General features: G+C 62.0%; 58 protein-coding genes (1 of these 58 cut by a window edge). 30 read left to right on the forward strand and 28 right to left on the reverse strand.

Annotated elements, in window-relative coordinates; genetic code table 11:
* The 5 genes from RIN13_RS11405 to RIN13_RS11425 all read right to left on the reverse strand — a co-directional run.
* A partial coding sequence (locus RIN13_RS11405) for an SDR family oxidoreductase (RefSeq protein WP_309107456.1) occupies positions 1–741 on the reverse strand: 741 nt, incomplete at its 3' end.
* Positions 738–1,226: a MarR family winged helix-turn-helix transcriptional regulator gene (locus RIN13_RS11410; RefSeq protein ID WP_309107457.1), complete on the reverse strand. Its 489-nt coding sequence runs from the start codon at positions 1,224–1,226 to the stop codon at positions 738–740. The genes RIN13_RS11410 and RIN13_RS11405, both read right to left, overlap by 4 nt.
* A gap of 71 nt (positions 1,227–1,297) precedes the next feature.
* Complete coding sequence (locus RIN13_RS11415; RefSeq protein WP_309107458.1) at positions 1,298–2,203, reverse strand: NADP-dependent oxidoreductase; 906 nt, start codon at positions 2,201–2,203, stop codon at positions 1,298–1,300.
* Between the two features lie 154 nt (positions 2,204–2,357).
* On the reverse strand, positions 2,358–2,489 hold the full coding sequence (locus RIN13_RS11420) for a hypothetical protein (RefSeq protein ID WP_309107459.1): 132 nt from the start codon (positions 2,487–2,489) through the stop codon (positions 2,358–2,360).
* Positions 2,490–2,747: 258 nt separating this feature from the next.
* Positions 2,748–3,239, reverse strand: coding sequence for a PaaI family thioesterase (locus tag RIN13_RS11425; RefSeq protein WP_309107460.1), 492 nt, complete (start codon positions 3,237–3,239; stop codon positions 2,748–2,750).
* Between the two features lie 128 nt (positions 3,240–3,367).
* Here RIN13_RS11425 and RIN13_RS11430 point away from each other — a divergent pair, with 128 nt between their 5' ends.
* The 4 genes from RIN13_RS11430 (at position 3,368) to pgm (ending at position 7,793) form a co-directional block, all read left to right on the forward strand.
* Entirely contained in the window at positions 3,368–3,946 is a 579-nt protein-coding gene (locus RIN13_RS11430) for a TetR/AcrR family transcriptional regulator (protein WP_309107461.1), read from the forward strand.
* A 117-nt stretch (positions 3,947–4,063) separates the two neighbouring features.
* The gene (locus tag RIN13_RS11435) at positions 4,064–4,879 is read left to right on the forward strand and encodes an oxidoreductase (RefSeq protein WP_309107462.1); all 816 of its coding nucleotides are present in this window, start codon (positions 4,064–4,066) and stop codon (positions 4,877–4,879) included.
* 822 nt (positions 4,880–5,701) lie between these two features.
* Positions 5,702–6,055 (forward strand): hypothetical protein, encoded by a 354-nt coding sequence (locus RIN13_RS11440; RefSeq protein WP_309107463.1) that lies wholly within the window; start codon positions 5,702–5,704, stop codon positions 6,053–6,055.
* Between the two features lie 85 nt (positions 6,056–6,140).
* Complete coding sequence (gene pgm / locus RIN13_RS11445; RefSeq protein WP_309107464.1) at positions 6,141–7,793, forward strand: phosphoglucomutase (alpha-D-glucose-1,6-bisphosphate-dependent); 1,653 nt, start codon at positions 6,141–6,143, stop codon at positions 7,791–7,793.
* Between the two features lie 27 nt (positions 7,794–7,820).
* Here the strand turns inward: pgm and RIN13_RS11450 are convergent, their stop codons facing one another.
* Positions 7,821–8,828 carry a glycoside hydrolase family 43 protein gene (locus RIN13_RS11450; protein ID WP_309107465.1) on the reverse strand — a complete coding sequence of 336 codons (1,008 nt, stop codon included), beginning with the start codon at positions 8,826–8,828 and terminating at the stop codon, positions 7,821–7,823.
* A 158-nt stretch (positions 8,829–8,986) separates the two neighbouring features.
* On the opposite strand from RIN13_RS11450, the gene RIN13_RS11455 reads away from it, so the two are divergent.
* The 5 genes from RIN13_RS11455 (at position 8,987) to RIN13_RS11475 (ending at position 16,256) form a co-directional block, all read left to right on the forward strand.
* Positions 8,987–9,937 carry a family 43 glycosylhydrolase gene (locus tag RIN13_RS11455; protein WP_309107466.1) on the forward strand — a complete coding sequence of 317 codons (951 nt, stop codon included), beginning with the start codon at positions 8,987–8,989 and terminating at the stop codon, positions 9,935–9,937.
* Between the two features lie 126 nt (positions 9,938–10,063).
* Positions 10,064–11,125, forward strand: coding sequence for a hydroxyacid dehydrogenase (locus RIN13_RS11460; RefSeq protein ID WP_309107467.1), 1,062 nt, complete (start codon positions 10,064–10,066; stop codon positions 11,123–11,125).
* 8 nt (positions 11,126–11,133) lie between these two features.
* On the forward strand, positions 11,134–12,780 hold the full coding sequence (locus tag RIN13_RS11465; protein WP_309107468.1) for a family 43 glycosylhydrolase: 1,647 nt from the start codon (positions 11,134–11,136) through the stop codon (positions 12,778–12,780).
* Positions 12,781–12,837: 57 nt separating this feature from the next.
* Positions 12,838–13,884, forward strand: a complete 1,047-nt coding sequence (locus RIN13_RS11470) for a phosphotransferase (RefSeq protein ID WP_309107469.1) — start codon at positions 12,838–12,840, stop codon at positions 13,882–13,884.
* A 155-nt stretch (positions 13,885–14,039) separates the two neighbouring features.
* Positions 14,040–16,256, forward strand: a complete 2,217-nt coding sequence (locus RIN13_RS11475; protein WP_309107470.1) for an alpha-galactosidase — start codon at positions 14,040–14,042, stop codon at positions 16,254–16,256.
* Positions 16,257–16,521: 265 nt separating this feature from the next.
* Here the strand turns inward: RIN13_RS11475 and RIN13_RS11480 are convergent, their stop codons facing one another.
* The 4 genes from RIN13_RS11480 to RIN13_RS11495 form a co-directional block, all read right to left on the reverse strand.
* Positions 16,522–16,944, reverse strand: a complete 423-nt coding sequence (locus RIN13_RS11480) for an Hsp20 family protein (RefSeq protein WP_309107471.1) — start codon at positions 16,942–16,944, stop codon at positions 16,522–16,524.
* 139 nt (positions 16,945–17,083) lie between these two features.
* Positions 17,084–17,368, reverse strand: a complete 285-nt coding sequence (locus tag RIN13_RS11485) for a DUF6221 family protein (RefSeq protein ID WP_309107472.1) — start codon at positions 17,366–17,368, stop codon at positions 17,084–17,086.
* 214 nt (positions 17,369–17,582) lie between these two features.
* Complete coding sequence (locus RIN13_RS11490; protein ID WP_309107519.1) at positions 17,583–18,605, reverse strand: LacI family DNA-binding transcriptional regulator; 1,023 nt, start codon at positions 18,603–18,605, stop codon at positions 17,583–17,585.
* Positions 18,606–18,735: 130 nt separating this feature from the next.
* Positions 18,736–19,110, reverse strand: coding sequence for a hypothetical protein (locus RIN13_RS11495; protein WP_309107473.1), 375 nt, complete (start codon positions 19,108–19,110; stop codon positions 18,736–18,738).
* Between the two features lie 292 nt (positions 19,111–19,402).
* Here RIN13_RS11495 and RIN13_RS11500 point away from each other — a divergent pair, with 292 nt between their 5' ends.
* Complete coding sequence (locus tag RIN13_RS11500; RefSeq protein ID WP_309107474.1) at positions 19,403–20,770, forward strand: solute carrier family 23 protein; 1,368 nt, start codon at positions 19,403–19,405, stop codon at positions 20,768–20,770.
* A gap of 120 nt (positions 20,771–20,890) precedes the next feature.
* Complete coding sequence (locus RIN13_RS11505) at positions 20,891–21,175, forward strand: DUF1540 domain-containing protein (protein WP_309107475.1); 285 nt, start codon at positions 20,891–20,893, stop codon at positions 21,173–21,175.
* A gap of 157 nt (positions 21,176–21,332) precedes the next feature.
* Here RIN13_RS11505 and RIN13_RS11510 read toward each other — a convergent pair whose 3' ends face one another.
* Together RIN13_RS11510 and RIN13_RS11515 are read right to left on the reverse strand one after the other, a co-directional pair.
* The gene (locus RIN13_RS11510; protein ID WP_309107476.1) at positions 21,333–21,968 is read right to left on the reverse strand and encodes a hypothetical protein; all 636 of its coding nucleotides are present in this window, start codon (positions 21,966–21,968) and stop codon (positions 21,333–21,335) included.
* A gap of 110 nt (positions 21,969–22,078) precedes the next feature.
* Complete coding sequence (locus tag RIN13_RS11515; protein ID WP_309107477.1) at positions 22,079–22,978, reverse strand: SDR family oxidoreductase; 900 nt, start codon at positions 22,976–22,978, stop codon at positions 22,079–22,081.
* 200 nt (positions 22,979–23,178) lie between these two features.
* Between RIN13_RS11515 and RIN13_RS11520 the strand changes: the two genes are divergently transcribed.
* Positions 23,179–23,670, forward strand: coding sequence for a DUF6328 family protein (locus RIN13_RS11520; RefSeq protein WP_309107478.1), 492 nt, complete (start codon positions 23,179–23,181; stop codon positions 23,668–23,670).
* Positions 23,671–23,719: 49 nt separating this feature from the next.
* On the opposite strand, the gene RIN13_RS11525 is transcribed toward RIN13_RS11520, so the two are convergent.
* Positions 23,720–24,844, reverse strand: coding sequence for a glycerate kinase (locus tag RIN13_RS11525; protein ID WP_309107479.1), 1,125 nt, complete (start codon positions 24,842–24,844; stop codon positions 23,720–23,722).
* Positions 24,845–24,980: 136 nt separating this feature from the next.
* Between RIN13_RS11525 and RIN13_RS11530 the strand changes: the two genes are divergently transcribed.
* Positions 24,981–26,663 carry an alkaline phosphatase D family protein gene (locus RIN13_RS11530; protein ID WP_309107480.1) on the forward strand — a complete coding sequence of 561 codons (1,683 nt, stop codon included), beginning with the start codon at positions 24,981–24,983 and terminating at the stop codon, positions 26,661–26,663.
* A gap of 17 nt (positions 26,664–26,680) precedes the next feature.
* On the opposite strand, the gene RIN13_RS11535 is transcribed toward RIN13_RS11530, so the two are convergent.
* From RIN13_RS11535 to RIN13_RS11545, 3 genes are all read right to left on the reverse strand, one after another.
* The gene (locus tag RIN13_RS11535) at positions 26,681–27,013 is read right to left on the reverse strand and encodes a hypothetical protein (protein WP_309107481.1); all 333 of its coding nucleotides are present in this window, start codon (positions 27,011–27,013) and stop codon (positions 26,681–26,683) included.
* Between the two features lie 120 nt (positions 27,014–27,133).
* Complete coding sequence (locus RIN13_RS11540) at positions 27,134–28,042, reverse strand: LysR family transcriptional regulator (protein ID WP_309107482.1); 909 nt, start codon at positions 28,040–28,042, stop codon at positions 27,134–27,136.
* A gap of 30 nt (positions 28,043–28,072) precedes the next feature.
* Positions 28,073–28,237, reverse strand: coding sequence for a hypothetical protein (locus RIN13_RS11545; RefSeq protein WP_309107483.1), 165 nt, complete (start codon positions 28,235–28,237; stop codon positions 28,073–28,075).
* 49 nt (positions 28,238–28,286) lie between these two features.
* On the opposite strand from RIN13_RS11545, the gene RIN13_RS11550 reads away from it, so the two are divergent.
* Positions 28,287–29,261 (forward strand): EamA family transporter, encoded by a 975-nt coding sequence (locus tag RIN13_RS11550; RefSeq protein ID WP_309107484.1) that lies wholly within the window; start codon positions 28,287–28,289, stop codon positions 29,259–29,261.
* Between the two features lie 88 nt (positions 29,262–29,349).
* Positions 29,350–29,961: a dihydrofolate reductase family protein gene (locus RIN13_RS11555; protein ID WP_309107485.1), complete on the forward strand. Its 612-nt coding sequence runs from the start codon at positions 29,350–29,352 to the stop codon at positions 29,959–29,961.
* A 45-nt stretch (positions 29,962–30,006) separates the two neighbouring features.
* On the opposite strand, the gene RIN13_RS11560 is transcribed toward RIN13_RS11555, so the two are convergent.
* Positions 30,007–30,225, reverse strand: coding sequence for a DUF6480 family protein (locus RIN13_RS11560; RefSeq protein WP_309107486.1), 219 nt, complete (start codon positions 30,223–30,225; stop codon positions 30,007–30,009).
* A gap of 253 nt (positions 30,226–30,478) precedes the next feature.
* On the opposite strand from RIN13_RS11560, the gene RIN13_RS11565 reads away from it, so the two are divergent.
* The 3 genes from RIN13_RS11565 (at position 30,479) to RIN13_RS11575 (ending at position 32,528) form a co-directional block, all read left to right on the forward strand.
* Complete coding sequence (locus RIN13_RS11565) at positions 30,479–31,267, forward strand: histidine phosphatase family protein (protein ID WP_309107487.1); 789 nt, start codon at positions 30,479–30,481, stop codon at positions 31,265–31,267.
* A complete protein-coding gene (locus tag RIN13_RS11570; RefSeq protein ID WP_309107488.1) occupies positions 31,251–32,186 on the forward strand; it encodes an NAD(P)H-hydrate dehydratase in 936 nt (311 codons plus the stop codon). Before RIN13_RS11565 ends, RIN13_RS11570 begins: the two co-directional genes overlap by 17 nt.
* Before the next feature lie 126 nt (positions 32,187–32,312).
* Complete coding sequence (locus RIN13_RS11575) at positions 32,313–32,528, forward strand: hypothetical protein (protein WP_309107489.1); 216 nt, start codon at positions 32,313–32,315, stop codon at positions 32,526–32,528.
* A 106-nt stretch (positions 32,529–32,634) separates the two neighbouring features.
* Here the strand turns inward: RIN13_RS11575 and RIN13_RS11580 are convergent, their stop codons facing one another.
* Positions 32,635–32,823 (reverse strand): hypothetical protein, encoded by a 189-nt coding sequence (locus tag RIN13_RS11580; RefSeq protein ID WP_309107490.1) that lies wholly within the window; start codon positions 32,821–32,823, stop codon positions 32,635–32,637.
* Positions 32,824–33,056: 233 nt separating this feature from the next.
* On the opposite strand from RIN13_RS11580, the gene RIN13_RS11585 reads away from it, so the two are divergent.
* Together RIN13_RS11585 and RIN13_RS11590 are read left to right on the forward strand one after the other, a co-directional pair.
* Entirely contained in the window at positions 33,057–33,791 is a 735-nt protein-coding gene (locus tag RIN13_RS11585) for a class I SAM-dependent methyltransferase (RefSeq protein ID WP_309107491.1), read from the forward strand.
* 206 nt (positions 33,792–33,997) lie between these two features.
* Positions 33,998–34,456, forward strand: a complete 459-nt coding sequence (locus tag RIN13_RS11590; protein ID WP_309107492.1) for a hypothetical protein — start codon at positions 33,998–34,000, stop codon at positions 34,454–34,456.
* On the opposite strand, the gene RIN13_RS11595 is transcribed toward RIN13_RS11590, so the two are convergent.
* Positions 34,453–35,283 carry a class I SAM-dependent methyltransferase gene (locus tag RIN13_RS11595; RefSeq protein ID WP_309107520.1) on the reverse strand — a complete coding sequence of 277 codons (831 nt, stop codon included), beginning with the start codon at positions 35,281–35,283 and terminating at the stop codon, positions 34,453–34,455. The two genes, RIN13_RS11590 and RIN13_RS11595, sit on opposite strands and share 4 nt — an antisense overlap.
* Before the next feature lie 186 nt (positions 35,284–35,469).
* Between RIN13_RS11595 and RIN13_RS11600 the strand changes: the two genes are divergently transcribed.
* The 3 genes from RIN13_RS11600 to RIN13_RS11610 all read left to right on the forward strand — a co-directional run bounded on the left by RIN13_RS11600 (position 35,470) and on the right by RIN13_RS11610 (position 40,283).
* A complete protein-coding gene (locus RIN13_RS11600) occupies positions 35,470–37,086 on the forward strand; it encodes an ATP-binding protein (protein ID WP_309107493.1) in 1,617 nt (538 codons plus the stop codon).
* Between the two features lie 330 nt (positions 37,087–37,416).
* Complete coding sequence (locus tag RIN13_RS11605; RefSeq protein ID WP_309107494.1) at positions 37,417–38,445, forward strand: hypothetical protein; 1,029 nt, start codon at positions 37,417–37,419, stop codon at positions 38,443–38,445.
* A gap of 275 nt (positions 38,446–38,720) precedes the next feature.
* A complete protein-coding gene (locus RIN13_RS11610) occupies positions 38,721–40,283 on the forward strand; it encodes an EAL domain-containing protein (RefSeq protein WP_309107495.1) in 1,563 nt (520 codons plus the stop codon).
* A gap of 12 nt (positions 40,284–40,295) precedes the next feature.
* On the opposite strand, the gene RIN13_RS11615 is transcribed toward RIN13_RS11610, so the two are convergent.
* The 7 genes from RIN13_RS11615 to RIN13_RS11645 all read right to left on the reverse strand — a co-directional run bounded on the left by RIN13_RS11615 (position 40,296) and on the right by RIN13_RS11645 (position 46,190).
* Entirely contained in the window at positions 40,296–41,099 is an 804-nt protein-coding gene (locus RIN13_RS11615; protein ID WP_375164764.1) for a glycerophosphodiester phosphodiesterase, read from the reverse strand.
* Positions 41,100–41,129: 30 nt separating this feature from the next.
* Entirely contained in the window at positions 41,130–41,375 is a 246-nt protein-coding gene (locus tag RIN13_RS11620) for a hypothetical protein (RefSeq protein ID WP_309107496.1), read from the reverse strand.
* A 109-nt stretch (positions 41,376–41,484) separates the two neighbouring features.
* Entirely contained in the window at positions 41,485–42,303 is an 819-nt protein-coding gene (locus tag RIN13_RS11625; RefSeq protein WP_309107497.1) for an HAD family hydrolase, read from the reverse strand.
* Between the two features lie 23 nt (positions 42,304–42,326).
* Complete coding sequence (locus RIN13_RS11630; protein WP_309107498.1) at positions 42,327–42,857, reverse strand: YbhB/YbcL family Raf kinase inhibitor-like protein; 531 nt, start codon at positions 42,855–42,857, stop codon at positions 42,327–42,329.
* Positions 42,854–43,810, reverse strand: a complete 957-nt coding sequence (locus RIN13_RS11635) for a carbohydrate kinase (RefSeq protein ID WP_309107499.1) — start codon at positions 43,808–43,810, stop codon at positions 42,854–42,856. The genes RIN13_RS11630 and RIN13_RS11635 overlap by 4 nt, the downstream gene beginning before the upstream one ends.
* Before the next feature lie 67 nt (positions 43,811–43,877).
* Positions 43,878–45,224: a Na+/H+ antiporter NhaA gene (gene nhaA, locus RIN13_RS11640; protein WP_309107500.1), complete on the reverse strand. Its 1,347-nt coding sequence runs from the start codon at positions 45,222–45,224 to the stop codon at positions 43,878–43,880.
* 162 nt (positions 45,225–45,386) lie between these two features.
* Positions 45,387–46,190, reverse strand: coding sequence for an alpha/beta hydrolase (locus RIN13_RS11645; RefSeq protein WP_309107501.1), 804 nt, complete (start codon positions 46,188–46,190; stop codon positions 45,387–45,389).
* A gap of 229 nt (positions 46,191–46,419) precedes the next feature.
* Here RIN13_RS11645 and RIN13_RS11650 point away from each other — a divergent pair, with 229 nt between their 5' ends.
* Positions 46,420–47,523 carry a RelA/SpoT domain-containing protein gene (locus RIN13_RS11650; protein WP_309107502.1) on the forward strand — a complete coding sequence of 368 codons (1,104 nt, stop codon included), beginning with the start codon at positions 46,420–46,422 and terminating at the stop codon, positions 47,521–47,523.
* Positions 47,524–47,653: 130 nt separating this feature from the next.
* Entirely contained in the window at positions 47,654–48,847 is a 1,194-nt protein-coding gene (locus RIN13_RS11655) for a GGDEF domain-containing protein (RefSeq protein ID WP_309107503.1), read from the forward strand.
* Between the two features lie 5 nt (positions 48,848–48,852).
* On the opposite strand, the gene RIN13_RS11660 is transcribed toward RIN13_RS11655, so the two are convergent.
* Entirely contained in the window at positions 48,853–49,623 is a 771-nt protein-coding gene (locus RIN13_RS11660; protein WP_309107522.1) for a LysR substrate-binding domain-containing protein, read from the reverse strand.
* Positions 49,624–49,761: 138 nt separating this feature from the next.
* Between RIN13_RS11660 and RIN13_RS11665 the strand changes: the two genes are divergently transcribed.
* The 4 genes from RIN13_RS11665 (at position 49,762) to RIN13_RS11680 (ending at position 53,117) form a co-directional block, all read left to right on the forward strand.
* A complete protein-coding gene (locus tag RIN13_RS11665; RefSeq protein ID WP_309107504.1) occupies positions 49,762–50,160 on the forward strand; it encodes a DUF5997 family protein in 399 nt (132 codons plus the stop codon).
* A gap of 135 nt (positions 50,161–50,295) precedes the next feature.
* Positions 50,296–50,958 carry a hypothetical protein gene (locus tag RIN13_RS11670; protein WP_309107505.1) on the forward strand — a complete coding sequence of 221 codons (663 nt, stop codon included), beginning with the start codon at positions 50,296–50,298 and terminating at the stop codon, positions 50,956–50,958.
* A 108-nt stretch (positions 50,959–51,066) separates the two neighbouring features.
* Positions 51,067–52,284, forward strand: coding sequence for a divalent metal cation transporter (locus tag RIN13_RS11675; protein WP_309107506.1), 1,218 nt, complete (start codon positions 51,067–51,069; stop codon positions 52,282–52,284).
* Positions 52,285–52,292: 8 nt separating this feature from the next.
* Positions 52,293–53,117 (forward strand): putative hydro-lyase, encoded by an 825-nt coding sequence (locus RIN13_RS11680; protein WP_309107507.1) that lies wholly within the window; start codon positions 52,293–52,295, stop codon positions 53,115–53,117.
* Positions 53,118–53,211: 94 nt separating this feature from the next.
* On the opposite strand, the gene RIN13_RS11685 is transcribed toward RIN13_RS11680, so the two are convergent.
* Entirely contained in the window at positions 53,212–53,901 is a 690-nt protein-coding gene (locus RIN13_RS11685) for a GntR family transcriptional regulator (RefSeq protein ID WP_309107508.1), read from the reverse strand.
* 810 nt (positions 53,902–54,711) lie between these two features.
* Between RIN13_RS11685 and RIN13_RS11690 the strand changes: the two genes are divergently transcribed.
* Positions 54,712–55,525: the beginning of a hypothetical protein gene (locus tag RIN13_RS11690; protein ID WP_309107509.1), read on the forward strand. It continues 3,596 nt past the right edge of the window; 814 of the gene's 4,410 nt are visible here — the first part of the coding sequence; the start codon lies at positions 54,712–54,714; its stop codon lies beyond the right edge, outside the window.

Below are 55,525 nucleotides of genomic sequence, written 5' to 3' on the forward strand. Positions count from 1 at the left end.
AACGCCTACGGCGCGGGTGATGGCTGAAGGAATTGCGCGCACCTTGATCGGCTTCCCGGCGCTTACTCCCATGAGTTTCGCCACCTCAAGTACACTCACTGGCCGGTCCCAGCCGATATCGATGCGTTCTCCGTCTTCTGCATCGGCGTCGACGGCCGCGGCCAAGTAAGCAGCGAGGTCGGAGGTGTGGACGAAGGTGAGCGGGACGGACGCCTTGCCCGGCCACATCATTCGGCCCTTATCGATGGGGTTGCCGCCCATGCTTGCGACCTGGTCAATGAACGCCCCTGGACGCAGCGCTACAAAGGGGACTCCGAGCTGTTCCAGCTTGTCCTCGGCGACCTTTTTGTGCCAGAAATGGGGGACATTGGGTGTCTGGTCACTGGTGAGGATGCTGGTCAGGACGAACCGCCGGATACCGGTCCGGCGAGCCGCTTCGGCGAGGTTGGAGTTGCCGATGGTGTCGATGTCCTGCGAATTTTTGCCGCCGCGGGTGTAGCCCGCCGCGGTGGTGATCACGGCATCCGCCCCGTTCATGGCGGCAACCAGCGAGTCGACGTCGAGCATGTCACCGCGGGCGATCTCCACACCCCTGGTCTGGAGCCGGCTGGCGTCGCTGGTCGGACGGACCAGCGCGCGGACGCTCTTGCCGCGCTTGAGCAGTTCGTCGACGACCTTGCCCCCGAGGGAGCCGGTTGCCCCGACGACGAGGACGGGGAGGGTCGAAGGGGTGATGGTCATGAGGTCTCGCTTTCCATCCGGTCCATTTGGATCCGGGAATTGATTGCTTTAACGATGGCGTCAGCGGCGGTCATCACGGACTCCGCCTGCTGGGGTGACAGATTCCGCGTCGTGGTCTCTTCCAATGTCTGCCACATGGAAGCGATCGGCTCGCGCATGGCTCGGCCCTTCTCGGTGAGATGGACCACCATCACGCGCCGGTCATGGTCGGCCGGTTGGCGGATAAGAAGGCCGGCGTCCTGCATCCGGCGCAGGGTCTTTGAGACCGTTGAGTGGTCGAGTCCGACGCTGGCGAGCAACTCGGACTGTGTTTGTCCGTCCCGGTCAAAGAGGTGCATGAGCACCAGTTCCTGTCCCGGATGGAGGTCCAGCGCCCGGAGCAGGCCGGCAGCAAAGCCCCGGTGGGCACGGGCAAGTTGAAAGATCGCGTAGCTCACCGGACCCTGGTCGAATGTAGTGGGGATGTGCAGGTGTGAAGTAGGCATCATTCAGTCCGTTCAGCCGGTGTGCATCGGGTAGTCGGTGTAGCCTACAGCGCCGGAAAGCGCGGGCCTGGTCAGGATACGGTGAGCACGAGCTTGCCCCGGATGTGCCCGGCATCGCTGACGTCTTGGGCCCTGGCGGCCTGAGCGAGAGGGTAGGCAGTGACGGTGGTGGCGACCTTTCCGATCGCAGCCTCCTGCGCCAGCGCAGAAAGATGCTCAGCGGAGCGCTCCTGACCACCGGTGGCAAAAGTGATCCCCAGCTGATGAGCACGGAAATCAGCGAGGGTGACGATCCTGTCGGTACCACCGCGCAGGGTAATGGAGTCCTCGAGCGCCCCTTTTCCCGCAACATCAAGCACCGCGTCAACCCCGTCAGGGGCAAGAGCCTGCACCCGCTCGACCAGCCCATCCCCGTACAAGGTCGCCGCGGCGCCGAGAGAGGTCACATAGTCCTGGTTGCCGGGGCCGGCCGTGCCAATAACGCGCGCACCACGGGCAGCGGCGAGTTGGACCACGATGGTCCCGACCGCTCCTGCGGCGCCGTGGATCAGCAGAGTCTCCCCGGATGCGACGGCGAGCAGGTTCAAAACCCGCTCAGCTGTCTCGCCTGCCACTGGGAGCGCCACCGCGCGTTCCCAATCAAGTTCGGCGGGCTTGGGGGCGACTGTGGTTGCCAGGGCGTACTCGGCGTAGGCGCCGGTATCTGACCACCCGAAGACCTCGTCTCCAACGCTTACCTCCGTCACGCCGGCACCCACTGCCTCCACCGTGCCGGACACCTCGAATCCGGGAATTACTGGCAGCGGCGTCGGGAACACGGCCTCCAGAGCACCCGAACGGATCTTCCCGTCCAGCGCGTTCACTCCCGCCGCCCTCACCCTGACAAGCACTTGGCCTGAGCCTGGCTGTGGGACCTGAACGTCCGCCTGACGCAGAACATCGGTTCCGCCGAACTGCTCAAACTGGATAGCTTTCATGATCTCTTCTCCCTGTTAGAAAACCTAAGTATGTGGCTAGCCACATACTGTACAGGAAACATGTGTGGCTAGCCACAAATATGGAAGGGACCATTCGCCTACGACTCAGTTCGGGAGACTGCACCGCCGCCTACGAGCAGTGTGGAGTCGAAAATCAGGACCCAATCAGGTAGGAGATTTCCGGTTCGGTACCATCCTCTGCATCCACCCAGGCCATAAAGTCAGTCAATGACATGAAGCAGTAGTAATCGCAGTACCGTAGCGCCTGTTTCTCTGCCTTGCTCATATCCACTATTCGAAGCACGCTTCGACGGGGATGGCTTCGTGGGGCCGCCTGGCTTGTTACCGCACTTTTCTTCGCTGCCTGTCGTCCAGCGCCCCTTCCAGGCGCTATACCACTACGCACCAGGCCAGCCGCAAAGCCCTGAACGACCGCGTTGCCCACCACTTCACGATCCGCGGCGGGCTTATCGTCCGCTTCGGCAGTTCGTAGACACGGCCCTTCAGGGACGCAGCAGAAATCTAACGGGAATGCCCCTCAAGATCAGCTGATGGGAAAGACGAGCAGCGACCCGGTGGCAGTAGCCACAAGTTTGCCACTGGCGTCCGTGACAGTGCCGTCCGCGAAAGCAACACGGTTGCCGGCCTTCGATACAACGCCAACACAGGTCAACGGGCCACTGCCGGCACGGATTGAGCGAAGATAGTTCACTTTGATTTCTATCGACGTGTAGCCCACTCCCCTCGGCAGGGTGGTTTGCACGGCGCAGCCGAGTGCTGAATCGAGCAGCGTGCATACCAGCCCGCCATGAACCGCGCCGATCGGGTTGTAATGGGATTCGTCAGGCTGGCACGTGAAGGTGGCCGTTCCGGGTCCCGCCTCTGTAAGCGTCATGTTCAACAGTTCGCCCATCGGCGGTGGCGGCAGCTTTTTGCCCATCATCGAATGGAGGTAGTCAAGGCCGCTCATGCTCGGCATAGCTGCCGCGCCAACGGCAGGGTCTTCCCAGGTGATGAGTCGTTTGCGCTCTGTCACTGCCGCTCCAAGTTTCGTCTGGTTCGTGAATAAGTGTCGGAAATGTAACACGCTTGTTCCTCTTATTCCGAAATGTGTCCCTATTGAGTATCTATTAGGGTGGAATGAACCTACAGATGGAGAGACGAATGGGCCGGGCATTACGTGCCGACGCCGAACGCAGTGTGCGCGCAATTCTGGAAGCGGCCGAGCAAGTGTTGGTCGATGACCCCGGCGCTTCCATGGAGCAGATCGGCGAGAGGGCAGGACTGACCAGGACCACAGTGCACCGCAGGTTCGCCAACCGGAAGGCGCTGATGGATGCCCTTGCGATCTCCGCCAAACAACAGCTCGCCGACGCCATCGAGGCGGGCAACCCTGACTCTTCCCCTCCCCTCATTGCGTTGCATCGAGTGACTGCTAATGTGCTCAGGACAAAAAACTCGTGGAAATTCACTCTTGGCAGCCCTCTGGCAGACACCAGCGCGGCGGCGGAGATCTGGGACCGGATCAACGTCCGCTGCCTTGATCTCTTCACAAGGGCACAACGCGATGGACTCCTCGCTGCGGATGCAGACCTGGAATGGACACGGCAGGTGTACTACGCATTGATGAGCGAAGCCCTCCAGAGATTTCCGGAAGATCCGAATCCCGACGCTAAGACAACGGATACGCTCGCGACACTCGTGGTGGACACCTTGCTGCACGGGACCGGCCCAAGAAATTAAGGCAAGCGGCTTGTCCTGCGAGAAAATGGGACACGACTGGTGCACCTAATTGAGTAAATGATACAGTTGTGTAACACATAGTTACTCGACTGCATACACGACTCCATGGAGGCAGAAATGGCACCAACCCAAAAAGTAGCTCTCGTAACCGGCGCGTCAACAGGCATTGGCCAAGCCGCCGCCGTCGCTCTTGTGGAAGCAGGATTCACAGTAATCGGGACAAGCCGCAACGCATCGAAGGCCCAGCCGCTCAATGGAGTGGAGTTCCTGGATCTCGACGTTGCCAGCGGCCCGTCTGTGGAAAAAGCGATCGCAGAGGTAGTCCGGCGGCACGGGCGCATCGACGTTCTGGTGAACAACGCGGGGATCGGATCCTCGGGTGCGGCGGAGGAAAGTTCCGTGATGCAGGCTCAGCACGTCTTCGACATCAACGTGTTCGGAGTCATCCGTGTGACCAACGCCGTCCTTCCGATCATGCGGGCCCAGAAGAGCGGCCGCATCGTGAACCTGTCATCGATCCTCGGGATAATTCCGCAGCCCTACATGGCCGTGTACGCGGCAACGAAGCATGCTGTGGAGGGGTACTCGGAGTCCCTCGATCACGAGCTCCGGGAGTTCGGCGTGCGGGTCACACTGGTACAGCCTGCTTGGACCAACACTTCCTTTGAGGCGAACACCATCAGGCCCGACCGGCCGCTGCCCGCCTACGCCGAGCGGCGCCAGGTGTTTGAGGAGTTCTCAATCGGTCAAATCAAGCACGGCGACGAAGCCGCGACGGTAGCAAAGGCGATCGTCGCCGGCGCTACCGACACCAACCCCAAGATGCGGTATGCAGGCGGCTCACGGACTGCCGTCGTGTCCAAGATGCGGCGTTTTGTTCCTGCCCGCATGTTCGACCAGCAACTACGTAAGCTGAACAAGCTTCCTTCCTGAGGACGTGCTCGAGACCGTCCCGGCAGTGGCGGATGGCGTCGGGCCCGTGGCCCGCGCTGCCCTCCCCCAGCAACCCGGGGCGGTTGTCCCCTACTCGACTCCTGGGCTACACAGGCATTCCCGTCTATGAGTCCTACGCAACCGCCATTCCCTTCTTCCTCTGCTGTGAAAAGCGTCTGAGGCAAGACTTCCGCCGCTTTCTCCATTAGCCGTTAGTCATTCAACGAAATATCCAGCACCAGAAACCGATTGCTGAATCGTGTCAAGGGCCAAAGGCCCGGAAACTGGCACCAATTTCATGTTTTTTATGACCAAAACCCTTGATGGCTCTAAAACTTGTTTACGCTAACAAAAGGAGCTGAAAGGAGTTGGGCCTGCTCGGTTCCCTGAGCTTGAAGGGCGCTATGAAACAGGTCAACGAGGTCCTTGACGCGGTCGATCAGATACGGGCGGTTAAACCGTCACCGTGCAGGTCCCTAAAAAGGGACTCCCCCACTGGTTGCCGCGGCTTCAATAATTTTGCTTTAACATCACCAAGCACATCGCATCCCGCGCACTTTCCGGACTCCTTGTTTCGGAAACGGTCGCCGCGGAATACGTGCTTCCACCTGGCCGCATCCGGCCGTGACAGCCCTCACCGGGCAGCAGCTCACCAGCACTGCTGAACCTACAGGTTTCCGTCAGTAGCCGCGTAGCACAGGCGGCACCACGGGGCACCGCGTCACATTTTGGCAGTTGCCCCGTCTAATAAGCAGACCCCTTCAAGTCCAGCTTCGCCAACGAGGGCGAGGATTAACTTGGGCACCAGAAAGGACGCACACGATGTCCACGGGACCGTCACCCCTGAACACCCGCTTGGAACCGCCGCGCGACGTCGCTGCACCCCTCAGCGCCCAAGCGTTAAACGTCCTCTCCAGGGCACCACGAATGGCGATGCTCAGAAGTCTCCGTGGAGAAACCTGGCGTCCCCCTGGCCAGATCTATGAAGCCGCGGGCATTTCTCCGCAAGAGGGGTTGCCGCACCTTCTGGCGCTGCAGGATCTGGGAGTGGTCCGCGAGGATCAAGGCAGCTTCAGCCTCGACGTCGAGCTCCTTAACCGGATCCTCCAGCAGACTTCACTCTCCGCACCGGCCACCGGAATGGCGTCCACCCAAGGTGGAAAAGCCTCCGCATAAGGTCTTTGAGGGCTAATTCGCTGTCATAGGAGCCCGATTCCGGACTTAGCGTGTGGACTCGCGCCTCGTCTGGCATGCTGGTGCCATGGCTAGCCGCGCGGGTACTGTTGCCCAACCCCAAGACCTTGTTGACCTCACCGCACTCCTGGATGCGTACTACGACGTTTCGCCGGATCTCACAGACCCTGGCCAACGGGTAGCGTTCGGTACGTCCGGACACCGGGGCTCCAGCCTCAAAGCCTCGTTCAATGAGCCGCATATTGTCGCCATTACCCAAGCCATCGTTGAGTACCGGGCGGGGCAAGGCATCACCGGGCCGTTGTACTTGGCCAAGGACACCCATGCGCTCAGCGAACCAGCCCAGAACTCAGCGCTCGAAGTCCTCGCGGCCAACGGCGTGAACGTGCTCATCGACGCACGTCACGGTTACACCCCCACCCCCTCCCTGAGCCACGCGATCCTCACCCACAACCGCAACTCCCCCTCCGGCGCCCCGCAGGCAGACGGCATAGTTGTCACGCCCAGCCACAATCCCCCCGGCGATGGCGGCTTCAAGTACAACCCGCCGCACGGCGGCCCTGCTGACAGCGATGCCACAGGCTGGATCGCCAACCGCGCCAACGAACTCCTTGAAAACGGGCTTCGCGGCGTCAAGCGGATCCCTGTGGCCGAAGCCCTCGACGCCGACACAACGGGCAAGTTCGACTTCCTGAGCAGCTACGTCGACGACCTCCCCTCCGTTCTGGACCTTAACGCCGTCCGGGAGGCCGGCGTCCGGATCGGCGCAGACCCCATGGGCGGCGCCGCCGTCGATTATTGGGGTGAAATCGGTGAGCGCCACCATCTCAACCTCACCGTCGTGAACCCCACTGTGGACCCGCAATGGGCCTTTATGACCCTGGACTGGGACGAAAAAATCCGGATGGACTGCTCCTCCCCCTCCGCAATGGCCTCGCTCATTCAGCGGATGTCCAACGGCGGCGCGAGCTTTGATGTCGCCACCGGGAATGACGCTGACGCCGACCGCCATGGCATTGTGACGCCGGACGGCGGGTTGATGAACCCGAACCACTATCTCGCCGTCGCAATTGACTACCTGTACCGTCACCGGGCCGGCTGGAATCCGCAGTCTGTGATTGGCAAAACTCTGGTTTCCTCCTCGATCATCGACCGCGTGGCGGAGAGCCTCGGCCGGAAGCTGGTGGAAGTTCCGGTGGGCTTCAAGTGGTTTGTTCCCGGCCTGCTTTCCGGGGAAGGTGCTTTCGGCGGCGAAGAATCGGCCGGCGCTTCCTTCAACAAGATGGACGGCAGCGTATGGACCACGGACAAGGACGGCATCCTGCTGGCACTCCTGGCCTCGGAAATCACCGCCGTCACGGGCAAGTCCCCCTCCCAGCTCTACAAGGGCCTCACCGACCAGTTCGGTGACCCCGTCTACGCGCGCATTGATGCCGCCGCCAGCCGCGAACAAAAGGCGGCATTGGGCAAGCTATCCTCCTCTGACGTCAGCGCCACCGAACTTGCCGGTGAAACCATCACCGCCAAGCTGACTGAAGCTCCCGGCAACGGGGCCTCGATCGGTGGACTGAAAGTGGTCACTGAGAACGCCTGGTTCGCCGCCCGGCCCTCCGGCACTGAAGACGTCTACAAGATCTACGCGGAGTCCTTCAAGGGTGCAGACCACCTCAAGCAGGTGCAGGCTGAAGCAAAGGCCCTCGTGGACGGCGTCATCTCCTAAAAAGCGTCTCCTAAAAAGCGCCGTCCCCTAAAAGGTGGCCACCACTCTGAGGATCATCTCCTGGGCCGGATACCGGCTCAGGAGATGATCCCGCTCGGAAAGGGTAATTGGCAGGACGGAACCGTGGCGGGCACCGGGAGGAAGCAACGCGTCTTCCACCGGTTCCCATATTCCGGCGGCGATATCGGCTGAGTGGAACGCCATGTAGCCGCGCCTCCCGAATTCATCCAGGAACAGGTACCAGCCCCCGCCGTCGGGAGCCTCGAGTGCAATGGGCCCCTCACCGTGCTCCATGGCCCCGGACCCGATCCCTTCCCGCACCGGAAAGTAGTCGGGATCCAGCACTGTTTCGCCACGCTCCTGGAAGATGAATTTCGAATTGGGACCGTTGCCGGACCGCTCGCGCTCGTCCTTGGTGAACCTGTAGATCTGGCCCTCGTGCTCGATCATGGTGCTGTCGATGACGGAGTGTCCCCGGTCCAGATACACGTCGGGTTCAGAGAAGGTCACAAAGTCCGTGGTCGTGGAGTACATCATGCGGTGGTACGAGGGGTCAGCATGTCCAGGGTCCTCATACAGGGAGGACGCCCAGAACACCACGTAAGTGCCGGACTCGGCCTCGAAAAAGGCCTCGGGTGCCCAGGTGTTTCCCGCCTCCGGCCCCATCAGCTCGACCAGCCTGGGTCCTGTCCAGTCCATCAGGTCCTGCGAGTCCCACACCAGGATGCTCCGGCTGCCATGGCGCACAGCATTTTCCCAGTCCTGGCCATGGGCGCGGAGATCAGTTGCCAGCAGATGAAACGATCCCGTCAGCACGGACCGCACCAGGAATGGGTCTCTCACACCCTGTTCTCCGACGTCGGAAACCAAAAGCGGAGCTCCCGCATTCAACGGAACATAGCGCAGCGGGTTTCCGGGCTCGCTCACGGCAAACCGGACCTGCTCGCCGTCGGGCTCTCCCTCGGAGCAGAAATATGCGAAGAGGAAGGCGTCTTCAGGACCATCCTGTTGATCTGCAGGTGAAGAGCGCGGCAAGGAAAGCTCCAGTCCCTAGTGGGTGAATTGGCATATTGTTCGAAGACCAGACTCTACAACGATGTAGAAGTACCGGGCAAGCCTCTGGAATGAACTTGTCCATCGCTGTAGAGTCGACGCAATCCACGGCCCCTGCCCGAGCCCAGAGAAAGCGATCCATGAGCCAAACAGAGCAACCGACGGCACCAACAGAAACCCAGGCGTCATTGCCAACGAGGAACACCCTTCCCGCCAAATCCCAACTTCCCGGGCTGTTCGCGGATCCGAACCTGATCCAGTACTGGGACACCTATTACCTCTACCCCACCTCAGACGGTTTCGAGGATTGGGCGGGCACTTCGTTCTCGGTACTCTCCTCTCCGGATCTGGTGGATTGGACCGATCATGGCACCATCCTCACCCTGGGGACAGACGTCACCTGGGCCAGCGAGCGGGCTTGGGCTCCGGCTGCCGCCCAGCGCAATGGCAAGTTCTACTTCTACTTCACGGCCAACGGTAATATCGGCGTGGCAGTGGCCCACTCCCCTACCGGCCCCTTCAAAGATTTGGGCAAGCCGCTGGTGCCGGCGGGGGTGTTTGCCGGTTTCACCATCGATCCCTCTGTTTTTGTGGACAAGGACGGCAGCGCGTATCTGTATTGGGGCAACGGCACCGCGCACGGAGTGAAGCTGAATGAGGACATGGTCTCGTTCGACCCCGGCGCCGTAGTTTCGTGGAATCCGGAGGGTTTCCGTGAGGCCGCCTGGGTCCACCGCAGGGGTGAGAGTTACTACCTGTCGTGGTCTGAAAACGATACCCGTGAGGACGACTACCGCGTCCGTTACGCGAGCGGACCGGGACCCCTTGGCCCCTGGACGCATCACGGTGTGATCCTCGAAAAGGACCTGGAGCGGGGCATCCGGGCAACAGGCCATCACTCAATCCTGAATGTCGAAGGTACCGAGGATTGGATCATTGCCTACCACCGCTTCGCCATTCCGGGGGGAAACGGCTTCAACCGCGAAACTCTCTTTGAACGCCTGGTTCATCGGCCGGACGGTTCAATCGCCACGGTAGAGTTCGGCGACGAGCCCTTGCGGATTCCAATTGCCCCGCAGTCTTCGCGTTAGTGCGCTTCTTAATACTCATCGACAAATACGGACTGCTCTGGAAATCAACTTGGGAAAACGTTATCCTCGATTACGGGACGGTTAGCAGATCCCCGGCAAGTCCCGCCGCCGCCACCAGGAGATCACATGAGCCTCGATAGTCCCCCCACCACTTCGGACCGTCAGCTTTCGGCTGTCTCCAGGGCCGGGACCTCAGAAAAAGCCCGGCGGCCCAAAGCCCTTCTGGCCATGACGCCGGCAAGTCTGGCCGATCTCGTCTTCGGTGCCGGGTGGCCCGGGCTCCATGAGCGTATCGAACTGCTCAGCCCGGGCGTGGTCACCGACTGGCACCTGGTGGATCCCGCCATCCTTGCCCAGACCGAAGTAATCGTCACCGGCTGGGGCTGTCCGGCATTTACGGCGGAACTGCTGGAGCTGGCGCCGGGGTTGAAAGCGGTTGTGCACCAGGGCGGGGTGGCTTCCACGCAGCTGCCCCCCGGGGCGGAAACGCGGATCAGGTTCTCAAATGCCGGCGACGCGAACGCAACCCCGGTGGCGGAGTACACGCTGGCCATGATCCTCCTGGCCAATAAAGACGCCTTCCGGGCAACGCGCCTCTACCGTGGGGAACAGGCCGCCATCGACCGGGAAGAGCGGTTCCCGCTTTCGGGGAACTTCGGGCGCACCGTGGGAATCGTGGGCGCCTCACGCATCGGGCGCAAGGTCATCGCACTGCTGCGTCCTTTTGATCTCCATATGCTGGTATCGGACCCAACGCTGGATCCGCAGGAGGCTGAACTTCTCGGCGTCGAGCTTGTGGACCTGGACCACCTGATGGCATCCAGCAGCGTGGTTTCCATCCATGCGCCAGTACTTCCTTCCACTTTCGAGATGATCGGCGCAAACCAGCTGGGCCTGCTGGAGACCGGAGCCACCCTGATCAACACCTCCCGCGGCGAACTGGTGGACCAGGAGTCGCTCCTGGCCGAGCTGCGCACCGGGAGGATCAACGCGGTCCTGGATGTGACCACGCCGGACGTCCTGCCGCCCGGGCATGAACTCTATTCGATGCCAAACGTCGTGCTCACGCCTCACATCGCCGGATCCATGGGCAATGAGCTGGCGCGCCTGGGTGAACATGTGCTGGCCGAGCTGGACCGCTACCGGTCTGGCCAGGAGTTTGCCTACCCAGAAGTACCGGTTTGGTGAGGACGGCCATGACCATCACCAATCCCATACTCCCCGGCTTTTTTCCGGACCCGTCCATTGTTCGCGTGGGAGAGTGGTTTTACGTGGCCAACAGCTCCTTTGAATGGTTCCCCACCATTCCGATCCACCGGTCCAGGGACCTGGCCAACTGGGAGTTCGCAGGCTCACTCAACGGACCCGGCGTCGCCCTTGACTTCAGCGGGATCCAGGATTCCGGGAGCATCTGGGCGCCGTCATTAAGCTGGAACGATGGCACGTTCTGGCTGACGTTCACGGTGGTACGGTCCTTTGGCGGAGCCCAGAAGGACATGGACACGTATGTGACCAGGGCGGCGGACGCTTCAGGTCCCTGGTCAGCACCGGCTCGGGTCACCAGCACTGGTTTCGACCCCTCCATCTTTCACCATGAGGGCAGGCACTGGCTCGCGAACATGGAGTGGGACAACCGCCCCAATGGCCGCGGCGGATTTGCGGGCATCAATGTGCAGGAACTGACACCCGACGGATCAGCCACTGTCGGGGCTCCCCACTCCATCTTCCGCAGCGCCACACTGATCGAGGGGCCAAACCTGTATTTCCGGGACGGCTGGTACTACCTCATGACCGCCGAAGGCGGGACGGGCTTCAACCACGGCATCCTGATGCTCCGTTCCCGTGAGCTGCTCGGCCCCTACGAAGCCGACCCGGACGGGTCCCTCCTCACAAGCCGGGACGACGACGCGCTCCCCCTCCAGAAGGCCGGTCACGGTGAGCTCGTCACCACAGAGGCGGGCGGGGACTACCTTGTGCACCTTGCCAGCCGCTGGATCGAGTCCGACGGCGACCGTCGCGCGATTCTCGGCCGGGAGACGTGCCTCCAAAAAGTGACCTGGACTCCCGATGGCTGGCTTCGGCTTGAACAGGGAGGCCACCATGCCGCCGAACAAATCCCGGCGCCTGCCGGACTGATCCCGGCGCCTTCCGGATTGCAAATGCCTTTGGGATTGCAAGTGGCGCCCGACGGGCGGCCGCCCGCTCCCGCCGTCGGCCCGTCCTCTGGTTTTCCTGCTGCCGGCGAGCCTCTAGCCTGGCCCTGGAGCACCTTACGATCTCCCGCTTCCAAGGCCGACTGGCTGAGCACCACCGACCGCCCCGGTTGGCTGCGCCTGCGTGGGATGAGGAGTACGGATTCCTTGCGGGACCAGAGCCTGATTGCCCAGCGCATCAGGAGCGAATCCGTGTCGGTGAGCGTTGTCCTTGACGCCGCCCCGGAAAACTACACGCAATCCGCGGGCCTGATCTTCTACTACAACACCAGCGCCTACTTCTATCTGAGGCTTTCGGTACGGGACACTGAAGACTCGCTGAAACGCGTAGTGGAGGTATGGGAGCGCGACGCCGAGAAGGGACTGCTGGTCCACGCCACCGCCGTGGTTCCTGACTCAGGACCGCTCCTGCTGAAGGGCACGATGACGCCGAATGAAGTGCAGTTCTCCTGGGGCACCGAGGACGGCGGGCTTGAGCAACTGGCCGCAGGCTTGAATGCGACGCACCTGTCCGATGATTACGGCCGGACCCTGAGGTTCACCGGGCCTTTTGTCGGCGTATGTGCCCAGGACCTTCGCGATCAGACCTTTTGTGCGGATTTCAGGCAGTTCTCGTTGACTCCGTCCTAGCGTCCTACGGCCGGCTGGTGCTTGACGGCGCCGTCAGGCCTCGGGAGGATAGCTGGGATGCTTCCCCTCAGCGAGATCAAGTCCCTGAACAGTACCGTCGACGAAGCCTGGCGCAGCCCTGTGGCCGACGCCGTGGCTGCCGCTTGGGGCCTGCCGCCCGGAGCCGCGCTCTACCTGCGCTCGAGCGCGGCCCACGTATTCATCGTGCCGGCGAAGACCACGGCACAAGAGACCATCTTCCTGCGCTTTGTCCCTGCGAGAGTTCGCCCGGAGCAGGCCCTGCTGCGGCCAGCCAGGTTGCTGACCGCGCTGTCATCGGCAGGCCACCCAGTGGTGTCCGCCGTGCTTTCCGAGGCCGGGCGGCTCGTGGAAACGCTCGCGACGCCGGCCGGTTCGGTTCACGCGGCGGCAGTTACCGCGGCCCGAGGCGAAGAAAGGGAGCCGGAAACCCTGACCGAAGACCAGTCATGGGCGTGGGGCGCCGCTCTTGCCAGATTCCACATGGACGCGGCGCCGCATCGTGGGATCTTCCTTGATCCCGGGATTGCGGGGAAGGCAGACACACAGCCTGCCTTGGCCACGTCCCCGTTCGCCACGCTTGCCAGCCTGAACGTCGATCCGCGGCTCGCCCGGGCTGCCGAAACGTTGGCTGCCGACTGGGCTGCCCTTCCCGGCCTTCCCGCCCAAAAGGGCGTGTTGCATGGCGACTTCGAGCTCGACAACCTGCGCTGGGAGGGCGATGCAGTGTCCATCTTTGATCTGGATGAGGCCCGCATTGGCCGCTTTGCAGAGGATATTGCCTCAGCGCTGCGAGACATAGTGGGGCAGGACTGCGACAACCCAACCTATCCTGCCCTGTTCGCCTCCTTCCTTGACGGCTACGCTTCTGTCCGCACCCTGAACGAGGACGAAGTCGCCCTCCTGCCGATCTGTATGGCCTCCAACGCGGCCCGGGACCTGTTACAACGAACCGGGGTCCTCGATGTGGAACCAGCAGCCGGAGACTCCCCTCCATGGCTTCCCGACCTTCGTTCCTCCCTCGTGAACCATTACGACGAGAAACGTTCCCTGATCCTCAGGGTGGCCGAAAAGACCCTGAACTAGCTGCTCGGGACGGGTAGAAGCACCTCCGCATCAGCTAAAAGAACACAAAGGGCACAATGGCCCTCGCATTCCTTCTGGGAAAACGTTATCCTCAAAAGATCGTATTTCTAGGACAGTTCCGGCAACAGGCTGCCGAACCACCACCAGGAGCCACCATGACCCTTACTCACCTCCCTCCGGATGTCGAGGACAAGCCACCCACCCTCGAGGTGCCGGAAGGCGGCGAGATCCTCACGTGGGGAAACAGCTGCATTCAGTTGCACATCCTCCATGGGGAGGACACGGCACCCCGCCTGCTCGCCCTTCATCACGCCAGCGAACCTGTTCCTGATCTCGCCGGATTGCGCCGATCAGCCTTACCGTTGGTGGAACTCGCACTGGCCGGGGACGGCCGCCATGGCACCGCGGGAAAGCGGCATGTGGACGGTCGTGCCGCCCAGGGTTTGCGGCTCACGGCAATAGTCCGCAGCGAGTACGACGGCGGCAATCGCCTTCAGATCGACGCCCGCGATTCTGTGTCCGGCGTCGAAGTTTCAGTGTTTTATGAGCTCTCAGACGGCTCGGCTGTCCTCCGGTGCTGGACAGAAGTACGGGCCGGAGCCACCGCCGTCGAGCTTGAATACATCTCTTCCCTGACTCTGTCCGGCCTCGGGCATGGAGCAGACTGGGAAGAACGCTTTGGTCTGTGGGAAGCAGCCAACCCGTGGTCCGGGGAGTTCCGCTGGCGCCGTTCAACGCTGGCCGAACGCGGGCTCTACAACGTGGGGATGGTCCAGTACAACCAGGTCGGTTCCAAAAACCGGATTGTCACGACGTCCACGGGGGCGTGGTCCACCGGCGAACATCTGCCCTTGGGGATCCTCGAGGATTTGCACTCCGGCCGCATGATCGGCTGGCAGGTGGAGAACAACGGGGCCTGGCATTATGAACTCGGAGACCGTTACGACGACGTCTACCTCACCGTTTCCGGGCCTACTGCCGAGGAACACCAGTGGGCGGTGACCCTGAACCCAGGTGAGAAATTCACCACCGTCCCCGCCGCCGTCGTCGTGGTCCCGCTTGGCGGTTTGGACGCCGTGGCCACCGAACTGACAGCCTACCGGCGCCGGATCCGCCGGCCGCACACGGATAGTGTGCAGCTGCCGGTAATCTACAACGACTTCCTCAACTGCCTCATGTCCGATCCCACCACCGAGAAGGAGCTGCCGCTCATCGCTGCCGCCTCAAAGCTGGGAGTGGAGGTCTTCTGCATCGACGCCGGCTGGTATGACGACGAAAACGGCGGCTGGTGGGACTCCGTGGGCGAGTGGGAGCCGTCCTTGAACCGGTTCCCCGGCGGCGGGCTGAGCGGCCTGATCGAAAAGATCCGCGAGGCAGGCATGAAGCCCGGGCTGTGGCTGGAACCGGAAGTGGTGGGAGCCCGTAGCCGGATGGCGGACCTGCTTCCTCCCGAGGCATTTTTCACCCGTCGGGGCAAGAGAATCAAGGAATGGGGCCGCTACCAGCTCGACCTCCGGCACCCGGCGGCGCGTGCCCACCTTGACCAGGTGGTGGACCGGCTCATGGCTGACTTCGACCTCGCCTACCTGAAGCTCGATTACAACATCGATATTGGCTCGGGCACGGACGCCACGGGTGCTGCCGGCGCAGGGCTGCTCGAGCACAACAGGGCATTCCTTGAGTGGGTATCCACCGCAATGGACCGGCACCCCGGCCTCACCATTGAAGGATGTTCGGCCGGTGGCTCCAGGACCGACGGCGCCTCGGGAGCAGTCTTTCCCGTCCAGTCACTCACTGATCAGCAGGACTTCATCAAGACTCCTCCCATCTCCGCTGCCGCCGCCTTGGCGATTGCGCCCGAGCAGTCCGGGGTCTGGGCTTCAGTGGAAGGGAGCATGAACGCCGAGGAACTGGCGTTCTCCCTGAGCAGCGCATTGCTGGCACGAGTCCACTTGGCGGGACATATCGACACCCTGCACGACGCCCAAATGGACGTTGTCCGTGAAGGGATTGAGGCCTACAAGAGATTGCGGGCCGGCATCGCGGCGTCGGAACCATCCTTCCCGCTTGGATTGCCCGGATGGCGCGACCACTGGATCGCCCAGGGCGCCACCTTCCCCAATATCGCGGCCGATGAGGACTCCCGGAAGGACCGCTACCTCATTGCCCTTCACCGGCGTGGCGGCCTGGATGAACAGCTGATCACCCTCCCGGACTGGCTCGGCCCGAACCCCTCGGTTTCGGTGGCGTACCCCAGCTGGGGATCGTCCGCCGTCGAAATCCTTCCGGGAACTGCGAGCCAACCAGCGGTGCTTAAAGTGACCATGCCCCAAGCCCCGAGTGCCCGCGTCATCGAGCTGCACCCAGCCTAGGGAGAGTTCGCTCGGTCGGGACGCGGCCCGGCCCCCTAAGAACGCAGTTCAACGAACATGTGGTCACCGGCCGCTCTCGTCGGCCAGTGACCACGTGTGTTTGGGGGGCGGGATGAGCAGGCACCGTTTGCTGCAATTGCGCTACAAGGCGCTGTGGCGTGCACCTTAATACCAACCGCCCTCGAAGGCAGCCCTGGCATGTCCGGACACCCCGCCCCGGCTTCCGTCAGACCCTGACCAAGCCCGGCGTGTTGGAACGCGAGGCTTAGGCCTTGATCTGCTGCTGCTGGCCGCCGGCCTGGATCTCGATCTTACGCGGCTTGGCCTCCTCGAGGACCGGGATCCGCACCTTCAGCACACCGGCGTCATAGCTAGCGTGCACGTGGTCCGTATTCAGGGTTTCCCCCAGGACCAGCTGCCGGCTGAAGACACCGCGCGGGCGTTCCGAAGCGACCAACTCCGTGCCTTCACCCACCGGGTCCTTGCGCTCGGCGCGGACCGTCAGGACGTTGCGTTCAACGTCGACGTCCACCAAATCGACTTCGACGCCGGGAAGATCCAGCGCAACCACAATTTCATCGCCTTCCCGCCAGACATCCATCGGCATCGCGGCGGGATGGGCAGTGGTGCCAAGCACCTGCTGAGCGAGCCGGTCCAGGTGCCGGAACGGGTCATTCAGCATCAACATCTCATACCTCCTTTTGATCCATCTTTCTTAGACCGGATATATATCCGCCGATACAGATTTTTATAGCACCACACCATCAATCTGACAAGAGGGTGATGCGGCAGGAAACTGTTTACCGTACGAGTCTTTTCGCGGATACCTAGGGATCAATAGACCACCCCTCCTGGTAATCCGGGTGGTTCATATAGACCGACGCCACGCACATCAGGACGTACTCGCTGGTGGCCCCGGTCTGTGTCGGGATATCTGTAACGAGCGGGACGTTGTCCAGGATTTTCCGCTTGGCGTTGCATTCTGCAAGGACTCGCGCGGGGTCGAACCAGCCGACAGCGCCATAGACCTCATCCCGGCTTTCGAGTCCCCGGCGGGCTTCTGCCTCTTCTTCCGCGATGCGTGCTTCCAGAAACTCGATGATGTCAGCCATACATTCATCCTTGCCCAAGTGGGCTCCAGGTCAAACATCCCAAACCCTCCCTCACCTCTCGCACCCATTCCCCCAACCCTCCATCACTTCTCGCGCCCAATCCCCAAAACCCTCCTTCACCTTTCGTCGGCAGGAGGACGAAACGTGCGGGAGCGTTTGGGAATTCAGGACGAAACGTGAGGGAGCGTTTTGGGGGTCCGGCGCCGACAGCGGGCTACGCGGCGGACGAACCCGCTGCCGCAGTGGAGTTCCGCAGGACGAGTTCGGGTTTGACGATGGACGATGAAGAGCCGTCAGCGCCCTCAACCGCCGCTGACAGGAGCTGGAAGGCGCGCGCCCCGAGGTCGCCGAAATCCTGCCGGACCGTGGTGAGCGAGGGCCGCCAGAGGGCAACATGGGGCTGATCATCGAAGCCCATCACGGAGACGTCTTCAGGAACGCGGCGCCCCCGATCCAGCAGGGCGCTGATGACGCCGATCGCGACGTCGTCGTTTCCGCAGAAGATTGCCGTGACGTCATCCTGATCCGCGAGGTCCAGGCCGAGCTTGTAGCCACTGGCAGGTTCCCAGGTGGCATGGAGCACGGGAGGAACCGGGGCTCCGGCAGCAGTGAGCGCCGATTTCCAGCCCTGGGTGCGTCCCGAGTGCTTGCCCATGGTGGGAACGGCGACGTGGTGGACCGTCTTGTGGCCCAGTGAGAGAAGGTATTCGGTGGCATCCCGGCCCGCGCTGCGCTCATCCAGGAGCGCGCTGGGAGTGGATCCGCTGCGACGGGTGCCGCCGCCGGCCACCACCATGGGCACCGACGACGGAAAGGCCTTCACCGCGGCGAGGCCCGGACGGTCAAATTCGAGGATAATGACGCCGGCTACGGGTTGGGAGAGGACGAGGTCGATGGCGGCGTTGACGGCGGGTTCGCTGTCAGACTCAACCACCGCAATGATGACCGACAGCCCGGCTTTCCTCGCTGCGAGCTCGATGCCCTCGATGGTCTTGGCATAACCGTAATTCGACGTCGCGCCGGTCAGGACGGCAACCATGGACCGCTTTCCCGATCTTGTGGCGCGGGCAGCACTGTTCGGCCGATATTCGAGGTCGTTTACGGCTTTCATCACGCGTTCGCGGAGTTCGGGTGCAACGTACTTGCTGCTGGTGAGCACACGGGAAACCGTCGGCACTGAAACGCCGGCAGCCTTTGCAACATCGCTAAGGACCGGGACCCTGTTCTTTGCTTCCATACTCACTCCATCAGAGTAACGCGCCAGAAGCCCCTCAGAACCTAAATTGCTCGATTTTGGGTAATCGTTTTCCCCTCTCCTGATCCTGATCGATCACGGCAAACCGTACAGCGAACCGGCTCGGGTCAACTCAACACACCCACAGCTCCAGGACACGGCGGATCCTCCGGTCGCCATCCGGCGCCATGTCCACGAGCGCAATCCGGTCAAGCACGACGACGTCGCCGCGGTGAAAGCGCCTCTCACCCTGACGGGTCACATGTGGGCGGTAATTTTGCAGCGTGTAGGCCGGAGTTGATACAACCGCACCGAGCTTCTGGACCTGATGCCCTTTCACATGCGCCACAACCCCCGCAACTACCTCATCGCTGCCTCCCGATTCCCCGCCCGCACGGTGTCCGACGTCGAACTTTACGAGGGTCATATGCAGGGGCCATCGCGCCCTGGGGAACTCCGCACCGCGTGTCACAGGCTCAAGGAAGGCCACCAAGATGAGGTTCTTCATAGGGCAAGTCTGGCAGCGGGAATTGGGCAGCGGGGCAAGAGATGGGATTAGAATGGAAAACGGAACGGACACATGCCATGCAGTTCATCTGCAGAAATCGCGTCCCCCAGTGCCTCCGGCGTGTCCCCCATCGTGCCGGAGGCACTGCTGGTTTAAGTACTCGAGGCGTGGGTTGAGAAGCACCGGCAGGCGCCGCCGGTTCTAGAAGCGCGCCAACCAGTCATGCAGGGCGGTAATGTTGCAGCGAAACATCCCTGCCCTTGCGGCTACCCCCTCTGAAAGGCTCCTGGCCATGAGCATGCTCGGCACCAAGTGGAAACTGCACGGTACCGGAAGGTCTGTACGTCCGGGTGAGGTGGTGGCTCCTGAAGAACGGCTCACCTGGCCCCTGACCATCGGGGTCGGCATGCAGCACGTCGTCGCCATGTTCGGTGCGACGTTCCTGGTGCCCATCCTCACGGGAATGCCGCCCGCTACAACGCTGCTCTTCTCGGGCATCGGGACGCTGTTATTCCTCGTTATCACCAAGGGGCGCGTTCCCAGCTACCTCGGCTCCAGCTTCGCATTCATTGCCCCGATCGCTGCGTCCCAGCAGCAGTACGGCGTGGGCGGCGCCCTCGGCGGCGTAGTGCTGGCCGGCGTCGGACTGGCAATCGTGGGAGCGGTGGTGCAGAAGTTCGGTGCAGGCTGGATCAACCGCCTGATGCCGCCCATCGTGACAGGCGCCATCGTCGCCTTGATCGGGCTTAACCTGGCGCCGGCGGCCAAGAACAACTTCGAAACCGCTCCGGTCACCGCTGTGATCACCCTCGCTACCATCATCCTTGTGACTGTGCTGTTCAAGGGGATCCTGGGTCGCCTGAGCATCCTCGTGGGGGTTGTTGTGGGTTATCTGGCGGCCATGACCCGGGGTGAAGTGAATTTCGCCAAGGTGGATGCCGCGTCCTGGATCGGGCTGCCCACTTTCCAGACCCCTGAATTCCATTTGGGCGTGGTGGGCCTGTTCGTTCCCGTGGTCCTGGTGCTGGTGGCCGAGAACGTTGGGCACGTTAAGTCCGTGGCCGCCATGACTGGCCGCAATCTCGACGACGTCTCCGGCCGCGCGCTGATGGCTGACGGTGCCGCTACCGTGCTGGCAGGCTTCGGCGGTGGCTCGGGTACCACTACCTATGCCGAGAACATTGGCGTCATGGCAGCCACCAAGGTGTACTCCACTGCTGCGTACTGGGTGGCCGGCAGCTTTGCAATCCTGCTGAGCTTTTCGCCTAAATTCGGGGAACTCATCGCCACCGTTCCTGCGGGTGTCCTTGGTGGCGCTGCCACCATGCTGTACGGGATGATCGGCATCCTGGGCGTGAAAATCTGGGTGCAAAACAAGGTCAACTTCTCCAACCCCATCAACCTGACCACCGCTGCCGTCGCCCTTATCATCGGTATCGCCGACTACACCTGGATTCTTGGGGAGCTCACGTTCACCGGCATCGCCCTTGGCTCAGCGGCCGCCCTGATCATTTACCACGGCATGAAGGCGATTGCATCGGGACGCGGAAGCGTGGCCGAACCGGAGACGGAGCCGTCGTCCGCGAAATCAGTCCTGCCGCCCGCTGCCAAAGCTGCTGCCGTAACGGGAGCGAAGCGTCCCGGGAAGAAGCGGCGCTAATAACTTCATGCGCCAGAAATACGTCACACGATTGGGTCTTTTTGATTCGGCCCAACACGCCTAACGTGGGAGTCAGCCAGCCGCCCGTCCAGGGCGGGCAGAACCACGGAGGATCCTGCTATGACAACGCACGTCGCCGATTGCAGCGTAACTAACTGTTCCTTCAACGATCATTCAGAGTGCAATGCGGCAGCCATTACGGTTGGCGGCACTGAAGATCACGCTCTCTGCGCCACTTTCATTGATATCGGAGTTCATGGCGGCCTGCCCAAGGTACTCGCAGACGTCGGGGCCTGCCAGCGCACGGAATGCATCCACAACGAGCACCTGATGTGCCAGGCGCCTGAGGTTCACGTCGGACCCGGCCGCGACAACGCCGATTGCCTGACCTACTCACACGGGTAAACCAGCCTGAACAGAGCAACTCAGAGCAGCCAGTGCCGGCCGCCCCATGGGCGGCCGGCACTTTCTAGGTTCCTAAGCAATCCGCTGCCTCCAGCTAACGCTTCCTCCCGGTACTACTGCCTCCGGGCCCGCGTCTGCTGCCGGCCGGATTCTGCTTCTAGCCGGCGTCGAAGGTCTCCTTGTCATCGTCGCGGTCCCGCGGGGACCGCTCATCCGGAAGGTCCGTTCCGCTTCCGTCGGGGATCCCGGCCGCGTCCCGCTGAGGCTCGGAGGAAAAGGGGCGCCCCGAAGTTTCCTCGGTGTTGGTGTCGTCCATCTCCGCCTCCACGGAGGGAACAGCTGCGCCTGGATCGTCATAGTCCGCTGAGTCATCCTCCCCCGACGGATCGGGGAGCTGCTGCTCCGGCATCTCGTCGGGATGGGCAGGAACAGGGTTGCCGGAGCCCCCTGCGCCGCCGGGTCCTGCCGAGGACCCGGCTACAGGCTCAAAGCCCGGGTCGGTGCTTTCGGTTTCTGCCATCATCTGATCCTCCGTACCTCCGAAGCGGCCTGCTCCGGGCTCTCCTGCACTGTCCTTGTCCTCAGTTCCTAACTGGCTCAAATCCGGGGACTCCGCGGGGAACTTCTCACCCTCGGGGCTGTCCTGGCTGAGTCCTGCCGCCTCGAAGGCTTCCTCCTCGCGGGGTTGTGCAAACTGCTTGTTATCCCCAGGGGGCATTTCCTGCTCAGCCGTTGGGGTCCCGTAGCCTCCGGCTTCCTCCGTGACGCGATCGTTCTGGCTCTCCTCGTTCATTTCTTCCTCCTTATTAGTCGGTTCTGAACTGGCCGGTTTGCCACCGGGGGTCCTTGAGTTTTCGGGTGCGGATTGCCGGGCTCCAGATGGGAGGCCTCCCGATGGGCTGCTCAGAGCCCCTTGCCGCCGGTAACCGGGAGCACGGCCCCGGAAATGTAGGAGCCTTGCTCGGAAGCCAGCAAAACGTAGGCCGCCGCCAGCTCCGCGGGCTGGCCCGCACGTTGGAGTGGCGTGTCCTGGCCGAAGGAGGGCAGCTTGTCCGGCCACTCGGTCGCGGGAATCAGCGGAGTCCAAATGGGCCCGGGGGCAACGGCGTTCACCCGGATACCCTTTGGTCCCAGCTCCTGGGCCAAGGCCTTGGTGAAGGCCACCTGGGCACCCTTGGTCATGGCGTAGTCGATCAGCTGGGGTGACGGATTGAAGGCCTGGATGGACGCCGTAGTAATGATCGATGCCCCTGCTGTCAAGTGCGGAACCGCCGCCCTGGCCGTCCAGAGGAGCGAGTACAAATTGGTCTTGAAAACCCTGTCGAATTCTTCCGTGGGCAGGGATTCGAAGCTGTCCCGGTTCTTCTGATAAGCAGCGTTGAGGACCACAATATCGAGCCGGCCGAACTCAGCCAGAGTGTCCTCCACGATCCGGGAGCTGAACTCCTCGCTTCTCCCATCACCCGCCAGCAGCAGGGCCTTCCGGCCGGCTTTCCGGATCCACTCGGCAGTGTCCTGGGCGTCTTCCTCTTCCTCCGGAAGATAGGAGATCGCGACGTCGGCGCCCTCCCGCGCGAAAGCAATGGCCACAGCCTTGCCGATTCCGGAATCGCCCCCGGTGATCAGGGCTGCCTTTCCGGTGAGGAGGTCCTTGCCTTCATAGCTCAACTCCCCATGATCCGGCTTGGGATCCATGGGGGCTGTGAGACCTGGCTGCTCTTGCTCCTGCTGGGGGAAGGGCCCCGAGTGGTAGCCTCCCCGGGGGTCACGCGGCTGTTCTTGCTGCTTGCCTGCATCACTCATAGTCCACCTACCCAACGTGTCGGTTTTCTTTAGTGGCCGGTCGCATCCGGCTCTTCGAAACTATCCCAGCAATCTGGTCAAGTCCACATTTACCAGAAATTAGTCAGCAAACTTATTATTACTTGAAAATGAAGGGCCTCAAGCCTAGGTTGAGAGTTAGAACCGCTTGGCGGCCGACGACAGTGCCGGAGGTGAAGGCCATGACCGATCCCGAAGCCCAGCAACGCAGCGGCCGGAACGAAACTGCGGAAGAACAGATGGACCGGAACTGGATGGAGCTGCTCCAGGAGCTCCGGGTCCTCCAGACGGGGGTCCAGATTCTCGCGGGGTTCCTGCTCACTCTCCCCTTCCAATCCCGGTTCGATTCGCTCGACGATTATCAGGTGACCCTCTATCTCACCAACGTGGTCCTGGCCGCGCTTACCACCGCCCTCATCCTGCTCCCGGTCAGTGTGCACCGCCGTCTTTTCCGAAAGCGGCTCAAGGCCACGCTTGTGTCCAGTGCAGACAGGATCACCAAGGTGGCACTGGGCGGGGTTGCCCTCCTCAGCGTGGGAACGTCGTCACTGGTTTTTGACGTCGCCGCCGGCCGCAACGCCGGTATTACCGCAGGTGCTGCACTGCTGGCCCTGCTGATCATCCTGCTGGTCTATGTTCCGATTCACCTTCACAGACAAGCTGAAAAGCGGTAGCTCCGCCGGTGGCAGAGCGCCACGAGATTCGGGCAGCGCGCCCTGCCCGTCAGGCGCCTTCCAGCACCTGGCTTGTGGCCCAGGTCAGGTATTTCGCTGCCTGGGCGACGGCGTCCTCCGGGCTGGGGGCAACGTCCAGCAATTGGGCTGCAGCCACTACGCCATGCTCGGCCAGCTCCTCAACGGTTACCAGGATGCGGCCAGCCACCACAATGACAGGGATGCCCCGCTCATGGGCGGCGGCTGCCAGCGCGATGGGAGCCTTTCCGGTCAGCGACTGTGAGTCCATGGAGCCTTCACCTGTAATCACCAGGTCCGCAGCGGCCAGTTGTTCGGCCAGCCCGGTAAGGCCTGCCACCAGGGCAAACCCTCCTTCCAACGCTGCGTCGCTGAACGCCAGGAACGCCGCCGGGAACCCACCCGCTGCTCCCGCTCCGGGAATGTTGATATCCCGGCCGGTGGTTTCACGGAGGATGGAGGCCCAGTTCCGGAGTCCAGCGTCGAGCTGCTCCACGGCGTCGTCATCGGCGCCTTTCTGCGGAGCAAACACATGTGCGGCTCCCTCTGGGCCGTAGAGGGGGTTCCGGACATCCACGGCAATACGGAATCTGACCCGTCCCAAGCGGGCGTCGAGTTCAGTGGCGTCAACTGCAGCCACATCCACAAGTGAGCCGCCGCCCAGGGGGACAATGTTGCCTGCGGTATCAAGCGGTTTGAGTCCGAGCGCACGCAAGGCACCGCTCCCGCCGTCGGTCATTGCTGATCCGCCAAGACCCAGCACAATCTCCGTTGCCCCCGCATCCAAGGCCGCAGCGATCAGCTGGCCACAACCGTAGCTGTGAGCGCGCAGCGCGTTCTCCGGAGTAGGTTCAACATGCGCAAGGCCTGAAGCCTGGGCTGTTTCGATCACTGCAGTTACTGCGCCGCCGGCTTCGGTCCGCAGCGCCCAGACCGCACCGATGGGAGTCAGAACGGGTCCGACAACGGCGTTCAGTCTTTCCTCGTATCCGGCCGATACTGCGGCCTCCAGGGTTCCTTCTCCGCCGTCGGCTATTGGAAACTGCGTGGCAACAGCGTTCGGATAGACCCGTAGGACTCCTTCGGCGATGGCGCTGGCAGCTTCGGCAGCGGTGAGCGATCCCTTGAACTTGTCCGGGGCAATAAGAATACGCATGGATCTATCCTGCCATCCAGCATAGGAAAACGCTTCCCAGAGGAGCGACCAGACGATCTATGACGAACAGGTGGCGCCAGGCGATCAGGAACGTCAGGATCTGGCCGGACCTCGTTCCAACAGGTACAACTGAGTAATGAACACCTCGCCTTTGGTGCTGGGCCCCATGATGCGGTTCGTCGATGGAACCTCGGCAAGTATCTGGGTGGAAACCCGGGATTCTGCGCGGGTTTCCGTCCGTGCAGAGGACAAAGTCTGGGGAGCACGCAGCTTCTCAGTTCATGGCCACCACTACGCGCTGGTGGAGGTTGAAGGGCTGGTGCCAGGGCAAGTTGTTTCCTACTCCGTCGAAATCAATGGAACACGCGTGTGGCCCGATCCCTCGTCCGGATTCCCTTCCTCAAAAATTGCTGCCCTTAACCCCGGCCAGCCCTTGCGGATGGCCTACGGCTCTTGCCGCACCAGCGTCCCGCACGATGAATCCGGCAACCGGACCCACGGCGTCGACTCCTTGCGGGCCTATGCGCTAAGCATGGCAGCAGGGGGGGGCCAGCCGTGGCCTGACCTTGTGGCGTTCCTTGGGGATCAGGTGTACGCGGACTCCACCAGTGAGCAGATGCAGCAGTTTATCCGGACCCGCCGCGACATCAACGAACCCCCTGGCGAGGAGCTCAAGGACTACGAAGAGTACGCTCACCTCTACTTTCTGGCATGGTCAGACCCTGCTAACAGGTGGCTGCTGTCCACCCTGCCCAGCGCCATGATCTTCGACGACCACGATATTCGCGACGATTGGAATGCATCGCTCAGTTGGAGAAAGCAAATGACTGCGGCCCCCTGGTGGCATGAGCGAATTGTGGCCGGGCTGACGGCTTACTGGGTCTACCAGCATCTCGGGAACCTGTCCCCGCAGGCGCGGGCCGCGGATCCTATCTGGCAGCGAGTCGCGGATCACCGGGGGGAGACCGAACTGGACCTGAGCGCCGAACTGGACAATTTTGCCGAACGTGCCGATCAGGACCCGACTTCCTATCGGTGGAGCTTCAGCCGGGACTTCGGGGATACCCGGCTGATTGTGCTCGATTCCCGTGCCGCCCGGAATCTGGCACCGAGGAACCGAGCCCTTCTTGACCAGACAGAAATGACATGGCTGAACGGCCTCATGCGTGGCGGCTTTCGGCACGTGCTGGTGGCCACGTCACTGCCTTTCCTGCTGCCCATGGGCCTGCACCACGTCGAGTCCTGGAATGAAGCCGTTTCGGAGGGCGCCTGGGGGAAACCAGCCGCCGTTGCCGCCGAAAAGCTGCGGCAGGCAGTCGATCTCGAGCACTGGGCCGCCTTCCAGAAAAGCTTCCACGAGGTGGCCGCCATGGTGACCGAAGTTGCCGACGGCGAACGCGGTCCCGCTCCCGAAACCGTCACCTTCATCTCCGGGGACGTTCACTTCTCCTATGTGTCGGAAGTGGAGCGATCCTCAGGCAGCCGGATCATCCAGGCTGTCTGCTCCCCTATCCGCAATCCGCTGCCACGGCTGCTGAGATCCTTCACGGCTCTCACCTCCTATGGCCTGGCCACCCCTGTCGGTGCCTTGGTGGCGCGCTCGGCGAAGGTACCCGAGCCGCCCTTCCGCTGGTCTGGCGTCACGGGTCCGTGGTTCGTCAATAATCTGGCGTGCCTGGAGGTGGCCGACGAAGGGCTGAAGCTGTGGTGGCTGACCGGAGTCGTGAGGGGCGACGATCACCTTCACCCCCAGCTGGAAGGTGTGGCCTCCCTTACCTTAGCTCCGCGCCGAACAACGCGGGTCAGCTCGGAGCCCTGATACTCAGCAAGCGAGCCTCAGCCTGGTGGGCCCCCGGCTTGGAGCTGTGAGGCAGCGGACGGCATTTGATAGGGGTTCTCAGGACGATCCTGGTCCGAGGTTGTGGGTTCCCACGAATCGTACGTGCGGGGCGTGCGAAGGTCACGTGAACGCTTCAGCAGCCCCCGGCACACGAACACAAGCCCGCAAAGCAGCAGGGTCAGGCCTGCGACCATCAGGACCATTGAGCCGTCCCGAGCCCGTCCGGATGCAATCTCGTACAGCGGTAATGGCAGGACTAAAACCGTCGCGGTGAGAGCCAGAATCCCTATCGCGGTCTCAATCAAGCCCTTTGCCTTGGTAACAGCCATCCCCACGTGTCCTTTCCTTGGCACCCCTACCCCATTGAAACGTGTCTGGACACAAAGGGAAAGATGGTTCGTCGCATCAGACACGACCGATGGACGAGCGCGTCCATGCTGCTGAGTCCGTCAGCTTGCTGCTTGTCCGGCGATCCTCCGCAGGAGTCCGGCAAGGTGCTGGATACCAGGGCTGGCGGTCATCGTCCTTCGGTGAACCATGCCAACGCGGCGTCCCGGCACCGGATTGCCTACCGGAACAGCCACCACCTCCGCAGGCAACACAGGCCTGCCCAGACGGGGAACAAGTGCCACCACGGCCTTCTGCTCCACGAGAGCAATGTGGGTTGAGAAGTCCGGATCGTAGACCTGGATATCCGGGACGCGTCCCAGATCCGCAAAAATCCGGAGCAAGGCCTCGTTGCAGATGGCGCCATTCGGGGTGCTGATCCACCGCTCGTCCACCATGTCTGCCGCTTCCACCCCGATCCGCTCGGCCAGGGGATGGCTGCGGTGAACCAGAAGGTCTGCAATGTCCTCACACAACCACTCGAGCACCAGGTGTTCGGGAATCACCAGCGGTACGGAGTTCCAGTCGTGGACTATACCGAGGTCGGCTTCGCCACCGGCTACACGCGCCACCGCTTCGCGCGGATCTTCTGCCAGCACACTGATGTCGAGGTCCGTTCCGGAGGAGGCGAGCATTCCGAGCATCGGCCCAACGAGACCGCGGCAGGCCGTGGAGAAGGCCACCACCTTCAGTCGGCCATACGGTTTCGCCGGGTCGCTGAGCAGGGTGGACTGCAACTCTTCCAGCTCGGAAAGAATGCGGCGTCCATAGGCGGCCAGAGTCAGGCCACGCTCTGTCAGCAGGACGCCGCGCCCGCGCCGCTCCAGTACAGAAAAGCCTGTCTGCTTCTCCAGTTTCTTGATCTGCTGGGAAACCGCCGAAGGGCTGAAGCCCATCACCTCCGCGGCTGCGATCACCGAACCGTGTTGCTCTACAGCCGCGAGCGCCTGGAGAGATCCGATATCAATCATGAAGCAAATCTACATGTTATTGCACATCAATCAACGCTTGTCCTTCATTCTCGTCTCTGCGAAAGTAAGCATAGCGGGGGCTTCGCGGGTGCAGTCGCGGCCGCCGCCGTCCTCCAGCACTCGGCCCGACCCGGCAATGGAACCATCGAGGCGATAGCCACCGGCGCAAACATCGACCTTAGAAGTTCGCCTCACTCATGGTCCAGGGTGTAAGCCAAAACAGTCCTTTTCAGAAGAGAGAAACATGACCACCCGCCACTCATTGCTCGCGGCCCTAGTCGCCGTCCTGTGGGGCCTGAACTTCGTCGCCATCGACCTGGGGCTTCACGCCAACGGCCGGGACGTTCCGCCATTGCTGTTCGTGGCGATGCGGTTTCTCCTGGTGGTGTTCCCCTGGATTTTTTTCATACGCAAGCCGGATGTCAGCTGGGGGGCCATCATTGGCGTCGGACTCTTCATGAGCGCAGGCCAGTTCGGCCTGCTGTACCTGTCCATGGCACTGGGCATGCCAGCCGGACTGGCTTCCCTTGTACTCCAGGCCCAGGTGCTTCTGACGGTGCTGCTTGCCGCTGTGTTCCTCCGCGAGCGTCCCAGCCGCCGCCAGTTGGCCGGGGTTGTGCTCGGGGTTGCGGGCTTGGCCATCGTAGCCGTTGGTCGGAGTTCCGTCGCTCCGCTGCTTCCCTTCATCATCGTGCTGGCTGCGGCACTTTCCTGGGCCGCAGGCAACGTGATCGCGCGTAAGGCAAAGGCTGCGTCGGGACTGGGTCTTGTGATCTGGTCCGGTGCTGTTGTTCCGCTTCCCCTCATTGCTCTCTCGCTGGTTATCGATGGACCGGATGCCATTGCAGCTACGATGCTGGACCTTCAAACCGGAACTGTGCTGAGTGCGGTTTACACAGCTGTGTTCGCTTCCCTGGTGGGATACGGAATATGGAACTGGCTGCTCGCCAAATACCCGCCGTCGGCCGTAGTTCCCTTCACCCTGCTGGTGCCGGTCGTGGGGATGAGTGCTGCGTGGCTGGCTCTGCAGGAGGTGCCGTCGGCGACGGAACTCGCCGGAGGGCTGCTCCTGCTGGGAGGAGTTGCCACGGCGGTCCTCAAGAGAGGCGGCGGACCGCTCGAACCAAAGCAGGACGCTCCACACCAGCTCCCGACGCCGGTTCCTGCCGGCATGACCACCGGTTCCGAACAAGTCGCTGAAATCCGATCAAACGTCTGAACCCCGGGCTGCTACTGGAAAGGAGTATGGTTTGCAACAGATCCTTCTCGCGGTTTTCAAGGCCTGATTTCAACCAAAAGGAACCGAAATGGACACCACCCGGCCGGAAACACGGACCCCCAAAGACGTCCCGGCCATTTTGGACATTGGCATCTCCCTCGATGGCTTCGTCGCCACCCATGACCAGGATCCCGCGGAGATCCATGATTGGATGTTCGCCCGCAAAACAGAGGCGGACGAGGCATTTGCCCGGGACATCATGGACCGGGGATCAGTGATCATGGGCAGGAACACGTTCAACGTTTGCTACGACGGCAAGGCATGGGACGGCCCTGCCTGGCCTGTGCCGATGTTCGTTGTGACCAATGAGGAGCGGGAACCGTTGGACTGGGACGGCGTCCCCTATACCTTCATTTCCGGTCTGCAGGAGGCACTTACGGCGGCGAAGGAGGCTTCGGACGGACGTCCTGTGCAGATCATGGGCGGTGGGAAACTAGCCGCCGCCTACATCGGGTCGGGTCTTTTGGACGAGGTGCGCCTTCATATCGCCCCCGTCCTCATGGGCTCGGGCGTTCCGCTTTTTGCCGCGGAAACTCCCGGTTCGGTTCCCGGGCGGGTCACCGCGTTTGACGTCGTCAGCTCTGTGCAGACACCGGCGGCGACTCACCTGATACTCAAACCCAGGAATAACTTAGCCTGATCCCAGGCCTCTCTCCCCGGCCCAAACAACTACACCGCCAAGCAGCTATTCGTCGTGGCCTTGGTCGGCGCTCATCTGGTCTTCCGCAGGCGGGGTCTCTCCCGGGGGCACGCCGCCGCCAGGTTCAAGGCCTGTGATGTTTCCGTTCGCAGGATCGGGGTTGGCCGAGGCTCCTGGATCCTCACGGTCCAGTCTGGGATCGGCAGGTTCACGCCCCGGACGGTCGGGATTAGCCGGATCATTTTCAGGGTGATAAGTACTCACGAAATGCCATCCTCTGCGGAACTCGTTAAGCGTTACGGGTTGGTGGGCTGCCAGCCTAGCCGCCGACAAGAAGCATCACAACACCGGGAGCATACAAGGCAAGGATCCATCACAAGCCACTCTCATGTTGGCCACACGCCTTGTCGAAGACGAGACGTCCGGGAGGAGGCCGTAGTAACGTGGACCTTCCTGAACCGCTGTCCCGGAAGGGGCAGCGACACCGGCCGCTGAGGCCCGGAACAAGGGGGTAGCGATGCACGAATCCCGGACTGTCCGCCCGATTCAACAGCTCCACGCCGTGCCAGGCGCCGTCGAGCTCCTCCTGGTCCGCCACGGCGAGAGCCAGGGAAACGTAGCCGCAACGGTCGCCCGCCAACAGGGCGCGCACGTGATTGACGTGCCTGCCCGGGACGCCGACGTCGAGCTTTCCGGGACAGGACGCGAGCAGTCTTTGGCCCTTGGACGCCTGCTGGCCGGATTCCCCGAGGGTCAACAGGCCACGTCCGTCTGGTCCTCGCCGTACGCCAGAGCACGGCAGACGGCGGATCTGGCGGTCAGGAGCGGTGGCTGGCGGGCGCCCGTGCTCGCCGACGAACGTTTACGGGACCGCGAGCTGGGCATCCTCGACATGCTGACCTCGGCCGGCGTGGAAGCCCGCCTACCGGAGGAAGCAGCGCGGCGGCGCTGGCTGGGAAAGTTCTACTACAGGCCTCCCGGTGGCGAGTCCTGGGCCGACGTCGCCCTCCGGCTCCGGTCCCTCCTCGCCGATCTGGACCGCCAACACAGTGGAGGCCGCGTCATGCTCGTCTGCCACGACGCCGTGATCTTCCTGTTCCGCTACATCCTCGAAGGCCTGTCGGAACGGGAGATCCTCGATATCGCCGCCACATCTTCAGTCCTGAACGCGTCGTTGACGCGGTTCGTGCGCCCAGATGGTTTCGGCCCTTGGGCTTTGGAGAGCTTCAACGTAGCGGATCACCTGGTGAGTGGCGGCGTGCCCGTGACCGAACACGCGGGAGATACCAATGTCCACCCCCGCTGAAAGCCTGCGCCCCGAGCTGGTGACGCCTACGCTCCTGCGCAACTGGCCCCTCCCGGGAGGCGGTTCCAGCAAAGAGGACCGAGGCTCGGTACTGGTAATCGGTGGCGCGCGCAAGACCCCCGGAGCGGCGCTCCTTGCGGGGCTTGCTGCTTTGCGTGCTGGAGCTGGGCGGCTCACCCTGGGTGTAGCGGAGTCTGCCGCCATCCAACTGGCGATTGCCTTGCCTGAATCAGGAGTGGTGGGGCTGGCCGAAACACCTGCGGGTTCCGTCCGCGGGGACGGCGCAGGCGCCTTGGCAGGAACACTGCAGAAAGCTGCTGCGGTTTTGGTAGGTCCGGGCCTGGACAACGAAGAAGAAGCCGCCACGCTCGTGCGGGAACTGCTTCGGCTTGAGGCTGAGGTGAACGGCCCGGAAGAGGACGACGGCGGAGCGTCCGAGGGCGAGGGCGCTCCGCCTCCCACCTTTGTCCTCGATGCTTACGCGCTCGGTTGTCTTCCGCCGATGGTGGAAGAGCTGCGTGCTTGGGCAGGGCGCCTGATCCTGACGCCGAACACGAAAGAGGCCGGAATTCTCCTGGGCCGTGACGTGAAAGATCTGACCTCGGACGTAGCGGAAATTGCTGCAAAATTTCAGGCCGTCGTCACGTGCCAAGGTGTGATTGCCTCTCCCGACGCCAGGCTTTGGGAGATCACCACCGGCTACGGAGGCTTGGGTACGTCGGGCAGCGGTGATGTGCTGGCGGGCGCCATCGCAGGGCTCAAGGCCCGCGGGATTGCCCCGACGCAGGCTGCCTGCTGGGGCACCCATCTCCATGCGGCGGCCGGAGATCGGCTCGCCAGCCGGCTGGGAAGCCTGGGTTATCTAGCCCGGGAGCTGGCTGACGAACTGCCCCCGCTGATGATGGAACTCGATACCTGACTCGGCACTAAAAAGGGCATGGTTACCGATTCCCGGAAGCACTGCTCGGGGGCCTTGCTCCCGTCTTTCACCCGGTGCCACACTGGAACATAGCTGGGAAAACAGTTCAGATATGGAGGTTCCCCCATGGCAAATCTTCTCGATCGGGTCATGAAGAAAATCATGAGGCGCATCGATCTGGAGCCCAACAAGTCCGACCACGAGACCCGTATGAACGCCAAAGCGGCAGGCCCATTCACCACGCGTGGGACCAAATACCGCGGCCGTTCCGGTCACGGGACAGGTACCGGCCGGACGCACAAGGCAGGCCGCTGGACCAACATGCTCCACCGCGGGCACTGACGTCCCAATAAGTAGTTCCTTAGGGCTGGTGACTCCTTAGGGCTGGTGAACCGCAGGCTCGTACTTTCGGGCGCATTCCAGGCGCCGCGAATTCAGGGGCGGCGGGTCAGCTTCCGGTTTCCTCCGGATCTTCGCGTGCCCTCTTCGCCTCTGCGGTGGTGGGGTCGTCGTCCGGTACAAAATCGGGATCGAGTACGGGTGAAAGAGCGTCGGGAGGCAAGAACTTCTCGCCCTTCCCATGAGTCACGGGATCCTTATCAAGCCCGGGGGTGTCATCAGCTGGAATATCACTCATAAGCCCACGGTAGGCCCGTGGGCTGACTCCTGTCGAGGAAGCTGCGGAGCTAACCTTCAGGGGCGCACCAGGGACGCAAAATGCCGATTCTCTTCTAGAATTGAAGCGGGGCCGACGGCAATACAGAGCCCCGGTGAGCGGGGTGCCTTCCCAGCTGCCGCCGGCCCTTGATTCGCAGCTTGCCGTCGCAGCTGCGGGTTAGCCGGTGCCAGTTCGGCGGTAGGCTGCGGGTGATGACTAACCAAGCTCCTTATTCTGACGCCCAGGCAGCCGAGCTCTATAACGTGCTCAACCCCTGGGGCCCCAGCGACGATTTCTACCTTTCCCTCGCGATGGCGGCACCGTCCGTCCTCGATGTCGGCTGCGGCACCGGAGGGATGCTGCATAGGGCCCGCGCTCTGGGCCATCCTGGACGGCTGCTCGGCGTCGACCCTGACGGGGCCGCCTTGGCCGTTGCCCGGCGGCGGGACGACATCGAGTGGGTCGAAGGGACAGCCGCGACGATGCCTTGGCGCGCGGAATTCGATCAGGCGGTGATGATGAGCCACGCTTTTCAGTGCTTGGTGAGCGACGACGAAATCCGGGCATCTCTCGCGGCAATCCGGACGGCATTGGTGGACGGAGGCCGATTCACTTTCGAGACCCGAAACCCGCGGGTCCGGGCGTGGGAAACGTGGAATCCTGACCACCCAACGGATGTCAGGGATGCAGACGGCCGGCAACTGCGAATCATCCACCGGGTGGAGTCCGTGACGGACGATCTCGTCACCTTCACGGAGACGACCTCAGAGCTCGGGGGTCCAGCACTCCGCACGGACCGTACCACCCTGCGCTTCCAGGATCTTGATGTTTTGTCCGGCTTCCTGGGAGAGGCCGGGTTCATCATTGCAGCCAAATCAGGCGGCTGGCTGGGAGAGCCGCTGGAACCTGCAAGCAAGGAACTTATCGTCACAGCGCGGGCCGCCTGACTGGAGGGATTCTTCGGCCGCCTCGATGCGCGGTTTCGATGGTTCCCTTCCCACTCGACGTCGGCAGCATCGATCCGGCAGCGAGCCGTCGAAACGGGCATGGACCTATGGACTAATCGTAAGCACGCTGATAAAGCTGGAGGCACAGACCGAATCGTTCAGCCGGACAACCATCGGCCCGGTGGACCTCAGGTGAGGAGTTGGTGATGGGCATCGGAGATGACATCAAAAAGGCAGCCGAAAACGCTATGAAGGACTTGGGGGGCACCGCCGACCCCGTCGACGACGCCCAGGTTCCTGAGCCGGGGCAGCGCGACGACGACATTCAGGTCCACTCCTCTATCAGCGAGGGGTCTAATGCCATGGATGACGAGGCCGACGACTATCCTCAACGCCAGGGGATGTCCGCCGGAGGTTTTGCTGAACCGGGGCAGTCCGGGCCTGGCCAATCCGGAGCAGGCAGCAGTTCTCCCGATACTCCGGAACAGCCGCCTCCTGGCACCCCTCCGGAGTCTCCGGAGACACCGCCTGATGACAGCCCTCCCTTGGGCAATCCCGAGACTCCAAGCCGCCCCGCCGGTCTTCCCGATCCGGATCCAGAGGAACTCCGCGCAGACCCCTCGGAGGCTGACGGCGATCCAACATCCAGCATGGGGCGGGGCTAGCCCTGCTTGGCCCGGAGCGCCGCATAGTAGCCGGGAATAAGCTCGGGGGTGGACGGATCCTTCAGGGGAACGGTCTCAATGAACGTGGCGCCTTCCTCGAGCACTTCCCACTCGGAAGCGGGGAAGGCCCGTCGTCGCTCTGCTGCCCCGAAATGCCCGGGCATCGGCAAGCCCCGTATGGCGCTTTCGAGCGGGGCCGGAATGGACCGGAGCGTTGCCCCGAGGTGGGAAACATAGTCGATGGGGTTGCCCTGGAAATCCGTTTCGGCAAGGAAGACGCGCCCCCGGACGCCAACCAGATTCCTGATGTTCCGGGCGAGGGCGGCCTGGTCTGCCTCGTCGAGAACGTGGAGCACACCGCGCAGGAAGACATTGACCTCTGGCGGACCTGCATCGGGCGCACCGGAGCTTCCCCCACACGCTTCTGCCGCCACCATGCTGCCGGCTCGGGGACGGGTCATATCCATCGTCAAAAAGGAGATGTTGGTGATTTCCGTGGACTCGCTGCGCGCACGTTCCACGGCATGGGAGGAAATGTCCACCCCCACCGCTGCCGGAAAGTTACCCGCAAGCCAGCGCGTGAAAGTCCCGTTTCCGCAGCCAACGTCCACCACTGGAAGACCTGGATCAAGGTGCTTTTTCAAGCTTCCTGCATAACCAAGGAGCTCATGGTCCCCGCCGGAGTCCCAAAGGACTTCACCTTGAGCCCCCGTGGCCTTAACACGCGCCCAAAAGCGGTCCCACGCGACGCTGCGATCCTTGGGAGCACCAGCAGACAGCCATACCAGCCTGGGAACCAGCAGGTATTTCTTGAGCGCGGAGAACATGGTCCAAATATAGATGTTTTCGATGGCCCCGGGCGGTTTATTGAGCACTGTGGACGTGGCGCCAGTCCAGGCCATCCTGGTTGGAAGTGAACAATTCACCTTTTGGCGGCTTCTGTCGCCCTACAATGAACTGAACCAGAACCGGAGGGGGCACGGGTGGTAAGACAATCAGCGGAGAAATTGCCCATGCCACGCACTGCCATCATTGCCGACCAGGACGCCGGAAGACTCGCCTCCGTCGGAGCAGTGCTGAGCAGTGCCGGCTACGCCATTTCAAGCGCCTCCGACCAACAGGCGCTTGCCAAGTTGCTGGCCGACCAGCCGGACGCCAGCATCGTAGTGCTGGATCAATCCTTCGCGGAAGCTGCCACAACAGCCCCTATCCTCCTCCTCGTCGACCTGGCGGATGGTGTGGATGCGGCTTCAGGCAACTGGCACGCAGTGGCCGACTTTATCGTCAAGCCTCCATCTCCGGAGGAGCTTGTGTTCAGGGCCGATTCCATCATCCGAACCGTCGCGGCAAGATCAGAGGCGCGGCACCACGCCGAGCGGCTGCGCGAAAGGCTCCGAGACGTTTCCGCGGCGATCCGCACCACCAACGATCCCCGATTAATTGCTGATCACGTTGTCAACGGTTTTGGTAAAACCTTCGAGGCCGACCGCGTACTTTTCACTACTTTCGAAGACCAACGGGTTCCCAGGATCACTGCCCAGTGGAAGGGCAGAAACCTGCCTCCGCTTATCGAGGGCCTGGAGGGATCCGAGGCCGCTGCGCACCGCCTGGCAGACCGGTTGTGGGCTGAAGGTGACGTCCTCATCGTTGATGATCACAGCAGCCACGAGTGGGATGCCGAAGATCAAGGGTTACGCGACTGGATGAGCGGAATGAATCCCCGGACGTCAGCGCTGATTCCGGTCGGCGAAGGAAACTCATCACTGGGCCTCATCTGGATCACCCAGCTCGACTCGCCGCGTTTCTGGTCCCGCACCGAAATTTCCATGATCCAGCACGTCGCAGGAAACGTCGCCTACGGCCTGATCCAGGGCCACCTGATCAGTGGCCAACAGCAGGTCCTCCGGCAGTTACAGCAACTGGATCAGGCCAAGACCGATTTTCTTGCCACCGTGAATCACGAACTGAGAACACCGCTGACCTCCATCACCGCCTACCTGGACATGATCCGCGATGGATCAGGCGGAAAACTCCCCGACGAGGTCAACCGGATGCTGGACATCATCGTCAGAAACTCCGAGCGTCTACGGAGGCTGATCGAGGACATGCTTGCTGTTTCCAAACCGGACTATGAAGCCACCGGGCTCCACTTGGCACCTTCCCGGGTGGGCCACACGCTGCGGATCATCACAGCCGCGCTGCGTCCCCTCGCAGAGCAGCGGCAGGTAGACATCTCCCTTGACCTTGACCGGAGGGACCCGGACGTCATGGCTGACGAAGTGCAACTGGAACAGGTCTTCACCAACCTGGTGTCCAATGCCATCAAGTTCACCCCCCGCGGGGGAAAGATTTCCGTCGGAAACACCTACAGCGATGACAACGACGGAAACCCATGGGTGACTGTCCAGGTGACGGACACCGGGGTGGGGGTTCCCGACGAGGAAATCCCTCATCTGTTCACACGCTTTTACCGCGCGTCCAATGCGACGTCGGGTGCTGTGCCCGGCAGCGGCCTGGGCCTTGCCATAGCTCACGACATCGTCGAACGTCACAAAGGCACAATGGACGTCCGTTCGAAACTAGGAGAAGGGACCACTATCGAGGTGCGACTTCCCTTGGCCGGGCCTTAAACAAAAACTGCCCCCGGATTAGTTATCCAGGGGCAGTTAGCGTGAAGCCGAGATTATTTCGGCCACCATCCGGACGTCTGTTCTACAGACGGCTTCGTGTTTTTATCCGACGCTGCCGTGGCAGGGGCAGCAAATCCTGCCACAGCAAGGATGCCGGTGAGCAAGAATGTAGCAGCAATCTTTTTCATCGTGTGATCCTTTTATCAATTAGGTGCAGTAAACCATTACACGCGCTATTATAGCGCCCTAAAATCAACATTCACCTGATTGAAATTCTAAGTTTTAGGGCAGGGAAGCCACAGGTTCCCCATCAACGTGGATAATTGGGGAATGTCCAAGCCCGAGAAACTGTCGCCCTACGTCCTCGCCGAACTGCAGGCCCGCGAAAGCTTCAAGAACCGCGACTTCCAGGCAGCCTTGGACTCGGCACGGGAAGCCGCGCGTGAGTCCCTTGAAGCCGGTGACCAGGCTGGCTGGTGGAACATGACATACCTGCAGGCTGAATGCCAGCGGGACCTGGAATCGCTTTGGGATTGTCTCGAACTTGCCCGGCAACTGGCCGAACATCCGCTCTCCGCCGCTAAACCGGCATTTGCCGCGCGCACCTACATCATGCTGTCCATAGCTCATCAGGGGCTGGGCCATCTCGCCGAGGCCGCCGCAAACGCTGCCCGCGCAGCCGAACTCGTCTCTGGGGATGAGGAGCAGGTCGACCTGCAGATTCAGGCTCAGCGCGGACTCATCGCGGCCCTCGCCGAGAGCCGCCGAGTGGATGAGGCTTGGCGGGAGTGCCTTGTACTGGAGACGCTGCTGACGGATCTGGTGGATGAGGATACAGCGGGGAAGGCCTACTGGGTCATCGGCAATGTGGCGTTCCTCAGTAAGCGGATTGAAGACGGCGGACGCTACCACGACATGGCCGCGGAGCAACTTTCGCATTCGAAAGACGTGGATTTATGGGCACATTTCAACAGGGCTTCGGCAGTGATGCGCCTGGAGGCAAACCTCACCGATCCAGCAACGCTACGGTGTATTGAACGGGCCGAACTTGCCACCGACATTGTGGGCGGAAGTGAACGTGACCGCTTGGAAATGTCTTTTGTTCGGGCCTACTGGTATTTCCTGACAGGAGACATGGAAAACGCGCTTTCCTTACTGAAATCTGTATGTGCCAGATCAGAATTCCTGCCCACTCAAACAGCGGGAGAAGCGCGTTTCCTCTTAGGTAAGGCCCTGCTTGCCAACGGCGACTTAAGCGGCGCGCGGGAACAGTTGAACACTGCACAGACGCTATTCGAAGGTGCTGCCGCTACAGAGCGAAGCGAGCAAGTCCGCGCATTTGCAGCAACAGTAGAATAGTCCTCTCATGGAATAGGCGGCCACAGCCCTTTTTTGGCGTGCCGGCAGAATTAGCCCACCTCTTGGCTGAGGGATGCTTTACCGGCGCCGGGGCGGTATTTTAGTGACACAACCCGTCCTGTAATCGGGGACGGAGCCGGGAGGGCGTAAGCCTCTCCCCTAGTGCAAGCGGGGGTACATGTCAGAGTCACCAGCGGTTCCGGTATCGCCGCGCACCCGCCCGTTGACCCGGAACGGCCCCGTTCGGTTTACCCTCCCGCTGATGGGCCCGCGAGATGTTCGCTGAAGACGACCCACGCCTGGGACAGTTGCTTGACGGCATCGTCAGGTTGGCCGCCGGCGAGCTGCATTCCAGGATAGAAGTATCACCTGCGCGGGATGAGCTGGATGCCATCATCATGGGGACCAACCTCCTGGCCGAGGACCTCGAGATTATCTATCAGGAGCTCGAGCAACGGGTGGAATCCCGTACCCAGCTACTGCACCAGGCGCACGAGGAAATGCGCGCCATGGCTCTTACCGATTCATTGACCGGCCTGGCTAACCGCAGCGCCTTTGTGGCCGCGCTTACGCAGGCGCAGGCTGACGCCGCGACAACAGAGGACACCTTGCCGCCCGCCGTCGTACTTCTGGATCTTGATGCCTTCAAAACCATCAACGACACGCGCGGCCACGCTGTCGGAGACCGGGTACTTGCCATGGTGGGGGACAGGATCCGGCGTTCCGTCCGCGAAACAGATGTTGTGGCGCGCTTGGGCGGCGACGAGTTTGCAGTCCTGATGCCCGCTACTTCCGCAACGCGCGCAGCGGGAGTTGGCACCAGGATCCTTCAGGCGCTGAACGAGCCCATTGAAATGGACAACGACAGCGTCCACTGCGGGGCAAGCATGGGCCTCCGGATCAGCGAGCCGGACGAAACCGCCGAGCAGCTGATGGTCGAGGCTGACATCGCCATGTACGCCTCGAAGGCGGAAGGCCGGAGCAAGCTGAAAATCTTCGAGCCGGCCATGCTCCACGCCCGCCAGCTAAGGAGCCAACTGGCGGAAGACCTGCGGGGCGCCATAGCGGACTCTGAGTTGGTGCTCTTCTATCAGCCCATCGTGGAGCTTGCCAGCGGGAGGATCGAAGGTGTTGAGGCGCTGGTCCGCTGGAACCACCCCGAGCGCGGCATGGTGATGCCGGATGAGTTCCTGCCGATTGCTGAAGACGCAGGCCTGATGTCCGAGCTGGGTATCTGGGTCCTCCGGACCGCCATCGAGCAGCTGCGTCATTGGCGCGAAGATGGAATCGCGCCTCCCGAAATGTCCATGCGCGTCAACATTGCTGCTACTGACCTCCAGCGGCTGGAGTTCATTGAAGAAGTGAGGGACATTCTCACACGCGCCGATCTAAGCCCGGACCTGCTGGTCATTGAACTGACAGAGCAGGCCATCATCATGGGGAACGAGCTGGACAGATACTCCCTCAACAGCCTGCGCAAACTCGGTGTCGGGCTGGAAATTGACGATTTTGGCACAGGCTATTCCTCCATCAGCTACCTTCGCCGCCTTCCTGTTGACCGGGTGAAAGTCGACCGTTCCATCCTCATGGAATTGGGAACCGACCCCGATCAGCCTGCACTGATTGCAGCAGTCCTGCAGCTGATCAGGGCATGTGGCCTGGAAGCAGTCTGGGAAGGTGTGGAAACTGCGGAACAGGCCGAGTATCTGCGCAGTATCGGTTGCATCAGCGCCCAGGGTTACTATTACAGCCGTCCGCTGGCTGCTCTGGACATGGCCCGGTTGCTGCAAATGGAAAACGCGCCGTGGCATCACTCTGCGGGTTTACACCCGAGCTAACAGGCGCCTCGTCTAGCGGGAAGGCTCGTGCCACGCCGCCCGTTCCTGGAGCACGTGCTTCAACAAATCCGCCCGGTCCGTCACGATCCCGTCCACTCCGAGGTCTAACAGCCTGTTCATTTCGGCTGCTTCATTGATGGTCCAGACGTGAACCTGCAATCCGTGCCGGTGCGCCCGCCGAATAAGCGCGGGAGTCACCACCGGTACCGGGCCCCGGCGGACAGGGACCTGCAGGGCGTGGACTCCCCGCATGACCCTCCTGAGCAGCCACGTTGGCAGAAACCCTCCCAGCAGCACAAAAACGGCGCTCGTCACCGTTCCTGCCGATGCTGCCACCGGTCTGCTGAGGAGCTTGAGCACAGCCCGCCTCCGCAGGTCAGAGAAGCTGGTAATCAGGACGCGGTTATGCACCCCATGGCGCTCGATGGCCGCGGCAACGCTTGGCACCGAGTTCCAGTCCTTGACATCCAGGTTCAGTCTGACACCGGGGAATTCACTGACCAGCTCGTCAAAAAGCGGGATGGCCTCCACTCCGCCAATCTTCGCGGCAGCCACCTCTGCTGCGCTCAGACGGGAAATGCGGCCTTTCATGTCGGTGATGCGGTCCAGTTGGTCGTCGTGGAAGACGAGCAGCACGCCGTCGGCCGTAGTGTGGACGTCTGTCTCCAGATAGCGGTAGCCGAGGCCCACTGCAGCACGGAAAGCCGCCATGGAATTTTCAAGCCCTTCACGGGAAAATCCGCGGTGAGCCATGGCTATGGGCACGGGGGCGCCCGCGTCATTTACTGACGTCAGGAACGGCTGCGGCTCACTCACTCCTGAAGCGTAACCCGAAGCCGTGTGGCATCAACTGTTGGGCAGGATCTCCACACCGTCACTGCAGTGCACCAGCGTACGGCCGCGGCCGCCGTCGAGGTCCACCCAGACTGTGGTGTGGTCCCGGCTGACAGCGTCTACGAGGCCGCCCGTCTCAAAACCCGGGGCGCTACGGACGAGAACACGGTCTCCCTGCCGGAGGGCTTTCCAGTGCACGTCCGGTTCCACGTGGCGCAACGGCTGGTCTTCAACCCTGTTACTGCGGTACCTGGACATTTTCTTCCCGTCCTCTTCTTAAGGTGATCCTCTGTAATTGGAAGAGTAGGTGGCCAAAATGAACGTTGGTTGGCCGTTGGCTGGGAACCAGGTGGACAGTTGAGGACGCCTACGAAAGCGCCACACCAAGTTTCTGCAACTTGGCCTCGAGGATCTGCGCGACGCCGTCGTCGTCAAAATGCGGTGCCTGCTGACCTGCAGCGCGGATTGCGGCGGGATGCCCGCTCGCCATGGCATAGCCGTCGCCGGCCCACCGGAGCATCTCGATGTCGTTGGGCATGTCTCCGAAGGCAACGACGTCTGCTGCGTCTATGCCCAGAGAAGCGGCGTATTGAGCGAGGGTCACGGCTTTGTTGATGCCGGGAAACGCGATTTCCAGCATCGCGACCGTGGGCGCGGAATGGGTTACCGACGCCAGGTTCCCCACCGCCGGTGCCACCTCGGCCAGGAACTCATCGGCTGTTCCTTCCCGAATGACGGCGAGGAACTTAACCACCGCGTCATCTGTCGACAGCGTCGTGCGGAGCGGCGCAGGAGTGAACTGAGCCAGGAGTTCACTGGAATCATTCTCGATGAACCCCGGCTCCAGATGGAAACTGGTGAGAGTCTCAGCCGCGAAGAGCGCGGAGGGCCGCAATTCCTTGATGATCCGCCGCACCTCGAAGACCGCTTTGAGATCCAGGGTCCGGGCGGACACCAACCGGTCGGCTTCGAGGTCCCACACAACAGCACCATTGGAGCAGATGACCCTCCCGGTGTGCCCCAGCTGGTCCTGCAGCGGGTGCAGCCAACGCGGTGGTCTTCCAGTGACGAAGACCAGTTCGACGCCGGCAGCGCGGCAGGCGCGAAAGGCACGGATGGTGCGGTCGCTGATTTTTCCGTCGTGTCCCAGAATGGTTCCGTCAATGTCACTTGCTACGAGCCGCATGACGCAAGTCTACGTGGACCGATCTACCGCCGTTCGAACATGCCCGTCAGCCTCGCGCGACCCAGGGTATGGTCGGCAAGCTTGGACACTATCGAAGCAGCCGAATCATCCGAAGCAACATCCAGCTGTTCGCTGTCCAAAGCGTGCACCACCAGCAGATAGCGGTGAGGCCCGTGCCCCGGCGGTGGTGCGGCGCCTACAAACCCCGAAAAGCCGGCGTCGTTCTTAAGTTGGACAGCCCCCGACGGCAAAAGGGCATTGTCGCGGGATCCAGCACCGGCCGGGAGTGAGGTGGTGTCCGCAGGGAGGTTGGCAACTGCCCAATGCCAATATCCCCGGCCCGGCGCGTCGGGATCGAAGACGGTGACTACATAGCCTCTGGTTCCTTCGGGGGCACCTGACCAGCTGAGCTGAGGGGATTCGTCCTGTCCACCGGCTCCGAGTACTCCGCTGGTTTGAGCCGGTGGCAGAACCTGCCCGTCTTCGAAGGATTCGCTGGCTACCTGGAAGGATGCGATTCCGGATGCTTCTTCAAATGGATCAGGTACTGTCATGGCTGCCTTTCAGTGTCGGGGACAAGGGCGTGGTTGAGTTCAGCGCGGGTGGGCGGGTTGGCCCCTGCGCGGGAGACGGTTACGGCGGCGGCTGCGGCCGCATGCGAAAGGAGTTGGGCGAGGGTTTCCGCGGACATTGCACGCAGTTCTTTCCGGTTTTGCGCGCCGTCCAGTCCCAGATCCACCACTCCTGAGAGCAGGGCCGCCATGAACGAATCACCTGCGCCCACCGTGTCGGCGACGTCAACTGCAGGTGTGACTGCTTCAGCTTCGCCCGCGGCAGTGATTCCCCAGGCGTTGGCTGCGCCTCGGGTCACCACCACCATGGCTGGGCCTTCGGATCCGCCGAGGGCAAGCCAGCGGCGGGCCGAGTCCAGTATGTCTTCCCCCGGGTAGAGCCATTCGAGGTCCTCATCTGAGGCCTTAACTATGTCCGCAAGGGATACAAATTTCTCTGCCTGCCTCCCGGCATAGCCTGCATCGGCAACGATGCTCGGCCGGCAGTTGGGATCGAAACTGATGGTGGCGGAAGGGTGTGCGTGTTCGACGGCGGCCAGCACTTCCGCCGCGCCGGGCGCCAGCATCGTGGCAATGGATCCGGTATGCAGCAGTGTTGTTCCCTGCAGCACGAACGGTAGCCGGTCAACGAGGCCAGGGAGCTCCCAGGCGAGGTCGAACGTATAGGTGGCGGCGCCGTCGTCGTCGATCAGTGCAGTGGCCACGCTGGTAGGCAGAGAGTCAGGACCCCGGGGCACCATCACCGAGCTGGACCTGAGGTGCGCCGCCACAGAATCGCCATACGCATCCCGCCCGTAGCGGCCGATGAACTGAACCGGGTGGCCGAGCCGAGCCAGCCCGACCGCCACATTCAGCGGGCTTCCGCCCACGTGGGCTTCAATTCCCGTTGGACGTTGCACAACGTCAACCAGGCCCTCGCCGATTACTGTGAGCATGCTCCCTACTTTGCCAGAGAATGCCCCATTCTGGCTCCCTTCCGCCCGGCCCGGAAATCGCAGTGATTCAGGAGTGCTGGTCCTTGGCGTAGACATCGGGGATGCCGTCGTTGTCCGCATCCACCTTTTCCTCTTCCTCTTCCAGACGGTAGACGCGGTTCCTGGCGCGCAGCACCACTGTGGCCAGGACCGAGGCCAGCAGGGAAGCTGCCAGGATTCCCACCTTGGCGTGATCGTCCTGAACTGTTCCATGCCCAAAGCTCAACTCGGCAACGAGGAGGGACACGGTGAAGCCGATCCCGGCCAGCAACGAGATTCCGAAGACATCGATCCATTTGAATGAGGTGTCGAGGGCAGCTTTGCTCGTTTTAGTCAGGACCCAGGTGGTGCCCATAATGCCGATCGGCTTTCCCAGCACCAGCGCGGCAATGATACCGACGGCGACCGGATCAGCCAGTGCCGACCGGAGTCCTTCCCAGCTGCCCACGGCCACGCCGGCGGAGAAGAAGGCAAAAATGGGCACGGCGATGCCGGCAGAAATCGGCCGGAAACGGTGTTCAAACACTTCGGACAGTCCGGGGCCGGCTGTGGGACCGCCACTGGCCTGTGAGCGCAGCACCGGGATGGCGAACCCCAGGAGCACACCGGCGACAGTGGCATGGATTCCCGAAGCGTGCACCAGCCCCCAGACGACGATCCCCAGCGGCAGCAGGATGAGCCAGGCAGCCCACACCCGGGTCCCGAAGAACCGGCGGTACTTCTGTGCCAGGAGCGTGTACAGGCCCAGTGGGATCAGCGCGAGCAGCAGGGGCACCGGCTGGATGTTTTCGGAGTAGAAGAGGGCAATGATAGTGATGGCAATCAGATCATCAACAACGGCCAGTGTCAGGAGAAAGATCCGAAGCGCACTGGGAAGGTGCGATCCGATAATGGCCAGGACCGCGACTGCGAAAGCTATGTCCGTAGCCGTCGGGATAGCCCAGCCTCGAAGGGATTCAGGGCTGGTGAAGTTAATTACCGCGTAAATGACTGCCGGTACGACAACACCACCCGCTGCTGCAGCGACCGGAACCACGGATTTATTGAATTGCCTCAGGTCTCCCGCAACGAATTCGCGTTTGAGCTCGAGTCCCACAAGGAAAAAGAAAACGGCAAGGAGCCCGTCCGCGGCCCAGGCTCCGAGGCTGAGGTCCAGGTGCCATGGCTCGTAGCCGATTTTGAAGTCCCGCAAGGCGAAGTAGCTGTCTGATGCGGGAGAGTTTGCCCAGACCAAGGCGATGATGGCGGCGGCAACCAACAGCGCCCCACCAACGGTTTCCTTGCGGAGGATCTCACCGATGCGCAGGGACTCGGCGTAGCTTCCGCGTCCGAAGATGGTGATACGCGGGGGAATCGGTGCAGGCTTCTGGCTCATCTGGGTCCTCAAGGTAGCGTCGACAAAGTCACGCCGACCAGACTTCCCGGCACACCTGTCATCCAGTTTAGGGGAAGGATGAGTCCCGACGGATGCCCTGCCGCGTCATTACGTCGGTGCTAAGCAGAGCCGCCCTAAGTTCAGACCGGCCCACTCCCATTTTTAGCCCAGCAGGCCTTGGACGAGTTCCCGGCATTTGCGGTATGACGGCGCCTTCGGATCAATCAACGCAAAGTGGTCTCCCGGCAGCTTGAGCAGCTGAACGGGTGCACCGGCAGCCCGGGCAGCAACTGCGTAGGCCTCGGACTGGCTCAGGGGAACGGTGTCGTCGTCAAGGCCGTGGACCGCGTAAACAGGAACTGTCAGGGGGACTGTGCTCATCGGATCCACGTACATGTGGCGCTTGGGATACTTCCGGGCCGGCCCGCCAAGGAAATTGCTGACCGCGCCGTTACTGAGGTCCAGCTTTTCTGCGTCCGCAAGGTTGAGGAGGCCGGATTGGCTGACAACGCCTGTGAGGTGGACGGCGCCATTGCCGTTCTTGCGGACCAGCTGGCGGTCGGCCTCAGGCGCGGGCAGAGTTCCGAGCTTGTCACGGCCTGCTGCCCACACAGCAAGGTGGCCTCCTGCTGAATGTCCCAGGGCAACGACGTTGCGAAGATCAAGGTCGTGTTCTTCAGCAAGGTCCCTCAGCTTGTCGATGCCGGCCAGGACATCCTCAAAGGTGTTGGGCCAGCCCCCGCCGTTTCCGGCCCGCCTGTACTCCAGGTTCCATGCCGCCATACCGTGCATCGCAAGATCCCGAGCCAGTGGTTCGCCCAGTTCAGCACCGTATTGGGAACGCCAGTATCCGCCGTGGATGACCACAACAACGCCTTTGGGCGTTTGTTTGCCATTGGCTTCCGGCAGGAAAAGTTCGCCCCATTGACTGGGATCTGCACCGTACTGGTACTTGTGCCGCTTCACTGCATCCTCCTCGGGGCGTGTTCTACAGAAGGCGGACAATGCCCCAACTGTCCGCCTACTGCTGCGACGCCTGGTCTCGACGATGCACATCAGCTAGATCCGAGCCTACCTTGGCCTTCGGCTTGCGAACCCGATTTGGCATGGTCGGCGTACCCGATTTCGGATGCCGGCTTCACCGGGGGCGGGGTGTCAGTGCCATCGTGTCGCACCCCCACCGTAAGCTGACCTTATGGCAACCAATTGGGACCTTCTCGATACTGCCCAAAAGCAGGCTGTGCGGGAGAATGTTGAGCTTTATGAGCGGGTGCGCCCCGCCCTGAAGCTCGTCACACGCGAGGTCCTGCTGACCCTGCGGGGCATGCTCAAGGACACCGAAGTCACGCCGTTGTTTGTTACCGGCCGCACCAAAACCGTGGAGTCCTTCCGGGAGAAGATTTCCCGGACGGAGGAGCCACTGGAGCCCGGAGGCCCCCCGGTCCTGAAGTTCCCGGATCCCTTCCGCACCCTTAACGACATGGTGGGAGTCCGTGTCATTACCAAGCTTCCGGCTGAGAACGCAGTGGTGGCTAACCTCATCAAACGCCAGCGCCAGCTTTTCGACTGCCGCGGCGACAGGGAAAAGGACATCGGATCCATTGAGTCAGGGACGTATGGGTACTCCAGCCGCCACTTAATCCTGCGAACCATCCAGAATGAGGCTGTGAAGGACTACCAGCAAGCTTTCAATCCGGACCTCCCCGCCAACGGCAGCTACTTCTTTGAGTGCCAGATCCGTACAGTCTTTGCGCACGCCTGGAGCGAGATCGAGCACGATATCCGCTTCAAAGCTGAAGATCCCCGTGCCTGGACCCCGCATTTCGACCGCCAGTTCACTGCAACGGCCGCCATGCTGGAAACGGTGGAAGGCGCTTTCGCTGATCTGCACGAGCGCTATGAGGAGGTCCGCAGCTTCTGGGATACCGAAGGCGAAGGCGCGGCCCCGCTCACACCCAACCGCATCCGGGACGTCTGGCGGACGCTGCTGCCCCACGTTGACCGCAAGGTCGACGACGATTGGGGCTGGGCAGCTGAGCTGATGGCCGCCCATAGCCTGAACCAGACAGTCCAGTTGGCTGAGCTGCTCAGCGCCAACCGGATCACTGAGGTCCGCCGGGCCCTTGACCACCGGTATTCGCCGGGACCGGACAGGCTGCTGGATGACCTCTTGCTCTGGCAATACGGCACCAAGCACATTGACCTCACCGCTGAATCGCCCGACGCGGTGCCCCACCCGCGGCGGGACAGCCTCCAGCGGAGGCTGAAGCAAATCGAGCGGTATCGCCTGACGCAATAGCAGTTTCCGCTGCTCATCCGGTGCTGCCGTCAGCGGTTCCCGGTAAACTCCGGCAAAAGGGTCGTTACAGGGGCGTCGGGTAGTGGGATACTGGGGCTTCACAGGCTCGTTCAGCAGGGGGAAGAAGAGCATGGTCCTCGATACAGCAACCCTCAGGGTCGCTTTCGCCGTGATGGCCTTGGTTCTTGGTCTCCTTTTCTACTTCTCCGTTTACCGCAGCACCCGCTCGGCCTACAGCGCCTGGTGGTGCTTCGCTCTCATAATGTTTCTTGCCGGATCCGCATCTTTGCTCCTGGAAGGAACGCCCCTTCAATGGCTGGCCATTCCGGCAGGTCACGGCCTGTTGGTCGCCGGTGCCTCCAGCGTGTGGGCCGCTGCCCGCTCTCTACGCACATCCATGCCCCGTCCCTGGCTTCTGCTGGCGGGGCCGGTGATAACGGCTTTCGCCTCGTGCCTGGAGAATCCGGCAGGCAACACCTGGTCAGGAGGCGCGGTTTTCCTCGCCTCCATGAGCGTCGTTATTGGATTGGCTGCGCACGAGCTCTGGCACCTCGAGCCTGGTTATTCCAAGATTCGCATGCCCATGGCCATGGCGGCCGGCTCGCTGTCCCTGTTCTATTTCCTGCGGCTGATCGTGTATCTGGTCGAAGGCCCCTACGGCCCCAATTTCCAGGCATATTTCGGGTCCGCCCTCACCACCTGCATCACCATGGTGCTCCTGGTGGTGGCCTCCTTCAGCATGGCGGCGCTCAGCACTGAGCAGCAGACCCGGGCCTTGCGTACATTCGCGACACGGGACGGACTGACCGGGCTGCTTAACCGCGGCGGCTTTCTCGATCTGGCAGAGGCAGAACTCCTCAGGCTTCAGCGCACGCGGGCGCCCGGAACCCTTCTGCTTGCGGATCTGGACCACTTCAAAGCCATCAATGACACTCATGGTCACGCGGCCGGGGATCGTGCGTTGCAAGCATTCGCCAAAGCATGCACGCAGACGGTCCGGTCTTCCGATCTCGTCGCACGGTACGGAGGCGAGGAGTTCGTCCTGCTGCTTCCGGGCGTCAGTCCTTACCGGGGCGAGAGCGTGGCTACAGATATCAGCCGCCGCATGGATGCTGCCTCCGCCGACCTCGGTATTCAAATGCCCACCGTCAGCTACGGCTTGGCGGCCGTGGACGATGACACAGAAGGCCTGGAGGAACTGATTGCAGCGGCAGATGCAGCTCTCTACCGCGCAAAATCACTGGGCCGGAACCGCACTGTCCGCTACGCCCGTTCCACCAAACCAGGGCCCCGAGAACCGGACCCCTCCCGGCCAGAACGCTGAATCCGCTAGCGCTTGCCCTTCTTTCGCGATCCACGGCCGCGGCCCTTGTCAGGATTCGGGGCGTAGCGCTGCGCTACGGCTGGTTTCTTGGCTCCGCCCGTTCCCCTGCGGTCAGGCTTAGGGGCTTTTTTGGGCTTCTCCTGGTTCGCCGATGGCTGCCGGGAACTCTGGGCAGTACGTCCCCGAACGATCCCGATGAACTCCTCGATCACCTCGTCGGTTGCATCGGCGGACCAGGCGAGAGCGATCTCTGTGCCTGGCACCCCGGTCAGGCGCCGGGCCACCGTGTCCTTAACATTGAAGTGTCGCGCCACAGACATCGGAAGGATCAGCAGGCCTGCGCCGGACGCCACCACCTGGAGGGCACTCTCTGCTCCTCCGAGTTCAGCAGGGTCCAGAAAGGTTTCTTCTGCCAAGTCGTCGAACGCGACCTCCTCGAAGACCGAGATTTCATGGCCCTTTGGCGCAACCACAACCGGCTGTTCCTCATAAAGGGGAATAACACTGAGTCCCTCGCGCTCCACGGGGAGCCGGACGAAGCTGAGATCAGCAGCACCGTTCCACAACACCGCAAGCTGCTCGCCGTCGTCGGACATAAAGGACTGCAACGGCACGTCCGGCATCCGCTCCTCCCAACGTCGGATCCATTTCCCAGGCGTTACCCCAGCAACGTATGCAAATCTCAGCTCGCGGCGGCCCGCATCTGGTTCCCCGCTTGACGTTTCCGTCGAATCCGGACGAGAAGGGGGAAGGGGATGCTCGGGAGCTTGGGGCATTTCATTGTCTGCTGGCACAGCTTCACAGTACCGTCAGCCGTTCATCAGAGTCAGCCGTTCACCGCGCAGTAACGCTATGGTGCCGGAACGGCGCCTGCTCTGGTGCGGTGAGCGCGCCCGTACAGATACCCTTGAAGCATGACCTCTGCAAACTCCCAGTCCATGAAGCCGGCCACCGTTGCCAAGAAACTCGGCATCTATCTGCCCGCGACACCACAGGAGTTCCAGGATTCAGTCATCACCCGCGCTGACTTCGCCGAGCTCCAGGCCAATCCGCCGGAGTGGCTTGTCGAGTTGCGCCGTAACGGCCCCCACCCCCGCCCGGTGGTGGCGCAGAAACTGAACGTCTCCATCAGCGGCCTCGCCCGTGGCGGAGTTGAAGAAGCGCTGACGACGGCGGAAATCACCGCGCTGCTGCAGGCACCCCCTGCTTGGCTGGTAAGTGAGCGGTCCACTCACGCCGCCGTCCGGGCTGAGGCGCAGCGCGTCAAGGATGAGGCCGCGAAGAAGGAAGCCAAAAAGGCCCGCCAGGGCTGAACCGCCCAGAAGGGGCCTAGCTGAGGCATGTAGTGGTGGCGCATACTGAAATCAAACGGCGCTCGATCTTCCTGCGGCACTCTTGGAGGGCGGCGCCAAGCGGGTAATAGCGCTGGAGGTGGTCCGATGCCCGCCATGCCTGATGCCATACTGATGGCGCCTGCCGAAATCGCCCTTTGGGCCGCTGTGCTGGTGCTTGCTATCGCCGGCACCGTTCATGTTCTCTACCGGAGCGTCAGGCGAGATCCTGCAACTTCCGCTGGGGGCCTGCTTTCCCGCCCCGGGCCTGCGGCGCCCAACCCCAGGGATAATAGCCCTGCAAATAACGATCAATCCGGCAGGAGCGAGCCGGACGCGCTGTTCTGGAACGTGTTCACCGGACTCGTGGTAATCGTACCGGCCGTGCTGGTTCCGGCCGTGTTGTCGCCAGTGGTGGGACTGTTGCTGTTTATCCTCGGGACTGCCGCAGCTCTGCTGACTCTCACGGGGAGCCGCAGGTTGGACCTGCGTCAGAAAAGCAAGCCGGAGAACCGCCCCGCATGGGCCGACGCTGCGACACGCCACGATGCCGTTCTCAGGCAGTGGAGCCGCTACGAACTTGACCCGGGAAGAGCCATCGACTTTCCTGGCATGAGCGATGTTCGTGTCCCCCAAACGGCCGAGTTCTTCCGTGCCATGAAGGAAGCCCAACGTTGCCGGCTGGCCCCCGATACCGACTATGCACGTGCCGTGGAGCGGCTCGAGAAGGCCCTAAAGGCTGCCGAAAAAGCGTCGGGACCTCTCAGCATCGGCTCATAACTCTTAATTATTGTTCAACAATGCCTTGCGCAGATTGTTGAACAGTCTGTAGTGTTGCCCGTGACATCCCATTGTGACTCCGGTCACCGCACCCTTTGGACGGACCCCGTGGAAAGCACAGCAACACTCCCAAGCAAAACGAAAGCCGGCAGGCGGTCGGCTCTCCTGGGTGCCATGTTCCTCATGGCCACCAGCGCAATCGGTCCTGGCTTCATCACCCAGACCGCGGCGTTCACAGTGCAGCTGGGGGCTGCCTTCGCCTTCGCCATCCTCGTATCAATCCTCGTGGACATCGCGGTGCAGACCAACGTCTGGCGTGTGATCGGCGTTTCGGGGCTGCGGGCCCAGGAACTCGGCAACAAGGTTCTGCCGGGTGTGGGTTGGTTCCTCGCCGGCCTCGTGTTCCTGGGCGGCCTGGTTTTCAACATCGGCAATATCGCAGGTACCGGTCTGGGCACCAACGCCATGATGGGATTGGATCCCAAGCTCGGCGGCGCTATCTCCGCTGTTATCGCAATCCTGATCTTCCTCAGTAAGAAGGCAGGCCTGGCACTCGACAAAATTGTGGTGATCCTCGGCGCCGTCATGATCCTCATGACGCTCTACGTGGCCATCGTCTCCGCCCCTCCCCTGGGTGAAGCCCTCCGGAACACGGTGATGCCAGAGAAGGTGGACTTCCTGGTGATCACCACGCTCATCGGTGGAACCATCGGCGGCTACATCACCTACGCTGGCGCCCACAGAATGCTGGATTCCGGCGCCACCGGTGTGGAGCACGTCAAGGAGATCACCCAAAGCTCCATCCTGGGCATCATGGTGACCTGCGTGATGCGCATCCTGTTGTTCCTCGCCATTTTCGGAGTCGTTGCTGGTGGCGTGGCATTGGCCAACAACAACCTTGCCGCCTCGGCTTTCGAAGCTGCCGCCGGTCAGATCGGCCTGCGCATGTTCGGGGTGATCCTCTGGGCAGCCTCCATCACCTCAGTGATCGGCGCTGCCTACACCTCGGTTTCGTTCGTCACCAAGTCCTCAACAAAGGAACGCACACGCAACCTCATCACCGTTGGCTTCATCGCCTTCTGTGCTGTCGCCTACCTCCTGATCGGACAGGCCCCGCAGCAGCTCCTCATCTTCGCCGGTGCCTTCAACGGCCTTATCCTCCCAGTGGGCTTCGCCCTCCTGCTGTGGGTGGCCTGGCGTCGCCGAGACCTTCTGCACGGCTATGTCTATCCCAAGTGGCTGCTCATCATCGGTGCTCTCGCCTGGCTGCTGACCCTGTTCCTCGGCTGGAACTCGCTGGCCGGCCTCGCGAAGCTCTGGGTATAGGAGAAACCGTGACTGTCTCAACGAACTCCCCTGCCGGCGCCGTACTTCCCGAGAATCCGGCAGCCCTGCTGCCTTCAGAGGCCCGCGCGCTCTTCCGGTCAGGCCTTGTCACCCCGACTTCCGGATGGAGCTCGGGGTTTGCCCAGGCGAACCTGATTATTGTGCCGAAGGCACAGGCTTTCGATGTCCTGCTCTTCGCACAACGAAACCCGAAGCCGTGCCCGATACTGGGAGTGCTCGACGCCGGTGAGACGTCAGGCGCGCTGCTGGCCGGGGGCGACGTGCGGACCGACGTCGCACTGTATGTGGTGTACGAGGACGGGGTGAAAGTTGATGAGCCGACAGACATCCTCGGGCACTGGCGCGATGATCTGGTGACCTTCATTGTGGGGTGCAGTTTTACCTTTGAAGCCGCCCTCCAGGAGAACGGGATACGGGTGGCCCATATCGACCAAGGCGTGAACGTCCCGATGTACAGGACCACTGTGCGCTGTGAACCTGCAGGTGCCTTGGCTGGCCCTTTGGTGGTTTCCATGCGCCCCATCCCGGCTTCGCAGGTTGCCGACGCCGTCCGGATCACGTCACGCTATCCCGCTGTTCACGGCGCCCCCGTGCATGTGGGAAATCCTGCGGACCTGGGCATCGCCGACCTTGCCCGTCCGGACTTTGGCGATGCCGTGGAAATCCCTGCCAACCATGTTCCGGTCTTCTGGGCTTGCGGCGTAACCCCCCAGGCTGCCGTGATGGAGTCGAGGCCCGCCCTTGCGATCGGGCATGCCCCCGGACACATGCTGATTACAGATGCCAGGGACAGCAGCTACCTGGTGCCCTAGCTCATCGGTTGCACAGCGTCGCGGGTCCGTTTCCGGATCCGCGGCGCTTTTGAGCGTCCGGGTTTGCACGTTCCTGGCGGTCAGGGCTGTGCGCTCAAGGCTGTGCGGCGCCAATATGGGCTAGCAACTCATCCTCAGCGGAGTCGAGGTAGCGCCGAAGCTCCGCGGCCGCTTCCTCCCGCTGGCCTGAACGGATCTGCGCAACAAGAGCAGCGTTGCGCTCCACATAGTGGCTGTGAAAATCCGGGGTCGTGGCCATGGCATGGAATACCAAGCGCATTTCAGCCAGGACCTTTTCCATCAGCTCATCCAACGAAACGCTGCCCGAAAGTGAGACGAGGGCTTTGTGCAGTTCCTGGTTGGCGTTTGCCATGCCCTGGATTGACCCTGCAGCCAACGCCTCGCGCGCCTGCGAGATGATGGCATCGAGCCGGTCCAGCGTACCGTCAGGGATCTCCCCCCAAAGCACGGCAGCCGGCTCAATCATCCGCCGCACGCGGTAAATCTCCCGAACATCTTCCACCCCCGGAGCTGCCACGTACACTCCACGGTTGGGGATGCGCTGGACAACGGACTCGCCTGCCAAGACGGTGAAGGCCTCCCGCAGTGTGTTCCGGGAAACCCCAAGGGCCTCCGAGAGCTTCTGCTCCGACAGCTTGGTTCCCGGCGGGAGCTGCCCGGCGGAGATCCGCGCGCGCAGAACAGCAGCAACCCAAGCGCCTGTATGGGCGTGGGTGGCGTGACCGCTATCAGCGATCCCTTGGAGTGCAGCGTTCATGGGCATGGTCCCAATGTACCTAATCAGCGAGGGATCCCACTCTTCGCCCGGAGAATGCGGCGTCGCCAGAGCAGGAGGATCTTCCCTACGACATAAAAAGGCGTCACAAAATACAAAACGAGCAGGCTTATGAAATCACGCCAAGATAAATTAAAAGGAAAACCCGCGGCTGGCGTCTTTATCCACCATCAGAGAATTTCCGGAGGCAGGCGGTTACCGGCCATGGACCTCTATTTTCGACAGGTCGCACCTTCGAGGTTGCGAACTCACCTGCATCGTGGCGCACCACTCGTCAGTCGTCAAGTATCTGTGCTCAGCGGCTTTCCCCCGAATGCCTGCAGTTTTAGGACATCTTTCCAGCCCCACGTGGGCGTCATAAACGACAATACCGTACCGATAGTTTAATAACAAAAGGTTTGTTCAGCGGGTTTATTAATCCCACAGTAATGGGAATATTGCGGACTTGACAATCGAATGGCTACCCCTAACTATTTACGGTGGGGGAAGCATCAAGAGCACACGTGCATCTGCGCGACCCGTACAACACGCGGGTCAAAGTCTGGCCCCGAACGATCTACAGGGGGTAGACCGTTGTATAAAAGACGCCCAAATACCCATCCGGCAAAACCAAAAACAAGGCCAGTCAGTGCTGTCAGACGAGGCGTAGGTTTACTTGCCAGCGGTGCAATGATCGCAGGAATATTTACAGTGGGGGGCATCGGCCTTAGCGTGCCGACGCCTGCGGTTGCAGCCCCACCGCTCGCATGCGAGTCCGTCTATTCCATCCAGGGCGCGTCTCCGCGCAATTTGTGGGTGGTGGACACAGACACGGGCACCCAGACCAGTGTGGGCACATTCGACATCCCGGCTTCAACGACGAGTCTCAACGGCCTCGGGATTGCCGCTGATGGAAGTGCCGCCTTCGGTGTTCTTCCCACTGCTGATGCGGGCCGAACAATCTACCGCCTTGACCGGGCGACGGACACCACCACCGCTCTCGGCGCCGGTGAGGTAGATACCCCTATCACGCATGGTGCAATCAACCCCGACACCGGGTTCTACTACTACGGCGGATTCAGGGCAGGCATCCTTGAGATTTACGGATTCAACACAGTCACCAACACGTCGATCGGCCTCGTAGCCAGCGGAACAATTCCCAATGCCGGCGGCAGCGGCGACTGGGCTTTCGACCGGCAGGGCCGTCTTTACGTCATCGGTGGTGGAAACGCCGAGAGCGTCCTTACTGTTATCGACCAGCAGCTACCGACGTCCCCGGGCGCGCCCATCACAGTCACCGGCACCCAGATCGTTTCCATCGTGACCACGCAGACAATAAACGGTATCGCTTTTGGCGGCGACGGAATGCTTTATCTGGGCAGCGGCACCAACCTGCGCCAGGTAGACCCCGTGACCGGCGCAGTGATCAGCACCCAGCCCTTCTCGCAAACCGGATCAGTGGATCTCGCTTCCTGCGCCACTCCCAACACCATCTCGGTGCAAAAGGATTTTCCGGCAGGTCGCGTTGCTCCAACCGACCAGGTGACCGTGGCCCTGAGCGGCGGAGGGCTGCCTGCGGGCATTGACGGCACTACCGCAGGCTCCGACCCAGGACTCCAGGATGAGCCAGCTG

Origin of the sequence: Arthrobacter sp., assembly GCF_031179985.1 — a bacterium.
In the GTDB taxonomy this organism is placed as follows: domain Bacteria; phylum Actinomycetota; class Actinomycetes; order Actinomycetales; family Micrococcaceae; genus Arthrobacter.

Excerpts from the sequence above, each read along its gene's own strand:
- RIN13_RS11495 (WP_309107473.1), bottom strand. The coding sequence starts at position 19,110 with ATGAAGAACCTCATCTTGGTGGCCTTCCTTGAGCCTGTGACACGCGGT.
- RIN13_RS11435 (WP_309107462.1), top strand. The coding sequence starts at position 4,064 with ATGGCACCAACCCAAAAAGTAGCTCTCGTAACCGGCGCGTCAACAGGC.
- RIN13_RS11440 (WP_309107463.1), top strand. The coding sequence starts at position 5,702 with ATGTCCACGGGACCGTCACCCCTGAACACCCGCTTGGAACCGCCGCGC.
- RIN13_RS11420 (WP_309107459.1), bottom strand. The coding sequence starts at position 2,489 with ATGAGCAAGGCAGAGAAACAGGCGCTACGGTACTGCGATTACTACTGC.
- RIN13_RS11650 (WP_309107502.1), top strand. The coding sequence starts at position 46,420 with ATGGCAACCAATTGGGACCTTCTCGATACTGCCCAAAAGCAGGCTGTG.
- RIN13_RS11620 (WP_309107496.1), bottom strand. The coding sequence starts at position 41,375 with ATGTCCAGGTACCGCAGTAACAGGGTTGAAGACCAGCCGTTGCGCCAC.
- RIN13_RS11605 (WP_309107494.1), top strand. The coding sequence starts at position 37,417 with ATGTCCAAGCCCGAGAAACTGTCGCCCTACGTCCTCGCCGAACTGCAG.
- RIN13_RS11540 (WP_309107482.1), bottom strand. The coding sequence starts at position 28,042 with ATGATTGATATCGGATCTCTCCAGGCGCTCGCGGCTGTAGAGCAACAC.
- RIN13_RS11565 (WP_309107487.1), top strand. The coding sequence starts at position 30,479 with ATGCACGAATCCCGGACTGTCCGCCCGATTCAACAGCTCCACGCCGTG.
- RIN13_RS11470 (WP_309107469.1), top strand. The coding sequence starts at position 12,838 with ATGCTTCCCCTCAGCGAGATCAAGTCCCTGAACAGTACCGTCGACGAA.
- RIN13_RS11555 (WP_309107485.1), top strand. The coding sequence starts at position 29,350 with ATGGACACCACCCGGCCGGAAACACGGACCCCCAAAGACGTCCCGGCC.
- RIN13_RS11475 (WP_309107470.1), top strand. The coding sequence starts at position 14,040 with ATGACCCTTACTCACCTCCCTCCGGATGTCGAGGACAAGCCACCCACC.
- RIN13_RS11520 (WP_309107478.1), top strand. The coding sequence starts at position 23,179 with ATGACCGATCCCGAAGCCCAGCAACGCAGCGGCCGGAACGAAACTGCG.
- RIN13_RS11655 (WP_309107503.1), top strand. The coding sequence starts at position 47,654 with ATGGTCCTCGATACAGCAACCCTCAGGGTCGCTTTCGCCGTGATGGCC.
- RIN13_RS11630 (WP_309107498.1), bottom strand. The coding sequence starts at position 42,857 with ATGACAGTACCTGATCCATTTGAAGAAGCATCCGGAATCGCATCCTTC.
- RIN13_RS11550 (WP_309107484.1), top strand. The coding sequence starts at position 28,287 with ATGACCACCCGCCACTCATTGCTCGCGGCCCTAGTCGCCGTCCTGTGG.
- RIN13_RS11480 (WP_309107471.1), bottom strand. The coding sequence starts at position 16,944 with ATGTTGATGCTGAATGACCCGTTCCGGCACCTGGACCGGCTCGCTCAG.
- RIN13_RS11580 (WP_309107490.1), bottom strand. The coding sequence starts at position 32,823 with ATGAGTGATATTCCAGCTGATGACACCCCCGGGCTTGATAAGGATCCC.
- RIN13_RS11460 (WP_309107467.1), top strand. The coding sequence starts at position 10,064 with ATGAGCCTCGATAGTCCCCCCACCACTTCGGACCGTCAGCTTTCGGCT.
- RIN13_RS11530 (WP_309107480.1), top strand. The coding sequence starts at position 24,981 with ATGAACACCTCGCCTTTGGTGCTGGGCCCCATGATGCGGTTCGTCGAT.
- RIN13_RS11515 (WP_309107477.1), bottom strand. The coding sequence starts at position 22,978 with ATGAGTGATGCAGGCAAGCAGCAAGAACAGCCGCGTGACCCCCGGGGA.
- RIN13_RS11535 (WP_309107481.1), bottom strand. The coding sequence starts at position 27,013 with ATGGCTGTTACCAAGGCAAAGGGCTTGATTGAGACCGCGATAGGGATT.
- RIN13_RS11635 (WP_309107499.1), bottom strand. The coding sequence starts at position 43,810 with ATGCTCACAGTAATCGGCGAGGGCCTGGTTGACGTTGTGCAACGTCCA.
- RIN13_RS11600 (WP_309107493.1), top strand. The coding sequence starts at position 35,470 with ATGCCACGCACTGCCATCATTGCCGACCAGGACGCCGGAAGACTCGCC.
- RIN13_RS11505 (WP_309107475.1), top strand. The coding sequence starts at position 20,891 with ATGACAACGCACGTCGCCGATTGCAGCGTAACTAACTGTTCCTTCAAC.
- RIN13_RS11575 (WP_309107489.1), top strand. The coding sequence starts at position 32,313 with ATGGCAAATCTTCTCGATCGGGTCATGAAGAAAATCATGAGGCGCATC.
- RIN13_RS11485 (WP_309107472.1), bottom strand. The coding sequence starts at position 17,368 with ATGGCTGACATCATCGAGTTTCTGGAAGCACGCATCGCGGAAGAAGAG.
- RIN13_RS11490 (WP_309107519.1), bottom strand. The coding sequence starts at position 18,605 with ATGGAAGCAAAGAACAGGGTCCCGGTCCTTAGCGATGTTGCAAAGGCT.
- RIN13_RS11455 (WP_309107466.1), top strand. The coding sequence starts at position 8,987 with ATGAGCCAAACAGAGCAACCGACGGCACCAACAGAAACCCAGGCGTCA.
- RIN13_RS11685 (WP_309107508.1), bottom strand. The coding sequence starts at position 53,901 with ATGCCCATGAACGCTGCACTCCAAGGGATCGCTGATAGCGGTCACGCC.
- RIN13_RS11610 (WP_309107495.1), top strand. The coding sequence starts at position 38,721 with ATGTTCGCTGAAGACGACCCACGCCTGGGACAGTTGCTTGACGGCATC.
- RIN13_RS11500 (WP_309107474.1), top strand. The coding sequence starts at position 19,403 with ATGAGCATGCTCGGCACCAAGTGGAAACTGCACGGTACCGGAAGGTCT.
- RIN13_RS11465 (WP_309107468.1), top strand. The coding sequence starts at position 11,134 with ATGACCATCACCAATCCCATACTCCCCGGCTTTTTTCCGGACCCGTCC.
- nhaA (WP_309107500.1), bottom strand. The coding sequence starts at position 45,224 with ATGAGCCAGAAGCCTGCACCGATTCCCCCGCGTATCACCATCTTCGGA.
- RIN13_RS11410 (WP_309107457.1), bottom strand. The coding sequence starts at position 1,226 with ATGCCTACTTCACACCTGCACATCCCCACTACATTCGACCAGGGTCCG.
- RIN13_RS11570 (WP_309107488.1), top strand. The coding sequence starts at position 31,251 with ATGTCCACCCCCGCTGAAAGCCTGCGCCCCGAGCTGGTGACGCCTACG.
- RIN13_RS11590 (WP_309107492.1), top strand. The coding sequence starts at position 33,998 with ATGGGCATCGGAGATGACATCAAAAAGGCAGCCGAAAACGCTATGAAG.
- RIN13_RS11595 (WP_309107520.1), bottom strand. The coding sequence starts at position 35,283 with ATGTTCTCCGCGCTCAAGAAATACCTGCTGGTTCCCAGGCTGGTATGG.
- RIN13_RS11415 (WP_309107458.1), bottom strand. The coding sequence starts at position 2,203 with ATGAAAGCTATCCAGTTTGAGCAGTTCGGCGGAACCGATGTTCTGCGT.
- RIN13_RS11660 (WP_309107522.1), bottom strand. The coding sequence starts at position 49,623 with ATGCCCCAAGCTCCCGAGCATCCCCTTCCCCCTTCTCGTCCGGATTCG.
- RIN13_RS11670 (WP_309107505.1), top strand. The coding sequence starts at position 50,296 with ATGCCTGATGCCATACTGATGGCGCCTGCCGAAATCGCCCTTTGGGCC.
- RIN13_RS11525 (WP_309107479.1), bottom strand. The coding sequence starts at position 24,844 with ATGCGTATTCTTATTGCCCCGGACAAGTTCAAGGGATCGCTCACCGCT.
- pgm (WP_309107464.1), top strand. The coding sequence starts at position 6,141 with ATGGCTAGCCGCGCGGGTACTGTTGCCCAACCCCAAGACCTTGTTGAC.
- RIN13_RS11625 (WP_309107497.1), bottom strand. The coding sequence starts at position 42,303 with ATGCGGCTCGTAGCAAGTGACATTGACGGAACCATTCTGGGACACGAC.
- RIN13_RS11510 (WP_309107476.1), bottom strand. The coding sequence starts at position 21,968 with ATGAACGAGGAGAGCCAGAACGATCGCGTCACGGAGGAAGCCGGAGGC.
- RIN13_RS11585 (WP_309107491.1), top strand. The coding sequence starts at position 33,057 with ATGACTAACCAAGCTCCTTATTCTGACGCCCAGGCAGCCGAGCTCTAT.
- RIN13_RS11665 (WP_309107504.1), top strand. The coding sequence starts at position 49,762 with ATGACCTCTGCAAACTCCCAGTCCATGAAGCCGGCCACCGTTGCCAAG.
- RIN13_RS11430 (WP_309107461.1), top strand. The coding sequence starts at position 3,368 with ATGGGCCGGGCATTACGTGCCGACGCCGAACGCAGTGTGCGCGCAATT.